48 protein-coding genes and 2 tRNA genes (1 of these 50 cut by a window edge) are annotated in these 57,671 nt (G+C 50.5%); 7 read left to right on the plus strand and 43 right to left on the minus strand.

All coding sequences use genetic code 11. From position 1 onward, the window contains the following. Positions 1-129 precede the first annotated feature (129 nt). Together H8K29_RS14735 and H8K29_RS14740 are read left to right on the plus strand one after the other, a co-directional pair. Complete coding sequence (locus tag H8K29_RS14735) at positions 130-1,701, plus strand: cytochrome D1 domain-containing protein (protein WP_370527205.1); 1,572 nt, start codon at positions 130-132, stop codon at positions 1,699-1,701. Positions 1,702-1,711: 10 nt separating this feature from the next. Next, positions 1,712-2,047, plus strand: coding sequence for a c-type cytochrome (locus tag H8K29_RS14740; protein WP_186885741.1), 336 nt, complete (start codon positions 1,712-1,714; stop codon positions 2,045-2,047). 61 nt (positions 2,048-2,108) lie between these two features. Here H8K29_RS14740 and H8K29_RS14745 read toward each other — a convergent pair whose 3' ends face one another. Continuing rightward, positions 2,109-2,567 (minus strand): Rrf2 family transcriptional regulator, encoded by a 459-nt coding sequence (locus H8K29_RS14745; RefSeq protein WP_186898194.1) that lies wholly within the window; start codon positions 2,565-2,567, stop codon positions 2,109-2,111. Positions 2,568-2,865: 298 nt separating this feature from the next. Between H8K29_RS14745 and H8K29_RS14750 the strand changes: the two genes are divergently transcribed. From H8K29_RS14750 to H8K29_RS14765, 4 genes are all read left to right on the plus strand, one after another. After that, positions 2,866-5,154: a nitric-oxide reductase large subunit gene (locus H8K29_RS14750; protein WP_186898195.1), complete on the plus strand. Its 2,289-nt coding sequence runs from the start codon at positions 2,866-2,868 to the stop codon at positions 5,152-5,154. Between the two features lie 97 nt (positions 5,155-5,251). After that, positions 5,252-5,515: a DUF2249 domain-containing protein gene (locus tag H8K29_RS14755; protein WP_186885738.1), complete on the plus strand. Its 264-nt coding sequence runs from the start codon at positions 5,252-5,254 to the stop codon at positions 5,513-5,515. Between the two features lie 10 nt (positions 5,516-5,525). After that, positions 5,526-5,906 carry a SirB2 family protein gene (locus H8K29_RS14760; RefSeq protein WP_186898196.1) on the plus strand — a complete coding sequence of 127 codons (381 nt, stop codon included), beginning with the start codon at positions 5,526-5,528 and terminating at the stop codon, positions 5,904-5,906. A 47-nt stretch (positions 5,907-5,953) separates the two neighbouring features. Next, a complete protein-coding gene (locus H8K29_RS14765) occupies positions 5,954-6,319 on the plus strand; it encodes a hypothetical protein (protein WP_186898197.1) in 366 nt (121 codons plus the stop codon). A 79-nt stretch (positions 6,320-6,398) separates the two neighbouring features. Here H8K29_RS14765 and hemN read toward each other — a convergent pair whose 3' ends face one another. The 42 genes from hemN to H8K29_RS14975 all read right to left on the minus strand — a co-directional run bounded on the left by hemN (position 6,399) and on the right by H8K29_RS14975 (position 57,403). Next, positions 6,399-7,790, minus strand: coding sequence for an oxygen-independent coproporphyrinogen III oxidase (hemN, locus tag H8K29_RS14770; RefSeq protein WP_186885735.1), 1,392 nt, complete (start codon positions 7,788-7,790; stop codon positions 6,399-6,401). A gap of 108 nt (positions 7,791-7,898) precedes the next feature. Continuing rightward, a complete protein-coding gene (locus H8K29_RS14775) occupies positions 7,899-10,226 on the minus strand; it encodes a TonB-dependent hemoglobin/transferrin/lactoferrin family receptor (RefSeq protein ID WP_186898198.1) in 2,328 nt (775 codons plus the stop codon). Between the two features lie 231 nt (positions 10,227-10,457). Further along, positions 10,458-11,600: an NnrS family protein gene (locus H8K29_RS14780; protein ID WP_186898199.1), complete on the minus strand. Its 1,143-nt coding sequence runs from the start codon at positions 11,598-11,600 to the stop codon at positions 10,458-10,460. Positions 11,601-11,887: 287 nt separating this feature from the next. Beyond that, positions 11,888-12,283, minus strand: coding sequence for a putative zinc-binding protein (locus H8K29_RS14785; protein WP_186898200.1), 396 nt, complete (start codon positions 12,281-12,283; stop codon positions 11,888-11,890). Beyond that, positions 12,283-12,747 (minus strand): SCP2 domain-containing protein, encoded by a 465-nt coding sequence (locus tag H8K29_RS14790; RefSeq protein ID WP_255423395.1) that lies wholly within the window; start codon positions 12,745-12,747, stop codon positions 12,283-12,285. Before H8K29_RS14790 ends, H8K29_RS14785 begins: the two co-directional genes overlap by 1 nt. Positions 12,748-12,776: 29 nt before the next feature. Continuing rightward, complete coding sequence (locus H8K29_RS14795; RefSeq protein ID WP_186898201.1) at positions 12,777-13,679, minus strand: U32 family peptidase; 903 nt, start codon at positions 13,677-13,679, stop codon at positions 12,777-12,779. Positions 13,680-13,692: 13 nt separating this feature from the next. Further along, on the minus strand, positions 13,693-14,697 hold the full coding sequence (locus H8K29_RS14800; protein WP_186898202.1) for a peptidase U32 family protein: 1,005 nt from the start codon (positions 14,695-14,697) through the stop codon (positions 13,693-13,695). Positions 14,698-14,811: 114 nt separating this feature from the next. After that, positions 14,812-15,504, minus strand: a complete 693-nt coding sequence (locus tag H8K29_RS14805) for a Crp/Fnr family transcriptional regulator (RefSeq protein ID WP_186885729.1) — start codon at positions 15,502-15,504, stop codon at positions 14,812-14,814. Between the two features lie 297 nt (positions 15,505-15,801). Further along, entirely contained in the window at positions 15,802-16,449 is a 648-nt protein-coding gene (locus H8K29_RS14810; RefSeq protein ID WP_186898203.1) for a response regulator transcription factor, read from the minus strand. Positions 16,450-16,487: 38 nt separating this feature from the next. Next, the gene (locus H8K29_RS14815; RefSeq protein WP_255423013.1) at positions 16,488-18,425 is read right to left on the minus strand and encodes a type IV pili methyl-accepting chemotaxis transducer N-terminal domain-containing protein; all 1,938 of its coding nucleotides are present in this window, start codon (positions 18,423-18,425) and stop codon (positions 16,488-16,490) included. Between the two features lie 63 nt (positions 18,426-18,488). Then, positions 18,489-19,175 carry a carbonic anhydrase gene (locus H8K29_RS14820; RefSeq protein WP_186885726.1) on the minus strand — a complete coding sequence of 229 codons (687 nt, stop codon included), beginning with the start codon at positions 19,173-19,175 and terminating at the stop codon, positions 18,489-18,491. Positions 19,176-19,192: 17 nt separating this feature from the next. Then, the gene (gene moaA / locus H8K29_RS14825) at positions 19,193-20,209 is read right to left on the minus strand and encodes a GTP 3',8-cyclase MoaA (RefSeq protein ID WP_186885725.1); all 1,017 of its coding nucleotides are present in this window, start codon (positions 20,207-20,209) and stop codon (positions 19,193-19,195) included. Between the two features lie 57 nt (positions 20,210-20,266). Beyond that, complete coding sequence (locus tag H8K29_RS14830; protein WP_186898204.1) at positions 20,267-21,604, minus strand: hypothetical protein; 1,338 nt, start codon at positions 21,602-21,604, stop codon at positions 20,267-20,269. 67 nt (positions 21,605-21,671) lie between these two features. Beyond that, positions 21,672-22,124 carry a hemerythrin domain-containing protein gene (locus tag H8K29_RS14835; protein WP_186898205.1) on the minus strand — a complete coding sequence of 151 codons (453 nt, stop codon included), beginning with the start codon at positions 22,122-22,124 and terminating at the stop codon, positions 21,672-21,674. Positions 22,125-22,210: 86 nt separating this feature from the next. After that, positions 22,211-22,957: a peptidylprolyl isomerase gene (locus tag H8K29_RS14840; RefSeq protein WP_186898206.1), complete on the minus strand. Its 747-nt coding sequence runs from the start codon at positions 22,955-22,957 to the stop codon at positions 22,211-22,213. Between the two features lie 13 nt (positions 22,958-22,970). Continuing rightward, complete coding sequence (gene narI / locus H8K29_RS14845) at positions 22,971-23,654, minus strand: respiratory nitrate reductase subunit gamma (protein ID WP_186898207.1); 684 nt, start codon at positions 23,652-23,654, stop codon at positions 22,971-22,973. A 12-nt stretch (positions 23,655-23,666) separates the two neighbouring features. After that, complete coding sequence (narJ, locus tag H8K29_RS14850) at positions 23,667-24,329, minus strand: nitrate reductase molybdenum cofactor assembly chaperone (protein ID WP_186885720.1); 663 nt, start codon at positions 24,327-24,329, stop codon at positions 23,667-23,669. Between the two features lie 49 nt (positions 24,330-24,378). After that, positions 24,379-25,932 (minus strand): nitrate reductase subunit beta, encoded by a 1,554-nt coding sequence (gene narH / locus H8K29_RS14855; protein WP_186898208.1) that lies wholly within the window; start codon positions 25,930-25,932, stop codon positions 24,379-24,381. Then, complete coding sequence (locus tag H8K29_RS14860; protein ID WP_186898209.1) at positions 25,929-29,657, minus strand: nitrate reductase subunit alpha; 3,729 nt, start codon at positions 29,655-29,657, stop codon at positions 25,929-25,931. Before H8K29_RS14860 ends, narH begins: the two co-directional genes overlap by 4 nt. A 279-nt stretch (positions 29,658-29,936) precedes the next feature. Next, positions 29,937-31,319, minus strand: a complete 1,383-nt coding sequence (locus H8K29_RS14865; RefSeq protein ID WP_186898210.1) for a NarK family nitrate/nitrite MFS transporter — start codon at positions 31,317-31,319, stop codon at positions 29,937-29,939. 59 nt (positions 31,320-31,378) lie between these two features. Beyond that, entirely contained in the window at positions 31,379-32,623 is a 1,245-nt protein-coding gene (locus H8K29_RS14870; RefSeq protein ID WP_186898211.1) for a nitrate/nitrite transporter, read from the minus strand. Between the two features lie 341 nt (positions 32,624-32,964). After that, positions 32,965-33,040: transfer RNA gene (locus tag H8K29_RS14875), tRNA-His, on the minus strand. Between the two features lie 84 nt (positions 33,041-33,124). Then, positions 33,125-33,640, minus strand: coding sequence for a hypothetical protein (locus tag H8K29_RS14880; RefSeq protein ID WP_186898212.1), 516 nt, complete (start codon positions 33,638-33,640; stop codon positions 33,125-33,127). Between the two features lie 240 nt (positions 33,641-33,880). Then, positions 33,881-34,333: a copper chaperone PCu(A)C gene (locus tag H8K29_RS14885; RefSeq protein WP_186898213.1), complete on the minus strand. Its 453-nt coding sequence runs from the start codon at positions 34,331-34,333 to the stop codon at positions 33,881-33,883. Positions 34,334-34,345: 12 nt separating this feature from the next. Then, on the minus strand, positions 34,346-35,383 hold the full coding sequence (gene dusA, locus H8K29_RS14890) for a tRNA dihydrouridine(20/20a) synthase DusA (RefSeq protein WP_370527201.1): 1,038 nt from the start codon (positions 35,381-35,383) through the stop codon (positions 34,346-34,348). A 123-nt stretch (positions 35,384-35,506) separates the two neighbouring features. Then, positions 35,507-36,205: an amino acid ABC transporter permease gene (locus H8K29_RS14895; RefSeq protein ID WP_186898214.1), complete on the minus strand. Its 699-nt coding sequence runs from the start codon at positions 36,203-36,205 to the stop codon at positions 35,507-35,509. Continuing rightward, positions 36,205-36,996: an amino acid ABC transporter permease gene (locus H8K29_RS14900; protein WP_186898215.1), complete on the minus strand. Its 792-nt coding sequence runs from the start codon at positions 36,994-36,996 to the stop codon at positions 36,205-36,207. Before H8K29_RS14900 ends, H8K29_RS14895 begins: the two co-directional genes overlap by 1 nt. After that, on the minus strand, positions 36,993-37,763 hold the full coding sequence (locus tag H8K29_RS14905; RefSeq protein WP_186898216.1) for an amino acid ABC transporter ATP-binding protein: 771 nt from the start codon (positions 37,761-37,763) through the stop codon (positions 36,993-36,995). The genes H8K29_RS14900 and H8K29_RS14905 overlap by 4 nt, the downstream gene beginning before the upstream one ends. A gap of 19 nt (positions 37,764-37,782) precedes the next feature. Then, positions 37,783-38,607 (minus strand): ABC transporter substrate-binding protein, encoded by an 825-nt coding sequence (locus H8K29_RS14910; protein WP_186898217.1) that lies wholly within the window; start codon positions 38,605-38,607, stop codon positions 37,783-37,785. A gap of 178 nt (positions 38,608-38,785) precedes the next feature. Further along, entirely contained in the window at positions 38,786-42,913 is a 4,128-nt protein-coding gene (locus H8K29_RS14915; RefSeq protein ID WP_222611497.1) for a DEAD/DEAH box helicase, read from the minus strand. A 74-nt stretch (positions 42,914-42,987) separates the two neighbouring features. Beyond that, positions 42,988-43,293, minus strand: coding sequence for a DUF1294 domain-containing protein (locus tag H8K29_RS14920; RefSeq protein ID WP_186898218.1), 306 nt, complete (start codon positions 43,291-43,293; stop codon positions 42,988-42,990). Between the two features lie 183 nt (positions 43,294-43,476). Next, a complete protein-coding gene (yegQ, locus tag H8K29_RS14925) occupies positions 43,477-44,841 on the minus strand; it encodes a tRNA 5-hydroxyuridine modification protein YegQ (RefSeq protein WP_186885709.1) in 1,365 nt (454 codons plus the stop codon). Between the two features lie 149 nt (positions 44,842-44,990). Beyond that, entirely contained in the window at positions 44,991-45,872 is an 882-nt protein-coding gene (locus H8K29_RS14930; protein WP_186898219.1) for a DMT family transporter, read from the minus strand. 180 nt (positions 45,873-46,052) lie between these two features. Beyond that, the gene (typA, locus tag H8K29_RS14935) at positions 46,053-47,888 is read right to left on the minus strand and encodes a translational GTPase TypA (protein WP_186885707.1); all 1,836 of its coding nucleotides are present in this window, start codon (positions 47,886-47,888) and stop codon (positions 46,053-46,055) included. A gap of 188 nt (positions 47,889-48,076) precedes the next feature. Further along, entirely contained in the window at positions 48,077-49,009 is a 933-nt protein-coding gene (gene truB / locus H8K29_RS14940) for a tRNA pseudouridine(55) synthase TruB (RefSeq protein WP_186898220.1), read from the minus strand. A gap of 35 nt (positions 49,010-49,044) precedes the next feature. After that, positions 49,045-49,434 carry a 30S ribosome-binding factor RbfA gene (rbfA, locus tag H8K29_RS14945; protein WP_186885705.1) on the minus strand — a complete coding sequence of 130 codons (390 nt, stop codon included), beginning with the start codon at positions 49,432-49,434 and terminating at the stop codon, positions 49,045-49,047. A 58-nt stretch (positions 49,435-49,492) separates the two neighbouring features. Beyond that, positions 49,493-52,342, minus strand: coding sequence for a translation initiation factor IF-2 (infB, locus tag H8K29_RS14950; protein WP_186898221.1), 2,850 nt, complete (start codon positions 52,340-52,342; stop codon positions 49,493-49,495). Positions 52,343-52,389: 47 nt separating this feature from the next. Beyond that, positions 52,390-53,949, minus strand: a complete 1,560-nt coding sequence (gene nusA, locus H8K29_RS14955) for a transcription termination factor NusA (RefSeq protein ID WP_186885703.1) — start codon at positions 53,947-53,949, stop codon at positions 52,390-52,392. Beyond that, the gene (gene rimP, locus H8K29_RS14960; RefSeq protein ID WP_186885702.1) at positions 53,946-54,431 is read right to left on the minus strand and encodes a ribosome maturation factor RimP; all 486 of its coding nucleotides are present in this window, start codon (positions 54,429-54,431) and stop codon (positions 53,946-53,948) included. The genes nusA and rimP overlap by 4 nt, the downstream gene beginning before the upstream one ends. 215 nt (positions 54,432-54,646) lie before the next feature. Beyond that, positions 54,647-56,236, minus strand: a complete 1,590-nt coding sequence (locus H8K29_RS14965; protein WP_186898222.1) for a pseudouridine synthase — start codon at positions 56,234-56,236, stop codon at positions 54,647-54,649. After that, the gene (gene scpB, locus H8K29_RS14970) at positions 56,217-57,038 is read right to left on the minus strand and encodes an SMC-Scp complex subunit ScpB (protein ID WP_186898223.1); all 822 of its coding nucleotides are present in this window, start codon (positions 57,036-57,038) and stop codon (positions 56,217-56,219) included. The genes H8K29_RS14965 and scpB overlap by 20 nt, the downstream gene beginning before the upstream one ends. Positions 57,039-57,326: 288 nt before the next feature. Continuing rightward, positions 57,327-57,403: transfer RNA gene (locus H8K29_RS14975), tRNA-Met, on the minus strand. Positions 57,404-57,542: 139 nt separating this feature from the next. Here H8K29_RS14975 and H8K29_RS14980 point away from each other — a divergent pair. Continuing rightward, on the plus strand, positions 57,543-57,671 hold the start of the coding sequence (locus tag H8K29_RS14980) for an NUDIX hydrolase (RefSeq protein WP_186898224.1). Its footprint extends 444 nt past the window's final position; the window shows 129 of its 573 coding nt (coding positions 1-129); its start codon is at positions 57,543-57,545; the stop codon falls past the right edge of the window.

Raw genomic sequence — 57,671 nt, forward strand, 5'->3', positions numbered from 1 at the left:
CGGCCAGTTCTTGCGTTACTGGCGATCCTTCCATTGAGCATCTCCCTCGCATTCGCGCAAGATGATAAAACTCACAGTGCTGCAGAATTGAAATATCAGGCTGGCGGGTCACCTCTGGCAAGCGAGCCTATGCATCAGAATATCAACCCAAAAGCGCCGCCAATGACGAAAGCGGAGTTCGAATCGGGTAAGCAAATTTATTTCCAACGTTGTGCCGGTTGCCACGGTGTGCTGCGCAAGGGCGCGACGGGTAAAGCACTGACGCCGGATATTACTCTGGATAAAGGAACGGATTATCTGAAAGTCTTCATCAATTATGGCTCGCCAGCTGGGATGCCTAACTGGGGCACTTCCGGTGATCTGTCGGATAAAGAAGTCGATCTGATGGCACGCTATATTCAGCAGGAGCCACCGGTTCCTCCTGAGTTCAGTATAAAGGACATGGAGGCTACCTGGAAAGAAGTGATTCCTGTCGCCAAACGTCCGACGAAAAAAATGAACAACTACAATATCGCCAATATTTTCTCCACTACATTGCGCGATTCCGGTGAAGTAGCACTGATTGATGGCGACACAAAAAAAATCATTAATATCGTGAAGACTGGTTATGCCGTACACATCTCACGCACGTCTGCATCGGGTCGCTACCTGTTCGTAATCGGCCGTGACGCACGCATCAATCTGATCGACTTGTGGATGGAAAAACCAGATACCGTCGCTGAAATGAAGGTAGGTCTGGAAGCCCGCTCGGTGGAAACTTCCAAATTTAAAGGTTACGAAGACAAATACGCGATTGCTGGTGATTACTGGCCGCCTCAGTTCGTGATTATGGAAGGCGACACACTGAAACCGCTGAAAATTGTTTCTACCCGCGGCATGACGGTTGACAATGAGTACCATCCAGAACCTCGCGTTGCGTCGATTGTCGCTTCCCACTATCGTCCTGAATTCGTAGTCAGTGCAAAAGAAACCGGCAAAATCATGCTGGTGGACTACAAAGACATCAACAACCTGAAAACCACCACGCTGGACGCAGCCAAATTCCTGCATGACGGCGGACTGGATTCCACTGGTCGTTATTTCCTCGTGGCTGCCAACGCATCGAATAAGATTGCCGTGGTCGATACCAAAGAAGACAAAATGGCCGCGATCGTCAACGTTGGAAAAACACCGCATCCAGGTCGCGGCGCAAACTTCATACATCCTAAATTCGGCCCTGTATGGGCAACCAGCCATCTTGGTGATGAAACGATTTCCATGATCGGTACCGACCCTGTCAAACATAAAGCACAGGCATGGAAAGTGGTGGATAGCATCAAAGGTCAGGGCGGCGGTTCGCTGTTTATCAAAACCCATCCGAAATCCAGAAACCTGTGGGTAGACACACCATTGAACCCTGATACTAAATTAAGTCAGTCTATCGCCGTGTTTGATATTGATCACTTCGAAAAAGGCTATGTCACTTTACCGATCGCAGAATGGGCTGGTCTGGGTGAAGGCGCTAAACGTATCGTACAGCCTGAATATAACAAAGCTGGCGATGAAGTCTGGTTCTCTGTCTGGAGTGCAAAAGACAAAGAATCAGCAATCGTGGTCGTTGACGATAAAACACGTAAACTGAAAGCCGTGATTAAAGATCCGAAACTGATCACACCAACCGGTAAATTCAACATCAACAATACTCAGCACGACATTTATTAAGGAAAATAAGATGAAACATCAAGTCACCTTATCACTTCTCAGCGCACTGGGAATTGCTGCTCTCGCCTTCTCTGCGACCAGCTCTTACGCCGCCACCGGCGCTGAGCTTGCACAGAAAAATGGTTGCATGGCATGTCATGGTGTCGACAAGAAGATCCTCGGCCCGGCTTTTAAAGATATCGCGCAAAAGTACAAAGGAAATGCCGATGCCGTCGCCAGCTTGTCCAAGAAAATTAAAGACGGTGGCAGCGGTGTATGGGGAGCAATTCCGATGCCGCCGAACGGTCCTAAAGTCAACGATGCCGATATCAAAACCCTGGCTGAGTATGTGCTGAGCACACATTAAACGGGATGCTGTCAGCGCCAAAAAGCCGGTCTAAAACCGGCTTTTTATTTTTGAAAATAGTTTATTTTGTTTTCTTTCCCGGCACTGGCTTCATAAAATGGATTTTCCCTGTCGTCTCTCTTTTTGAAATCAGATCTTCCAGACTGACATCATCCAGCACCGCAAGATAAGCGCTGGTAGCGCGGTTCAATACACCCTTCAAATTACAACCCATCGCGTAGACACAGGTATTACTGGTACTGTCAAAACACTCCGCCATAAAAAAATCAGTTTCAGTCGCCCGCACGACCTCGCCGATATTGATCTCTGCCGGTTCCATATTCAGTTTCAGTCCGCCATTGCGCCCACGCACAGTTTCCACCATGTTGGACATCCCCAGCTGATGCACTACCTTCGTCAGATGATTTTTTGAAATCGAGTGCAATTCAGCGACCTCCTGAATCGTAACAAGCCGATCTCGGTGTATCGCCAGATAAATCAGGGTGCGTAAAGTGTAATCAGTGTAAGCAGTTAATCTCATGACTTATGTATTCCTGAAAATAGGTGTGAAGTTGTCACTGCATAGCAACTGACATCTTCCCTGCACAGTATATCCCCTTCGCCCCCAAAGCAGATTCAGAAACAGAAACAGAAACAGAAACAGATTCAGATCGCAGTTCAGGCACGGGGATAAAAATAAAAACACAAAACATACATTTAATTTGCATCTTATTATACATGCATATAGAATGCATCTTATTGAAGCGGTAAATCAGTTTTATTTTTCCCACTTCTTTAAGCAATGCACTCTTTTAACTCTACCAATAAGGAATCACGCCATGCACTCCACGCGTAAACTCTGGACCTGGCTAGCTGTGATCTGCGTCTTATCTTTTACCGTTCTCGGTTGGGTAGGTACAGAAATCTATCTCACAGCTCCACCTATCCCCAATCAGGTTGTCAGCACTCAAGGCAAGGTTTTATTTTCTGAAGGACAAGTCCAGCGAGGGCAGGAAGCATGGCTCGCCGCCGGTGGTCAGCAATTAGGCACAGTGTGGGGCCACGGCAGTTATGTCGCGCCAGACTGGTCAGCCGACTGGCTGCACCGCGAGTCTCTCGCCTTACTGGAAATCTGGGCACAGAAAGAAAACAAACTGTCCTTTGAACAGTTAAGCACACCGCGTCAGGGCGAACTTAAAGCTCGCCTGAAAGAGGAAATGCGCGGCAATACCTACGATCAGAAAAATGGTGTTATCACCTTGTCCCCTGAACGTGCAGCTGCAGTGCAACTGGTCACGCAACATTACGTCGCTTTGTTTGGTAACGATCCATCTCTGGAAAAACTGCGCGAACAGTATGCGATGAATAAAGGCTCACTGCCGGATCCTGCTGATTTACAAGCCTTGCCAGCGTTCTTTTTTTGGTCTTCATGGGCTGCAGCAGCAGATCGTCCTGGTGAAGAAGGTCTGAGCTACACCAGCAACTGGCCGCATGAACCACTGGTTGAAAATACACCGACTGCCGGTGCAGGTATCTGGTCTATTGCCAGCGTGATTCTGATGATCGCTGCGATTGCCGGAATGATTTTCTACCATTCTGCAAGTAAAGAAGAAAGTGATCCTGTTCCACCGAAAACAGATCCCTTATTCGACATGAAGCCAACACCTTCGATGCTGGCGACAAAAAAATACTTTTTTGTTGTCATTGGTCTGATTCTGGCGCAAGTAGGTATGGGTGTGATCACCGCTCACTACGCCGTTGAGGGACATAGCTTCTTTGGTTTCCCATTAGCTGAGATTCTGCCGTTCACGGTCAGTCGCACGATACATACGCAATTTGCGGTGTTGTGGATCGCCACTGCATGGCTGGCAACCGGTCTGTACATCGCCCCTGCAATCTCTGGCTATGAACCTAAATTCCAGAAACTCGGCGTGAATGTCCTGTTTTATGCATTGCTGTTCATTGTTGTCGGTTCGACCGCGATGGGATGGCTGGGCAGCCTGCAACATAAAGGCAATGAATTCGCATTCTGGATCGGTAATCAGGGTCTGGAATTCACCAGCATGGGACGCGTCTGGCAAATTCTGTTATTTATCGGCTTACTGTTCTGGGTGACTTTATTGGGTCGCGGATTATTGCCTGCACTCAAAAAACCATCTGAAAGCCGCGGTCTGATTGCCATGGTATTCCTGGCTGCGATGTGTATCGGCGGTTTCTACGCGACATCGCTGACCTGGGGTCCGCATACACATTACTCCATGATCGAATACTGGCGCTGGTGGTTGGTCCATTTGTGGGTAGAAGGCTTCTTTGAAGTGTTCGCAACAGCTGTCATCGCCCTGCTCTTCACTCGTCTGGGTCTGATCCATGCAGCGACAGCAAACAGCGCGATTATCCTCGAAACGATCGTCTTCCTGTTCGGCGGCATTCTGGGTACCTTGCATCATCTGTATTTCACTGGCACACCGACTTTTGTGATCGCCATCGGTGCCATGTTCTCAGCACTGGAAGTGGTTCCTCTGGCGATGATAGGCGTGGAAGCGTATCGCAATTATCAACGCTCGAAAGCAGCAGCTTGGGTGCAGTCTTACAAATGGTCCATCCTGTGCTTCATCGCTGTCGGTTTCTGGAATACTGTCGGTGCGGGTTTGTTAGGGTTCTCCATCAATACTCCGATTGCTCTGTATTACATGCAAGGTCTGAACATGACAGCTGCGCATGGACATGCTGCTTTGTTCGGTGTGTACGGCATGCTGGGTATAGGCTTGCTGCTGTTCTGCCTGCGTGGCTTGTCTTCACGCGCTGCATGGTCTGACAAATTGCTGCAAGCGATGTTCTGGATGCTCAATATCGGTCTCGCAATGATGGTGTTCATCTCATTGGTTCCTGCCGGTATTTATCAAGCAGTCGCCAGCATCACGAAAGGGATGTGGTTTGCCCGTTCACCTGAAGTCATACACTCGCACCTGATGGAAACACTGGTCTGGCTGCGCGTACCTGGCGACGTCGTGTTCGCGATCGGCACCGTCTGTCTGGCCTTGTTTGCCTTCCGTTTGCTGATAGCGAAAAAGACAGCGAACGTCAGCCTGAACAGCTCAATCCCTGCGAAAAAAACTAAACAAGCTTAATGACATCAGAGGCCGTCGAGAAATATTTTCTGACGGCCTCTGCTTCACTATTCAATAGCATCACTAGTATCAACATCATCTATTAAGGAGTTTTACAATGTCCCACGATTGCTCAATGCCTGTTATTGCCGAAGGTATTTACTCATTTGATGCGCGCGGCATTGCCAAGCGTTTTCGTCATGCAGCGATCTTCGGTGCGCTGTCTGCTTTAGAGCGTGGAGAAACCATGCGCTTCTGCAATGACCATAATCCCTTGCCTTTACTGTCGCAGATAGAGCATCATTTCGGCTCCAGCGTCAAAATCAGCTATGTTTCGCAGGAACCGGGCGCAATTGTGATTGATTTTCTTATCTGTGATTAAGGAATAAATAATGGACTACCTGACAGTCAAGCACATTCATATCACCTGTGCGACCCTGAGCGGTAGTCTGTTTTTTTTGCGCGGTATCTGGATGTGGCAGGACTCGGCCATGCTGCAAAAAAAATGGATCAGAATCGCCCCACATCTGATAGATACCTTACTGCTGGCGAGTGCACTGACGATGGTGTTCTGGAGCAGACAATATCCGTTCGTTGAAGCCTGGCTGACTGCCAAAGTTCTGGCACTGTTACTGTACATAGGCTTAGGAACCGTTGCACTGAAGCGCGGTAAAACAAAAACTGTCAGAATCCGTACCTGGATCGCCGCCTTAGCGGTATTCTCTTATATCGTTGCAGTCGCACTGACGAAACAAGCTTTGCCACACTGGTAATTGATCGCCGTGTGCGCATCCACCACTCAGTTTTTGGGAGACCGACAATGGCACAAAAACACTTATCCTCCGGTGACAGCATTAATATTCTGCCTGCCACTAACGCCGGTACCACAGGCACTGCAGGCAACATCCCTGCGCAAGCCTTATTTAAAGATGCGCAACTGGAAGTCATGCGCTTATATTTACCGGCCGCAAAACATATCGCCGCGCATCAGGTCGATGGTCCGATCACTATTTTTTGCATAGAAGGTCAGGTTGAAATACAGACCGACCATGCCAGCAAAATCTTACATACCGGCGACTTAATGTATCTGGCAGCATCCGCATCACATGCGTTGACAGCGATTGATGATTCCTCATTATTGGTCACTATCGCACTGCAAGGTTCAGCGCATCACGCGAACGCCTGACATAAGGGCAATCGCTGGAAGCAAGAAAAATGGAAATAAAAAAGCCCGGAATCATCCGGGCTTTTTTTGTCAGAAAAAATCAGATCAGCTTAGAATACGTCGCCGTCGTTACTTTCTTCAGATACTTATCGAACGTCATCGCCACCGCGCGGACAAACAAACGGCCTTTGGGTGTGACACGAAGCGCATCCGCATCGATCGTGATAAAGCCAACGTCCTCGTATTGACGTAATTGCGTAATCTCTTCAGCGAAGTAAGTCATGAAATCAATACCGTAAGCAGCGTTGATGTCTGCAACCGACAAAGGCATACTGCACATTAAAGTCATGATGACATCACGTCGCAATAAATCATCCTTATCTAAGGCGATTCCCTTCTCTACCGGCAATTTTCCTTCATCGAGCAACTGATAATACTCTTTGATCGTACGTACCGACTGACTGTACGAATCCCCGACTTTACCAATCGCAGAAACACCAAAGCCAATCAGATCGCATTCCGCACGGGTTGTGTAACCCTGAAAATTCCTGTGCAAAGACTGATCCTGACGCGCCTTATTCAATTCATCGTCAGGGCGGGAAAAGTGATCCAGACCGATGTAGATATAACCGGCATCCAGCAAGCGACGGGTGGACATCAGGAAAATTTGCAAGCGTTCTTCAGCCGATGGCAGATCTGCCTCGATAATCTGGCGCTGTGCTTTGAAACGGCTAGGTAAATGCGCATAGTTGTACAGCGCAATGCGGTCTGGTGCTAATGCGATCAGGCTATCGAGTGTGCGGCCAAAGCTTTCAATATTCTGTTTAGGTAAGCCATAAATCAGATCGGCATTCACCGACTGAAAATGCGCTTTACGGCTTTCCTTGACTGCGGCTTCGACCATACTGAACGGCTGTATCCGGTTCACTGCCTGTTGTACAGCCGGGTCAAAATCCTGCACACCAAAACTATTGCGGTTGAACCCCAGCTCCGCCAACACCGCCAGCGTTTCCGGTTTCACTGTGCGCGGGTCAATTTCCACGCCCAGTTCAGCGTCATCCGTAAAGGTGAAATGCTGACGTATCATCGCCATTAACTGACGCAGCTCATCCGAACTGAAAAACGTCGGTGTTCCGCCACCCAGATGCAGCTGCGCGGTCAGGCGATCAGGGCCGATCCGAGCTGCGACCATCGCCATTTCTTTTTCGAGATAACGTAAATATTCGGTGGTGCGACTGTGGTCTTTGGTAATGATCTTATTGCACGCACAGAAATAACACAGCGACTCACAAAACGGCAAATGCAGATACAAGGACAAAGGCGGATTATTCGTTCGTCCCGCTCTTTGTTCGAGATAAGTAATGTAACTTTGTTCGGTGAACCCGGTATTGAAGCGATCGGCCGTCGGATACGAGGTATAACGTGGCCCGGACTTGTCGAATTTCCGTATCAGCTCTTCAGACAGCTCAATATCGTCGATTGGTGTGGTCATTATGTTCTTTCGGTGCGTCTTGCATACAAGATCGCTATTGTATGCAAGCAAAGCCAGTCTATGTCGATTTACATCAATTTATTTAGCAGAATCTGCCGGGTTCAACAGTTAAAAATCGTAGGAAACAGACATATCATAATGGCGTCCCGGCTGGGTGTAGGCATCGATCACGGCTGAGTTTGCCGCAACACCCTGCACATCAGACCAATTCCAGTATTTCTTATTTGTCAGATTACGTACTGCCGCATTGAGCCGCAGATTTTTCTGCAAACGCCATTGTCCCGACAAATCTAAGGTCATTGCTGAAGGAATGGTCAGCTGCGCCACCCGTGGCGGAGTCGCTGGTTTGGGTAAATACGGACTATCCAGATCGGCCGCCATTTTTGCATCCTGATGCAAGGCTTGCAGCCGGACTTCCCAGGCGGGTTTGCTATAGCCGACGCCAATACTGATTTTCGCCGGATCGATCGCATTCAACGGTAAGCCGGTCGTATCATCGCTGCCATGCGTGATGCCATACGCAAATGGCATTGTCAGCTTACCACCGGCGATTTCACCCCAATGCACCTGTCCTTTAATTTCAAAACCGCTGATCGTCGCTTTATCGACATTGACTGTCTGGAAAATCGCCGGATCTCCGATCACACCTTTACCGCCCAGCGGTTTTTTATCGACGATGAGGTTATCGTATTTTCCTCTGAACACAGCGATATCAAGGCTCAGTCTGTCGAGCATTGCACGTAAGCCGATTTCGATGTTATGGCTTTTTTCCGGTTTCAGATCGGGATTCGACAATAACACTGCAGGGATTGTCGCACTATCGAACACGCCATTGATTTGTTGTGCATTCGGAGCACGGAAACCACTCGCATAGTTACCAAAGGCACTCCATTCCGGAGTCAAACGGTACAGAAAACCCAGCTTAGGCGAGACTGCTGAACCAGAAAGTGATTTAGCAGGCGTTTTCGCCGGTGGCGCAAAACCAGCCTGGCTGGTCACATCCAGATCAAAATGATCAAAGCGCACACCGGGCGTGATGATCCATTTGCCAGCAAATATTTCATCCTGCACAAAGACAGCGCGGCTGGAATCACGGGTATCAGGGAAATATTTGCGCGGTACAAAATCCGCATTTCCCGGATCAACGCCGTCAAACATGTTTTTGATATCGGCACGACTGTAGTCGAAACCGTAACTAAGGCGCTGCGACCAGCCCGCGGCCATTCTGAATAATTTATCGGCCTGAATATGGAATTGCGCGCTGCGCTCACTGTAGCTGACATCGCGCACGCGGTCGGCCAGCGTATTTCTGTGCGTGACACCGAATTCGCGGGAACTGGCATCCTGAAAACTGAAAGCCGTCTGCACATGATCGACATACGCGTTATTGAGCGTATACCGGCTTTGCAAGCTCAGACGGTCGCGTGTCATATTACTCGTGGCATTTTCACCAGCGACCGCAGAGGCTGTCGTCAACGGCAGCTTTGCACGGCTTGAGAGCAATTCGTAGTCAGCATCTTTATTCACATGCTCGGCGCTCACGGTGTGTTTCTGATCAGCCGTAGGCTGATACACTAGTTTCACCAATACCGACTGGCCTTCATTCTTTTGCGGATTCGGGGTAGTGCGATCCACATTGGCAACATCTTTGCTGCCCATATTTTGCATACCACCGGCATGATTCACCGCAGCACTCACTAACCACGTCAGCTCAGGGTTGATGCGCCCGGCCAGACTGGCTGACAGCGTCCGCGAATGATCGTCACCGTTATACGACAGCGATACTTTGCCGCCAACATCTTTCTGCTGATCGCCACGTCGCTGCAGGAAATCGGCTGGTTCCAGCGTAATGAAATTCACCAGTCCGGCAAGGCCATCAGAGCCATACAATACCGATGCCGGGCCGCGCACAATTTCCACCTGGCGGATCAGATCCAGCGATAAGGAATCCCTGCCAAATGCATTGCTGCCATTGATGTAGCTGCGTGGCAGACGCACGCCGTCCACCAGCATCAACACACGATTCCCGTCCTGCCCACGGATATTGAAACCGGCATTTGTATCACGCCCGGTTGCATTGCCGACACCAGTCACAGTAAATCTGGCGGGCGCACGTTTGACGGAAATATTGGGTAAATTTTTAACTAAATCATGAATATCGGCAACATGCCCGCTTTCCATTTCCTGCCAACCGATAATATCCATCGACAAGGGCAAATCTTCGACGAATTGCTCGTAACGGGCGCCACTGATGACAACGATCTGCACCGGCACCGTCGCATTCGCCAATAAAGTGGTGGGTGCCTGCGGCGCGGTCTGTGCCTGCACGTACGCTGTCAGACCCGTAGAAAAAAGACCGGCCAGCAGCAATCTGAGGGTGTGTTTTTTGATCCGGAAGCCATTTCCGGACAAGCGCGTTGCGTCTGATTTTTTCATGGTGAATACCAGCAAAGGAGAATAGCTAGCAGTCTAAACTTCCATCAACACGGGTCAATACGCATTCCGGTCAGGCGACTAGGTATTCCGAACTAGACCGCCGCGACATACTGCGACAGAACAAGGTCACGAAATAATCAACAACGAATCGTCAACGAATCACCAACAAATCATCACTGAATCATCACTGAATCATCACTGGCGAAACCAACGCCAGCCTCAATATGAGTATCAGCCCGGCTGTCCATCTGCGCGCGCTTTCAGATAGACCGGCAGCATCATGGCGATCCAGATCGTAATCAGTAACAACCAGACCGTGGCCGAGACAGTGAGCAAAGAAGGTATCACCAGCAAGCTGGCGACGATGCGCAGCATGGCAGCCAGATGCAGCCCGAGATACACCATCCACAAGCTGTTCGACACCTGCAATGGTCTGCCGCTATGTCCATAAGAAACACGGCTGACAAAAGCGACCAGCATGGTTCCCATGAACCCCAGCCCGAGTGCGTGTATGGATGCTGAACCAACTGCCACGCCGAGCGCGCCCGCCGCCTGCAATCCAAACACCACCGCAAGCCAGGCAAATGACAAATGCAGCATTGCCAGCATACGGTTTTGCAGGCTGCGGAAAATTCCCCAACGCCAGGACGTCACGACAAAACTCAGGCTAAGCGCGCTTGCGCTGAAGGCCTCCAGATAACGCCAGCCGGTAATCCCTGCCAGTACCAGCAACCAGCATCCGCCCAGCCAGACGCCCAGCAACCAGTATGGCCGCCATGCCACATAAGGCTTCAGCACATTGCTGCTGAAAAAGGGCAGCATCCTGTGACTCACCGTCAGAAAAACCGGCAGCAAAAAACCAAAAAAAGAAAATTCGCGGGCAACCTGCCACGCATCGGTGTCGCCTGCGCTCCAGAAGACAGCTGCCAGCAATGCCGACATGCCGCCCAGCATCGCGATCAGGATAGATACGGGATGCTTTTTATCCAGCGCCTTGCTGCGCCGGATCAAATCACCCCAGCGCCAGGTCACAGCCAGCCATGCCGCCAGCATCAGCACAAACCCCGCAGTACGTAAGGGATACCAGCCTAAGCCCGCCGCAACTAAAACGAGCAGCAAGCCGCAAAAATAGGTACCGCCGTGTAAAAGAAAATAATGATCCGCCGATTCAACCGACAACCAGCGCGGCCCGGCGGTAAAAGTGAAGCCAAGAATAAACAAGGGAAATATACCGAGCGGCATCACCAGTGCGTGCAAAGGAACCGCCATCGTCTGCGACACCACTTGCCGCCACCACCAGACAAACAGAATCAGCGCTGCCAGTGCGCCAAGGAAAAAATACAAACGGTGAGGAGCAATCGCAAGACGTTTCATGAGGGTTCACCATGAGTGAAAAAGACATCAACAATAATCACAGGCAAGTGGCGATCCTGCGGATGTAAAACGAAAAATCAGCAATGCAGCCAACACTGCAACAATAAACTGATCTGAGGCAAATAAGTGGGAAAATATACTCCCCCCAGTATGTTTTGAAGTCCTTATTTCATAAAGAGATTAAGGTGTTTTTCTCTAAAATGTGGGGGAGTATGCATATAAACCACTAACTAAACGACTTAATGAGCGACTTAATAAGCGACTTACCAGCCATTCATCAACGACGGTTAGCAAGAGGGCTGCGCTATCGCTGGTGTGAGCTGAGCTAATTCCTGTTCCACAATTTGCCACGCCAGCTGCGTTTCATCCTCTGAAGCATCCGCATGAAAACGCTTGCGTACGCCTTCCTGATTCAGGATCAGATGGCGGTCGGCGCACACACCTGCCTGCTGCAAACAGGCCTTCACGCACGCCAGCGCACAGCCATCCAACGCCAGCACCGGACGCCCCGATTGTGCGAGCCGCACCAACGAAGCGACACCGCCACCAACACCGGCGATGCACGACATCTGCGCCCGCCCTTCCCTGTCCAGCCGGACGGCACAGGTGTTTGCGAGCTGCGCCACGCTGGAACAGCCGGAACAGGCATAGACCAAAGGCAGTAGCACAGGCTCAGCAGACATCAGACGCTTTCAGGCTGTCGTAAAAATCGCTCCGCAAACCGGCTCAGCCACGCTGGGCGCTCGCTGGCATCAATCCAGTATTTCACTGCGACGCCTAATTCCGTATTGCCTTCGATGCGCAGGCGGCGGCGGAAAAACAGGGTGTCGGCATCTTCCATGCCGGACGCCATCTGAAAAAAATCTGCCGAGCTGGCCGACAGGCTGACATCCGCTTCGGTTTCTCTGGCGTTTTTATAGACCGGACGGAACTTCCCCTGATCACAGTAAAAACACAGCGACAAACCCAAGTCTTCAACATGAATCCGAAAGGTTTTGCCGTAAAGGGTATCGGGCGCCACCAGCAATTCCTTGCGGCGCGCAATTTCCAGCGCCAGCATCAGCGGTGCCGTTGCCAGCGGCGTCGGCACCCATCTACCTAATTGCTGAAACGGTGCGGGAAAACGAAATTGTGATAAGTCCATCATGCATACTTTCAGAAATAACGAAGCGCAACTTATTCCACCGTCAACCATTGCATACCTGGCTTTGCCTGCCAGTAGCCATTGCTGCGTTGGGCATGTGGCGGCAGATACTGACTGCCGACTTGTGCCGCACTGAGAGACTGGCGCGCGCGATCAAACGCCGCGACCACTTCCGCCATGCCTTGCGACTGCGGTTGCAAACGCAAAATATCGACCTGCATGGACGCTAATTCAGGTACCTGTGCGCCCAGATCAAGACAAGTCGAACTCTGCGTCTGAATACCGTTAATCGTCAGAAAATCCTTACCGTCCCGCGTCGCCAGCGGCAATCCGTCGGGATATTGTTCGCAACGGAATTCGCAACTGTCTTTACGTAAGCGATGATGACGGGCGGTGAAACAGCGCGATGAAAACGCCAGCGCCAACCGTCCCCAGACCTGCACTTCCGTTTCCATGCCAACCGGACGTTGCGCTTGTATCGCTGCCAGATCCTCGTGTCCCAGCTCTATCGGCGGCGTGAAGCGACGGGCACCGAGCCCGGCCAGCCAGCGCAGGGTATCAGCGTGATACACATTCAGATGCGGCCCGGCGACAAATGGCCTGCCCTGCATTGCACGCACGGCACTGAAATCATTCGCCTCAATCAGCAAGCCCTGCTCAGAAGCTTTATCCACCAGCCGGTGCATATTACGGCGATCCGCTTCGCTATCAATCAAGGTCAGACTGGAGAGCACAACTTCTTTGCCTGCGTTGCGTAATTCTGTAGCGACCGCCAGCCAATCATCGAACTTCATCAAATGCCGGCGTGAGCAAGTGACTTCGCCAAGATACACAATATCGACCGGCCATTGCATCGCATCGACATAAAAACGCAGGGTCTCTTCTTTTGACCAGTAATAGGCAAGCGGAGCGAGTGAGATTTTTAATGCTGTCATGGTATGTTTTGCCTTATTTCCAGGGACGCTCAAACGCACCTTGCGTCACCTGTGCGCCTTCGGCGTGACGCGCCAGCATCGCCTGCCATTCAGGCCGGGCGGAATAACGTCCAGGATCGCGTTGCGCCGCATCGAGTGCTGCGCGCAAAGTGCCGACCACTTGCGTCACATAGCTGGGGCTGCGCTGGCGGCCTTCAATCTTGATCGCTGCCACGCCCATATTGATCAGTTGCGGTAACAGACCGATGGCATTCAGACTGGTCGGTTCTTCCAGCGCATAATCAATTTCACCTTCGACTTCGAACCTGCCCTTGCATAAAGTCGGATAACCAGCCGCTTCATCCGGCGCATAGCGATCAATCAGCGTGCCGCTCAGGCGAGCGTACATCGTGCGGTCTTTCTCTTCCCAGCTGACCGCATGGGCAGGCGAACATACACCTTTATTATTCGGTGAGTCGCCAGTCACATAACTGGACAAGAGGCAACGTCCTTCGGCCATGACACACAGGCTACCAAAACCAAAGACTTCAATTTCCACCGTGGTCTGACGAATGATTTTCTCAATCTCGGTCAGCGTCAGCACACGCGGCAACACCGCACGCTTGATCGCAAATTGTTCGCGCATGAGTTCAATCGCATCAAGCGTTGTCGCCGAGCCTTGCACCGACAAATGCAATCGCAGATCGGGGTGACGATCGCGCGCATACGCCATCAGACCGGGATCAGCCAGGATGACTGCATCAGCCCCCATCTGCACCGCCGTATCAATCGCGGCGCGCCATTCAGCAACCGCGCGCGCCTGCGGATACGTATTGATGGCAAACAGAATTTGTCGTCCGCGGCTATGCGCGTAAGCAACACCCTGTCGGATATCGCTATCGCCGAAATTGAGTCCGCCGAAATTGCGGGCGTTCGTGGCATTGCGTAAGCCGAGATAAACTGCATTTGCCCCTTTGTCTATCGCTGCTTTCAAAGCAACCAGACTACCGGCAGGAGCCACCAGATCGATAGGATTCATGACCCAAGATGGTAATGAAAATTATTTCCAAGGTCATTGTCCTGGGTCAATAAAATTTCAATAGACATCCATCGACGTCAAACCCACGCCGCCAATCACCTTACAGCCTGACGTTCAATGCAGGGTAACAACGCTGTGCTGATAGGTTTTCAGTGCGTCTGGCGAACCGATATGGATGGTCGAGCCGCACACGCGTATCAATTGTTCGTCCATTAGCTGATGCAATACCCGCGATAAAGTTTCCGGCGACAGGTTCAGCAATGACGCCAGCAAATGCTTCTTTAATTCCAGCCGGACTTCGTTGGTACTTTGCATCGCAGACGTTTGCAACAGATAGTCAATCACACGTTGAGTCGCATTTTGCAATGAGTAGCGCTCAACATTGCGGATAAAACCAAGCAGACGGTAAGACAGGCCTGCCATCATCTGACGTGAAATCAGGGGGGAGCGATCTAACAGACGCATCAATGCCTGTCGTGGGATTTTCAGCAGCAAGGTATTTTCCAGTGCTTCCGCATAAAACGGATACGGCTCATCCAGAAACATCATCGCCTCCCCCAGGCTCTGACCGGGGCGAATTAATTCCAACACTTTGTCGTTGCCTTGCGAAGATGGGATACTGAGCTTCACCAGCCCGTACACGACGATGAAACAAGCATCCGCCTGATCCCCCTTGCGGAACAGCATCGTGTTTTTTTCTAATTCAGTCTTCACCACTTCTCTTTGCAATGTATGCAAATCCACTGCGGAAATATTCCGAAACAGGGCATGATTTTCCAGCAAACCAAGCAAATTAATTTTCGTCATGTTATCTCTCATGTTATTTCTCCAGCTTCTTTGACAGAAATCAAGTGTAGAAGCAGAGAAAAATACTGACTATCCGCCGAGAGAACTAGAGACGAAAAGCAAATGGAGAGAGCACATGGACGAATGACGGAGAAACGCCGTCGGGGCTACCGAATCCGGCAATGCCGTTGATGAAACATAGAGGGAGAGTGACAGGAAATTCAGGTGGCAATAGTCGTCGTTATTGCCACCAGGAACACGACCAAAGACTGAATAATAATGTGGCAGTGCAACAACGCCGGGGATTTTCAGGCGGCATTACGACTTATCCAGACCGTGCTCAACCGCATACACGGCAATTTGCACACGGCTGCTGAGGCTGAGTTTTTTCAGAATATTCTGCACATGGATTTTGACGGTGCTTTCCGCCACGTTCAGGTTACGGGCGATTTCTTTGTTACTCTCGCCACGTGCGAGGCAGATCATGGTTTCACGTTCGCGCGGCGTGAGCTTCTCGCGTTCCGGTGTCGTGCTGAGATTATTTCCGGTGCGGAATTGCATCACCAGTTTAGCCGTCATGGATTCGGCGATCACCGGTTCACCAGCGGCTGCACGCCGGATTGCCTGCATCAGGTAATCTGCTTCAATATTTTTCAGCAGATAGCCACGCGCGCCATTTTTCAACGCTTTCGTCAGATCTTCCGCTTCCTCAGATACAGTCAGCATCAGCACAGCAGTATCGGGCAAATCTTCAACGATCAATTGCATCGCTTCCAGCCCGGAAAGACCGGCCATATTCAGATCCATCAACACCACGTCTGGCCGCAACTGCTTTGCGCGCTTTACCCCTTCCAGACCATCTGATGCTTCGCCGACGATCTCAAACTCAGGATTGCGCTGCAACAGCAAACGAATGCCACTGCGAAAAAGAGTGTGATCATCCACCAGCAAAATCTTAATAGGCATATTTTTCAGACTTTCATTTAAAGTGATCAATGCAGGGCTCAGGCAACGAGCCGTTCCTGACGCGGTAATTGTAAGGTAATCGTCGTTCCTGCACCGGGCTGGCTATGAATACCGAAGCTGGCAGATAAGCGTTCCGCACGTTCCTGCATGATACGCAAGCCGACATGGGCATCGCCTTTTTCATGTACGCGATCGAGATTAAACCCGGCGCCATCATCGGTGACCGTCAGGGAAAAGTCGCGCTCATTCGCCACCACCACTTTCACGTTGCTGGCGTGCGCATGCTTACGCACGTTCGACAGTGCCTCCTGCAAGATAAACAATACCTGCAATTGCTGCTCGGGTGCCAGCGGTGCCCCGCTACCAGCTAATTGTATCTCGCCGTGTACGCCAGTCTGGCGCTGAAATTTATTGACGACATTGCGCATTTCCGACTCAAGATTACTGTCTTGCAAGCGAGTACGGAAATTCAGCAACAACTCACGCACATCTTCGTAACTTTCCTCAACACCGGCGCGTAACAGCGGCGCAATATCTTTGATTTCTTCCACGTCATTGCGTCGCAACGAGTCTTCCAGCATCTGCACCTGCAGATTTAAAAAGTTCAGCCCTTGCGCAATACTGTCATGCAAACCTTGCGCCAGCAGATTACGTTCCTGCGATACTGCAAATTCTTTTTCTTTGGCAATCAGGCGCTGGTTTTCTATCGCTGATCCCAAATTTTTACCTAATGTTTCCAGCAGGCGACGCTCTTCACCTGAAATGACGCGTTCGTTCGCAAAGTGTAAAGAGAAACTACCGATCACTTGTTCCCGCGCCAGAATCTGAAAGACCGCCAGGGAGAAAAAGCCTTCTTCCTGGCAACGATAACGACGCTGCTGATTCAGCTGACGGAAATCCCTGACCAGCACAATGCCGCTGTGAGTAGCCGCACCACATAAACAATCATTGGTTTTGATGCAGTGTTCTTCTTCTATCATCTGTTCCGAAATACCTTCGTGCACAGTGATATGCAAATGATCGCTCTTATTGTCAAGGATACGCACGGTACCGCCATCGGCGTGAATTCTTTGCATGATCCTTTGCAGGAATCCGCGACACAATTCTTCTATGGCATTTGGTCGCGCCAGAAATCCGGCTGTTTCGTACAGCGTGCTGATCTCGTGATTTTGCGCCTGCAATTTCGCCGTCTTTTCAGAAACTCTGTCTTCCAGCGTGCGATGCACTGTTTGCACGCGATCAGCCATCTGGTTAAACGCCTGCGCCAGTACGCCAAATTCATCTTCAGTTTCTATCGGCAGGCGCACACTCAGATCATCTTTGGACATACGCGCGATACCCGCCTGCATGCGGGTCACAGGCCCGACTATCCACAGATATAAGAGATAAAGCAAGGCAACGCTGGCCGCCAGCGACATGAAAATCAGGGCGGTCTGACATAAGCGTAACCAGGTTGTTTTTTCTGCCAGCTCAACTTCTACCAGCGACACCAACTGGTTAATGCTTTCCACAAAATCCGGCAGTTTCTGTACATACTCTGCCAGCACAGCCTGTTGTCGTACTGGATCTGTTTCCTGCATGACGTTCTGTGCGCCGACACGGATATGCTGCTGCCAATCTTTCTGCACCTCCCGCATCTGCTTACGGATACTGGCCGTGACTGGCAGGAATAAGGGACGTTTTGCGTCGCCCGCCTGCAAATCAGCAAGCGTACGGTCATATTCGGCCAGCGACTGCGCGACTCTACTTACAGCTTGTGGCTTCCCTATGCTCTGCTCCAGCTCGATCGCCAGACGGTAAGAACGCATACGCAGGCTGCCAGCCTCATTAATTGCGGCTCCACCGCCTTCCAGCTGCCAGGACAACAGCAAGGTATAAGCAATCGCGGCCAGCGTCAGCGCCAGCCCGATCAGTGTCGTCAGTAATATCCGGAATGTCAGGCGTTTGCCTATCGGCAGACTTTGCGATGCATTCATCATTGGTACCTGTGGGTAGAAATATCGTACAAAGCAAGGCCTTTCACACAAAACAAGCCGGTATTATCCGCTGATATTCTGCTGTGTGTCGGGATGAGGGATACCCAACGGGCACACCATAGGTAAAAAAGTATCAGAGCGTGGCGAATAGGCGAGCAAAGCACCATTACTCATATCGAAATACCAGCCATGCAAAGCAATTTCACCACTCGCTTCCCGCTCGGATATCCACGGAAAACTACGTAAATTATTCAACGACATGATAATCGCACCTAATTCACAAGCACGGTTTTGTTCAGACTCGGACGACAAATTTAATTGTTGCAACACCTGTTGTTTCACTGGTTCAACAATTCTCATCCACTGCCCGATGAAATCAATTTTACGGCTAGGTTGATAGCCCTGCATCAGCGCACGGATACCGCCACATTTTTCATGCCCCATAACGATGATACGTTTGACATTCAGTGATTCGACCGCAAATTGTATGGCGGCACTGACGCCATGCTGATGCTCGGATTCGTTGCAAGGCGGCACCAGATTCGCCACATTTCTCACGACAAAAATATCACCGGGATCACAATCCAGCAATAGAGCGGGATCAACTCTGGAATCACAGCAACCAATCAGTAATGTTGTCGGATTCTGACCATGATTCAGTTTTGCATATAAAGGATCGTCGCCGTTAAAGTATTTACTTTGGAATCGCTGAAAGCCTTCAATGAACTGGTGAATATTACGTACTTCCATTCCTTACTCCATCTATCTTAGCCGCCGGTTTGCGACATGAAACGAATGATTTTATGCGGTTGCTCGATAAATTCATGTCGTTCAGGCTTCAATTCTATCGCAGTACGGATCGCCGCATCCAGGTCGCTGTCGCTGATCCCTGCGCGCAGCAAGGGGCGCAGCTCAAATCGCTCTTCCTGTCCAAGGCACATATAAAGCGTGCCATCAACAGATAAACGCACCCGGTTGCACGTAGCGCAAAAATGCTGGCTGATAGGAGAAATGAAGCCGATGGTTCCCTTGCTATCGGCACTGCTCCAGTAACGTGCAGGGCCACCACCCAGCTCGGTTGCCGCCGGCAATAAATTAAAGTGCTGAACCAACTGATCCCGTATCGGGCCAATGTCGAGATACTGACTATTGCGCCCGGTCGCGCCCATGGGCATTGCTTCTATCAGCCGAAGAATAAAACCTTCGTCAAAGCAAAACTGTGCCATTCGCAATATTTCATGGTCATTCACCCCCTGCATGACGACCATATTGAGTTTAATCGGATCAAATCCCGCCTGTTTTCCGGCCTGCAAACCCGCCATGATGCTGGCAAAGCTGTCACGACCGGTAATTTTTTCCATACAGGCTTTGTCGAGACTATCCAGACTGACATTAATACGATGCACACCGGCTTCACGCAACGTCTGCGCATGTTTATGCAGCTGTGTCGCATTCGTAGAAAGAGAAATATCGTCAAGACCGGGAATTTCGGATAATTGCGACACCAGTCGCGGCAATCCACGGCGTAACAAAGGTTCGCCGCCAGTCAGCCTGACCCGGCCAACACCCATACGGGCAAAGGCCGCAACTACACGACTTATTTCATCAAAACGCAGCCAGTTTTCCGGCTCTTCAAATCCGGAAAAGCCTTTGGGCATGCAATAGCTGCAGCGTAAATCGCAACGATCAGTGACCGACAGGCGCAAATAATTGACTTGGCGTCCGAAACGATCGGTCAGCGTATTGGCGGCATTAGCAGGAGTGGCGGGGGCAGGAGTTTCCATGTCTGCATTGTGGATGCAGGCGCCCGCAGGCACAATTCGCCGCCAGACCAGAATATGCTAGTTCTTTTGGGGGATATGCGGAATATTATTGGCTTCCGGGCGCATAAGGACAGTATGCAATTCTCGACGATAGCGAAACAAGGTCATCAGCATCAGCGCGCCCAGCAAACCTTGCGAAGCGGCAAACACAAGGCCAGCAAAAGTTGTCAACGCCATCGGTGCCAACGGCAACAGCAATAACAGCAGCAGAGCCAGCAAGACCAGACGTGCTTGCCATAACAGTCGCTGTGGCGGCAATATCACCTGCATGGCGGGCACACGCTGCCCGGCAGGCGTTTGTCGTCGCAGGTGCAGAAAGACCAGAAACGGAATAATTTTTCCCATCATCGCATTCACCGGCAACACGGCACCACCAACCAGCACCAACACACCTATCCACCAGGGAAATGCCTGTATAAGCCATACTGGCAAGGCTGCAAGAAGACCGTGAACAGAGTCGCCAGCGTTGTACAACCCGGTCAGTAAAGCTGCAGTCGCCCAACTGGCGGCTGACACCAGCCATAACTGCCAGGCCGGATCAAATCTTCGCCGCGCCCGCCAGATGGCACGCAATGCAATACTGGCAAAAATCAGCATGAACGCGCAGCCAGCAAGCAATGCCCACTGCCAGAAAAATACCGGCGTCGCTAACACTAAAGGTATCCACAAAGCAGCGGGGACAACCCGTTGCCAGCGCGCAGAAGGACGCGCACTTTGCCAAAACATGGGTACTGTCGTCGAACCAACACCCAGCACCAGTGTCGCGATCAGACCAACCAGACCCCAAGCGACATGCAAATTCAGCCAATGGAGAACATCAATACTCCACCAGCCCGCAAAATTACCTGCCAGGGCAATTCCGATACCAACCACCATGGCGATAGCGACTCCGGTCCAGCGCAAAGTACGGGTAGTTGCATCCACCACGCTGATACGCCACGCGGTATGCAGCAATGCGCAAACCACCGCGCCATATAAGACAAAGGCACAACCCGCAGCCAACATGAATCCGTAAACATAGCCAGATAAAAATCCGCTGGCCAGACCAGCAGCGATCAAGGCCGAACCTATGGCAACGAAAGGAGAAATATAACGCGCGGCAGCCACGGTTTGCCCAGCCACCACCGGCATCAGTTGAAACAAGGCGCCGATCATGACTGGCATCAGCATTCCCAACACCAGACTATGAGTAACGGCCAGCGTTAGTGGCGCAAACCGATCCGGCAAACCTGAAGCGGAGCCGAATGCCAGCAATAAGCCAGCGACCAAGCCCAGCCAGGGTGCCGGTAACAGACAACCGAAGATCGTCGCTGGCGATGGCGCCAGCTCGTAATTGAGAATATTGACACCTGACAAAACTGATCCTGTCTTTAAAGAGAAACAGCAGTCAACAAAGAAAGGTCAGCCATATATCAGCGACACATCAGCCGCAAGAACATGCGCCGCAACAAGGGCTACCCATACCCAGTTTATCTTCCAGATCCGGAATACTGCCGCCACACATAGGGTACAAAATATTCTCTTCTTTTACATTGTGCTGCTGAATCAGTACATTCAGCGTATCGATTGCTGCCAACGCGGCTTCGGGTTGATTTGCCTCGATCGCTGCATACGCCTCGTCGCGCAGATTGCGTATCTCGGCATGCTCACTACGCATGACGCTGGTCGGGCCATTCACCATGCCGGTTGCCTGCTCCAGCGCAGGGAAAAGTTTGTTTTCTTCCAGCGTAAAATGCCCGTCCAGCTGTTCGTTGAACAAACGGAAATTGCGTCCGGCCGAAGCCATATCACCTTTATGCAAAGCGGCCTCGCAGCGGTTCAGTTGATCATCACACTCCTGATGCTGACGCACCAATTCTTTCATTGCTTTAGACATGTTCTCACCTTAGTTGTGACCCGGAATGTGCAAACACATTCCTTAGTATTTTTTTGTAATCGCGGCCGGCCGCATGCCGGCCTGCTTTACTGCACCAGAGGGCTGTCGGCACCTTGCATATCGATACCGGAAATCTGTGCGCGCCCTACCAGTAATTGCAGATACTGGCGTAACGCATGATCATGACTGGCCTGATGCATCGCGTTCGCAATATCTTTTTCTACCTTATCAAACGGCAACATCTGCCCTTCGACCTTACGCCCCACCTGTATGATATGCAGGCCAAAGCGGGTCTCGACCAGCTTAGGAATAATGCGACCTGCTTCGGCCTCAAACAATGCCTGCTCAAACTCCGGCACGGTTGCACCACGGCCGATCTGCCCCAGACTACCGCCGACTTCGCCTGATGGACAATTGGAATTGGCCTTTGCGCATTCGCCAAACTGGGCCGGATTTTCCAACACATCCTCCAGTACCACCGTGGCGTGCTTACGCAGAGCATCCAGATCCACACCTGGTGTCACCTGAAACAGGATATGACTGGCTTCTGCCAGCTCACCAACCCGGAAGTGATCCGGGTGTGCCTGATACTGGCGCATACACTCATCTCGTCCGGGTGTGGGTACGCTGACTTCCTGTTGCAACAAGGCGTCAATCAGCGCTTCTTCATCTTCATTCTGCAAACCTGACTGCTGCGCCTCTTGCAGCAGGATGCGGCGCAGAACCAGTGCCGTCATCGCACTTTTTACCGGGTCGGCAGCATCCTGATGTTCAGGTAACTCCCGCTCCATATCCGCATCGGTGAACTCATAACCATTGACTACGACAGGCATGTTAATCTCCAAATCAGCGTGGGCGAACCAGCTGCCATGCGCGACTGATATAGGTCACAGAAGCAAAGCCGCTCCAGACGTGTACCAGACGGGTGAAAGGAAAAATCACAAACAAGCTCAGTCCCATGAACAAATGCAGCTTGAACAGTAATGGCGCGGCAACGATAAATTCAGCAGCATCACCCTTGAAAGTCACGATGTGCTGTGCCCATGTCATCAGCAGCACCATCATGTGGCCGTCGCTGTGATTCGCTGATTCAAAAATCGTCGATAAGCCCAAGCCCAACGTAATGAAAATCCACAGCAACAATACCTTGTCACCAGTTTTCGTTACGGCAGAAATCCGTGCATCAGAGAAACGGCGATGCAACAGAATCAGCAGACCGACCATGCATAAGGTACCGAAAACACCACCAGCCACCATCGCAATCATCTGTTTAAAGCTGTGCGTGATTCCCAGCGTGTCCCAGACAATGACCGGTGTCAGCAAGCCGACCAGATGGCCGAAAAACAATCCGAGAATTCCGAGGTGAAACAGAATATTGCCGGTTCTCAGGTTACCTGTATGCAGCATTTGCGAAGAGTCGCTTTTCCAGGTGTATTGTTCCCGTTCAAAACGTGCCAGACTGCCGAACAGAAAAATAGCCAACGCGATGTAGGGATAAATCCCGTAAATAAATTGATGTAGATAAGTCATGATGGTATCTCCTCATTGACAAGAAGTAGCGCCGTTCGCTTTGGGCTGCTTAGGATAAAAATTGACCGGATGCGTGCCTGACAGATTCGGTTTCAGCAAAGGTTCAACACCATCAGCGCCAGGGCCGAAAGTTTCCATTGCGTCATCCATATCACGTACTGGCGGTTCACCCTGCTCTTGCGGCACGACATCCGTAAACGACGTCAGCATCAAAAATGCATTCGCGTAAGGACTTTCACGACGCTGCAGACGAACACCAATGGCCGCAATCACGTGAATTGCTTCACCCAGAAGTTTTTCAGCCTCTTCGTCACTGACCAGACTCAAAAATTCCAGGAACAAAGGAACATAATCCGGTAACTCGCTCGCTTCCGGTTCAAATCCATGGCGACGATATTCTTCAATCAGATCCACCATGGCCTGGCCACGATCACGACTCTCGCCGTGAATATGTTCAAACAGGTGCAACGCCACTGAAGGTGTGCGATCAAACGTGCCGACATAGTTTTCCTGCAAGGGAATCAATGCCGTCGTGCTCAGATAATCCAGCAATGGTTCCAGCGATTCCAGGCTGTCCGGTTCATCAGCCAGCGCCTGCCGTATCTCAGGAAGCGCCGCCTGCAATTCAGCCTGGGGATAGCTCAGGAGTGCAGATAAAATACGATAAATTTGCATACAATTTCCTTTAGGGCAGATCAGGTGCGTCATGCGCACCTGATGGCTTTTATTCAACGCTGGACATTTTTTTGCGTGATTTCGGCATTTCGACAAAAATCACACTACCCTGCGGCTTCTTGCCGAACAAAGCACCATCGGAAACACCACCCGAGCAGCCGTTACCGAACGTAAATCCGCAACTGCCTTTTTCATTGAAGCTGTCTTCCACCATTTCCTTGTGCGATGAAGGAATCACGAAACGATCTTCGTAGTTCGCAATCGCCATGGTCTGATACATATCTTCAACCTGCGCTTCTGTTAAACCGACCTGCGCCAACACTGCTGTATCTTTCTGACCGTGCACCACTTCAGAACGCTTAAAGGCGCGCATTGCAAGCATACGATCCAAGGCTCTCAAGACCGGTTCTTCTTTACCGGCTGTCAGCAAATTCGCCAGATAACGCACAGGAATACGCAGCGATTTCACATCAGGAATAATGCCGTTCATACCCATGTGACCTGCTTCTGCTGCCTTTTGAATCGGTGACAGAGGTGGTACATACCAGACCATAGGCAGCGTCCGGTATTCTGGATGCAGCGGGAAAGCAATTTTCCATTCCATCGCCATTTTGTAAACCGGCGATTTCTGTGCGGATTGAATCCAGCTTTCTGGAATGCCATGCTTACGCGCTTCGGCAATCACTTCCGGATCATGCGGATTCAGGAAGCAACCGAGTTGCGCCTCGTACAGATCTTTCTCATCCGGTACTGAAGCGGCTGCTTCTATCTTGTCAGCGTCATACAGCAAGACACCGAGATAACGGATACGACCTACGCAAGTTTCGGAACAGACAGTTGGCTGACCGGCTTCAATCCGTGGGTAGCAGAATGTGCACTTCTCTGCTTTACCGGAACTCCAGTTGTAATAAATCTTTTTGTAAGGGCAACCGGAGATACACATACGCCAGCCGCGGCACTTGTCCTGATCGACCAGGACGATACCGTCATCTTCACGTTTGTAGATAGAGCCAGATGGGCAAGATGCTACGCAAGCAGGATTCAGGCAGTGTTCGCACAGACGTGGCAGGTACATCATGAAAGTTGATTCGAAGGTGCTGTACATTTCTTTTTGTACTCCTTCGAATAACTGATCACGACTACGTGAGCTGAATTCGCCGCCTAAGTCGTCTTCCCAGTTTGGACCCCAGACAATCTTGTCCATCTTTTTGCCAGTAATGACAGAGACAGGACGTGCAGTCGGTGGCGTCTGTGACAATGGCGCGTTTTGCAGGCGCTCATAGTCAAAGGTGAATGGCTCGTAGTAATCGTCAATCTGCGGCAGATTGGGATTCGCAAAAATGTTCGCCAGAATGCGCAGCTTGCCGCCTTGTTTAGGCTCTAATTTGCCCGCGTCATTCCGATGCCAGCCGCCTTTCCATTTGGACTGGTTTTCCCACTCTTTAGGATAGCCAATACCAGGCTTGGTTTCGACGTTATTAAACCAGGCATACTCAACGCCGTCGCGACTGGTCCAGACATTTTTACAGGTCACGGAACAGGTGTGGCAGCCGATACATTTATCCAGGTTCAGCACCATGCCAACTTGTGCGCGAATTTTCATGATGCTGACTCCTCTTCCAATTTACCCTCTAACCAATCTACTTTTCTCATCTTACGCAGAACCACAAATTCATCGCGGTTACTACCGACTGTGCCGTAATAGTTGAAGCCATATGCCAGTTGAGCATAGCCACCAATCATGTGGGTAGGTTTCAAGACCGCACGTGTCACTGAGTTATGAATACCGCCGCGCATACCGGACAATTCAGCACCTGGTGTGTTCACGATTTTTTCCTGAGCGTGATACATCAGACACATGCCTTTTGGCACACGCTGACTGACCACCACACGCGCCGTCAGCGTACCGTTACTGTTGAATACCTCGACCCAGTCGTTATCCACCAGACCTGCTTCTTTTGCCTCGATCTCAGAGACCCACACGTGCGGGCCGCCGCGACTCAAGGTCAGCATGCGCAAGTTGTCAGAATACGTAGAGTGGATGCCCCATTTCTGATGCGGTGTAATCCAGTTCAGAACAATCTCTTTCTCGCCGTTCGGATGCTTATTCAACATCGGCGCAACCGTCTTGGTATCGATCGCTGGTTTGTAGACGCAGAGACCTTCACCGAAGTCCAGCATCCAGCGGTGATCCTGGTAGAACTGCTGGCGACCGGTCAGTGTGCGCCATGGGATCAGTTCATGCACGTTGGTATAACCGGCGTTGTAGCTGACTTCTTCCGATTCCAGACCAGACCAGGTCGGTGCCGAAATAATCTTACGTGGCTGTGCCTGTACGTCGCGGAAGCGGATCTTGTCATGCTCACGGCCAACCGCCAGATGCGCATGATCGCGACCAGTGATTTTCGATAAAGCTTCCCAGGCTTTGACTGAGACATGACCATTGGTTTCCGGTGCGAATGTCAAAATCATTTCGCAGGCGTCAATCGCTGTATCCAGACGTGGACGTCCTTTCGATACACCCTCTTCGGTCACCACTTTGGTGATGCCACCGATTTCATGGACTTCGTGTTCGGTGTTCCAGTTGATCCCTTTACCGCCGTTACCAAGTTTGTCTAACAAAGGTCCGATCGATGTAAACTTTTTGTAGATCTCTTTGTAGTTACGTTCAACGACCACAAAGCTAGGCGCAGTCTTGCCAGGAATCAGGTCACACTCGCCTTTTTTCCAGTCTTTTGGCTCAAACGCCTGACCAAGTTCGCCCGGTGTATCGTGCATCAAAGGTTGCAAGACGATGTCTTTGCGTGTCCCCAGATAGTCACCACCGATTTCAGTGAATTTCTTAGCGATACCTTTGTAAATTTCCCAGTCGGTTTTGCTTTCCCACAAAGGTTGCACTGCTTCACTCAATGGATGAATGAAAGGATGCATATCGGAGGTATTCAGATCGTCTTTTTCATACCATGTTGCTGTCGGCAATACGATATCGCCGTACAGACAGGTCGTACTCATGCGGAAATCCAGCACAGTCAGCAAATCCAGCTTGCCTTCGGCGGCTTTTTCACGATACTTAACCTCAGATGGCTTGACCGCTTCATCAGGATCATCAAACAGCGCATTCTGTGTACCAAGTAAATACTTCAGGAAATACTCATGGCCTTTGCCTGAACTACCGAGAATATTCGAGCGCCAGACAAACATATTGCGCGGGAAGTTTTTAGGATTATCCGGATCATCGCAACTCATGTTCACGTGACCAGATTTCAGACTTTGTTTCAGATATTCTGCTGGTTCTACACCCGCTGCTGCCGCTGCATCGCACACATCAAGTGGATTGGTTTCTAATTGCGGGCAAGATGGCAACCAACCGAGACGCTCAGATTTCGCATTCAAATCGATCATGCTCATGTGGCTGACTTTGGATTTGTCTGCCGTTGGCGCAAGAATTTCATCGATATGCAATTTCTCATGGCGCCACTGGCTAGTATGCGCATAGAAGAAGCTGGTGCCGTTCATCTGACGTGGAGGACGTGTCCAGTCGGATGCGAAGGCCAGCGGCGCCCAACCGAATTGTGGACGGAGTTTTTCTTGGCCGACATAATGCGCCCAACCACCACCGGATTGACCGACGCAACCACACATCATCAGCATATTGATGATGCCGCGATAAATCATATCGTTGTGGTACCAGTGATTCAAAGCCGCGCCGACGATGACCATGCTCTTACCATGTGTTTCGTGGGCGTTTTGTGCAAATTCACGTGCGACCTGAATGACCAGTTCACGTTTAACGCTGGTGTGTTTTTCCTGCCATGCCGGTGTGTAAGGCACGTCGTCATCGTAAGAATGAGCGACAGCGCCGCCCAGCCCCTGATCCACACCGTAGTTTGCCATCGACAAGTCATACACGGTGGCGACTAAGATTTCTGTCCCGTCAGCTAAGCTTACTTTGCGTGCAGGCACATTACGCAGCACCATGTCATTCGCATCAGCACCACCGAAGTAGTTAAAGCCTACGCTGACGACTTCGTCATGCTTGGCAACCAGACTCAGTTGCGGATCGATCTCACGACCGGAACCACCGTCTTTTGGTTCCAGATTCCAGCGACCGACTTTTTCACCATTATTGACTTTACCTTCACCCCAGCGGTAACCGATAGAACCGTTTGGTGAAACGATATCGCCGGTTTTCTCATCAATCGCCAGTGTTTTCCAATCGCCATTGTTTTCTTCGTTCAATCCACCTGGCAATTGTGATGCACGCAACATCTGATCTGGCACGAAACTGCCATTGCGCTCAACCAGACGTACCAACATAGGCATGTCGGTATATTGTTTGACATAGCTGCGGAAATAATCAGACTTGCCGCCAAGGTGGAATTCTTTCAGGATCACATGACCCATCGCCATTGCCAGCGCTGCATCCGTACCCTGTTTAGGTGCCATCCAGATATCACCAAATTTCACCATCTCACCGAAGTCGGAAGACACAGCAACAGTCTTCGTACCTTTGTAACGCACTTCAGTATAGAAGTGGGCATCCGGCGTCCGTGTTTGCGGTACGTTAGAACCCCAGACCATCAGATAAGTAGAGTTGTACCAGTCAGCAGATTCTGGCACGTCGGTTTGTTCGCCCCAGATTTGCGGACTTGCTGGCGGCAAATCGCAGTACCAGTCGTAGAAAGACAAGCATGCGCCACCAATCAAAGACAGATAGCGCGCGCCAGCGGCGTAAGAAACCATGGACATCGCTGGAATCGGAGAAAAACCGACGACGCGATCAGGGCCGAATTTTTTGACAGTGAACGCATTCGCGGCTGCAATGATTTCCTGCGCGGTATCCCAGTCAGCGCGTACAAAGCCGCCAAGACCGCGAACCGATTTATAACGTTGCGCTTTGACCGGATCCTGACTGATCGATTCCCATGCCTGCACGGGTCCCATGGTCTTGCGTGCTTCTTGCCACATTTCCATCAGACGACCGCGGATCATCGGATATTTAACACGCTGGGCGGAATAGACATACCAGCTATACGAAGCGCCGCGAGGGCAACCGCGTGGCTCGTGGTTCGGCAAATCAGGACGGGTGCGCGGATAGTCTGTCTGCTGGGTTTCCCAGGTAATCAAGCCATTCTTGACATACACCTTCCAGGAACAGGAACCCGTACAGTTCACACCATGGGTGGAACGCACAATCTTGTCGTGCTGCCAGCGGCTGCGGTAAGCGTTTTCCCACTTACGATCCTCTTCAACTACAGCACCATGACCATCGGAGAAGGTGGACTTCACCCGCGACATGAACTTCAATCTATCCAGAAAATGACTCATCGTAACTCTCCATATCAGGTGGGCGATGTACCCACAAGTTTCTTTACTTGCATACTGAGAGTGTAGAGAGTCAGCGTTAGCACGCCCATTCTTCGGTGCGGTGTGTCAGCTCAAGCATTGGCACTAGGCTGACTACTCCTTTAGAACTAGTCGCTTTTTAAGAAAAATGATTTGTATCAACAGCGCAAAAAAGACATCAGATTCAGCCAATAAAAAAGCCTCTGATCGTTATCAGAGGCTTAATTTAAGGGCAATGCCTGCCAAGAGACGACTACTGCATCAACATGGCATCTCTGCGCCCTTGCGCGAGTAGTACCACCAGGTTACCGCCATACATGTGACATAGAATCCGATGAAAACATACAGAGCCATATCAGGCGCACCGGTCATCTTGATGGACGTACCAAAGCCCTGAGGAATAAAGAAGCCACCATACGCACCTATCGCACCGGAAAAACCCAGCACAGCGGCAGATTCTTTAGCCGCATCCAAACGCGCCTGCTTCAGAAGGGCATCCCCTTTGCCAGCAACCGCACGCTCTCTCTCGGTCTGGAAAATGATAGGAATCATGCAGAACGTCGAGCCATTACCGAGTCCGGTGAGAATAAACATCAGAATAAACGAGCCAAGAAACATCATGAACTGATGTGAATGCAAGGCTGGCAGAATACCCGTGGCAATCGTCAGTGCCATTGTAGCAAACACCCAGAACGTCAGACGGGCACCACCGATTTTATCTGAAATCATGCCGCCGACAGGACGTGCCAACGCACCAGCCAATGGCCCGAGGAACGCGAACTTGGCAACATCAATTTCTGGGAACTGCGCTTTGATCAGCATCGCAAAACCTGCAGAGAAGCCGATAAAAGAACCGAACGTACCGATGTAAAGAAAACACATCAGCCAGTTATGTTTGCGCTTGAAAATCACCGCCTGATCTGCAAATGAGGCTTTTGCAGAAGCTATATCATTCATCCCGAACCAGGCAGCGATAGTCGCAGCGATAATCAGGGGAACCCAGACGAATCCTGCATTTCCCAGCCAATACATTTTATCGACGCCTGTTTTGGCATTGTGGAATAAAAATCCATCACCGGAAATCGCAACTCCAAACATCGCAGATGAAATCACCAACGGTGTCAGAAACTGCACCACAGACACGCCCAGATTGCCGATACCTGCATTCATGCCGGTCGCATAACCTTTGCGTGATTTTGGGAAAAAGAAACTGATATTCGCCATACTGGAACTGAAATTACCACCACCCAATCCGCACAACAAAGCCAATACCAGCAGCGTTGAATAATTGGTGGTCGGATCTTGCAACGCAAAACCCATACCGATCGCGGGGATCAGCAGACTTGCGGTCGAAATCGCAGTCCATTTGCGGCCGCCAAACACCGGCACCAGGAATGAATAGAATATCCGCAAAGTCGCGCCGGACAAGGCTGGCAGCGCGGTCAAAAAGAATAACTGATCTTTCGTGAATTTAAATCCGGCCTTATCCAGATTCGCCGCCACCACGCTCCACAACATCCAGACCGAGAACGCCAGCATCAGACTCGGAATCGAAATCCACAGATTCCGGTTCGCAATTGCACTACCTTCTTTTTGCCAGAATTCCGGATTTTCCGGTTCCCAGCGTTTTAAAACATGGCTCATTATCTGCTCCTGATTTTCCAAAAAACGTTCATTACATTGAGGCGTGTTCACACCGGAATTTATGCAGGTAACGATGCCTGTGCCGCCAGCATGCCTTCACGGCGGAACTGGAAGTGCATCCAAACCAGAGAAACACATACGGTGCCGTACAACAGCATGAAACACGAGCTGCGGATACCGGTCACATCAACGATCGCGCCAAACATGATTGGCAAAATAAATCCACCCAGACCACCGGCCAGACCAACCACACCCGATACCGCACCGATGTTGCTGCTGTAATCATCCGAAATAAACTTGAATACCGATGCTTTACCTACCGCCATCGCGATGCCGACTACAAATAAAATCATCGTGAACAGCACTGGAGTCAGACCAATATGAAATGTCTGCATGCCATTGATTGTTTTGATCGTGAAATCAGTTTGTGGGTAGGACAACAAAAAGAATGCTACCCAGCAAACCCACATCACCCACCAGGTCACTTTATAAGCGCCGTATTTATCTGAAAGCCAGCCACCGAAAGCGCGCAACACACCACCAGGCAAAGAAAAGCAGGCTGCCAGCAAAGCTGCACTCTTGATGTCAAAACCATATTCGGTGACGTAATATTTGACCATCCACAAACTCAGACCAACGTAGCCGCCAAACACCACCGAGTAATACTGGCAATAACGCCAGACTTTGGGATCTTTCAACATCTTGAGCTGCGCCATAAAGCTGACACTGGATTTCACGTTATGACTGGGATTTGTCGCGGAAAAAACCCAGAAAATCAGTGCTGCAGCCAACATCATGCCCGCGTAGACTTTTGGAACCAGAGTCCAGCCAGCTGCGGCAATCAGAACAGGAGCAATAAATTTATTGACGGCAGCACCCGAATTGCCGGCACCGAATATCCCCATTGCCAAACCCTGGCGTTCTTTTTTAAACCAGCGCGCAACATACGGTGTGCCGACAGAAAATGAACCGCCAGCCAGACCGACAAACAAACCCAGCACGAGAAAATGCCAGTAAGCCGTTGCGTAACTGATCAGGTAAATCGGAATCACTGTCGACAACATCAGGAGGAACAACACGATACGACCACCGAAACGATCAGTCCAGATGCCCAACGGCACCCGTATCAATGAGCCAGTCAGAACTGGCATGGCAGTCAATAAACCAAATTCGGTCTCATTTAAATGCAAGGCAGTTTTGATCGGAATACCGATCACACCAAACATCATCCAGATCGTAAAACACACAGTAAACGCCAAAGTACTGGAAGCCAGTACTGAATAGGCTTTGCCTTCATTCGCCATGACAGCTCCTTTTGCTTTTTTAGGTGATATAAGCTTAAGGAGTGTGGGGTTATTTAGAAATTCCCCTGACGGTAGTCAATCTGACTGCAAAAGGATGGGGTCACTGGCTGAAAGAACTAGACCGACCTAGGTCGTTTCGTCAGTTTCGATGCGTAAGAGATGGCATCAACAAAAGTAAATAAACTGACTCAAGCTTGAACGTCATTTCCCACGACAAATCATTTGTCAACGGCAGACAAAACCGCATAGAGGTACAAACGCTGGAAAATTTTTTTCCGTTGGAAAATAGAAAAACGGCTTACAAAGAAAACCCTGTAAGCCGTTGATTTCATTAAATTCTGTGGGGTGGACGATGGGGCTCGAACCCACGACAACAGGAATCACAATCCTGGACTCTACCAACTGAGCTACGACCACCACTGAATTTCACTGGAATACTGCCCCAAGTGAGCTACGCATTATATAAGGATTTCGCCCCCATAGCAATACTTTCTCAAGCAATCAGGCCATTAAACTGAGAAACGCGGTCATTGGGTGTTGTTCGTATTGACGGGAGACCTTAGGCCAGCTCAGCAATGTCATCCCCTGTGATTCTTTACTCAGTCGGTCAGATGGCTGGTGACGACTCACTACCTGCGTCGATAAAAAACCGTGCAACAACTGACGTTGATGCTGGCTCAGTGTTTCATAAAACACCAGGCACAAATCACGCATGCGGATATTTTCGGTCGCGCCGGACTGCTCTTCCCGTTCAAGCTGGGAAAACAGTTCAGGTAAGGCAAATGCGTTTTTCTGTAACGATTCCCGTTGTGCTGATTGCCATTGCTCACGCCGCGCTGCACGTTGCCGCAGCATACTGCGTAAGGTGCTTGCGGTTTCGCGCCAGAATGCACTTTGTTCCGGGGTCAGCGCCAGTACGTGATGTACATCGTCTGCGCGCGATAGCAAATGTTCTATACGGATTTGATCGAAAGGAATACGGCTCAGAATGGCAGGTTCTGATATAGCGACTGCCATATCAATGGCAAGAGCATTTCTTTTGGAGGATGAGATCCGTCGCATAAAATCTGTCTAGTCAAAATGAGTTTGAATAAAAAATGCCTACGTAAGTCCTACGTAGGCATAAACTCACAATCCAGTGAGAAGAGGAGCGTGCGTTGAAACAGTCGACAATATAACTGCACCAACCCGCATCACCGGAAGCTATTACAAATTTTTACTCGCCATAGAAAAGCGTCACAATTTGGGTCATGAAACTTACATTTTGTGTTCCATCGTTGTCAGACTTTTGACGGTCGCTTTCACATCCACAGTTTCCTGTTTTTTATTTTCATCTTCGAAAATTAATTTCAGTGTCACGGCATCACCGGCTTTTGCCTGCGCTTTCAAGTCCATCAGCATGACATGATAACCACCGGGTTTGAGCTCGACATTTTTTCCGGCCGGCACATCCAGTTGAGGAATCGCACGCATTTTCATGACGTTATTGTCCATCTTCATTTCATGCACTTCTACCAGACCGGCTGCCGCCGACTGCACTTCAATCAGACGCACATTTTTTGTACTTTGAATCTGCATAAACGCACCAGTCGCTTTTTGTTGCGGCACGGTAGCTCTGACCCACGCATCCTTCACCACAATTTCAGCTTGTGCAGCCAAAGTAACGGTGGCGATGGAAGCAGCGATGATGGATTTGATAAACATGTTCATAAGGCCCTCTGATTATTGAGAAGATACTTCCAGACTGCGATCATACGCAGTCACTGTTTGCATGCGTTCAAAAGCTTCAAGCAAGATGTCAGGATTACCGGAAGCCAGTTTTTTACTATCGGATAAGGTTTGCCGGAAAGCGCGGGCACCAACCAGTCCCATCATCAATCCCAGCATGTGGCGTATCACGCTGTTGAGGCGCAAACCCTTGCCACCATTGCCATACAATTCTAACTGACGATGAATATAAGGAATCATCGCATGCAGAATTTCTTCACGGGTTTTGACCGGAGTCATATCATCGTAAAAGAGCGCATCAAAGTCTGCCATAAAATAAGGATTGTGATACGCCTCGCGCCCTATCATCACACCGTCGACATGCTGCAAATGCTGCTGCATTTCCGCCGTCGTTTTAATGCCGCCATTCAGAATAATTTCCAACTCAGGAAACTCTCGCTTCAAGCGGTAGGCATAATCATATTTCAGTGGTGGAATCTCACGGTTTTCGCGCGGCGACAAACCTTTCAGAATCGCGGTTCGAGCATGGACGATAAAGGCCTTGCAACCGGCCTCAGCCACCTGCCCGACAAAGTCGCGCATGAATTCATAGGAATCGACATCGTTAATACCGATGCGATGCTTGACCGTAACATCAATGGAGACCGCATCTTTCATCGCCTTCACGCAATCTGCGACCAATAATGGCTCTGCCATCAGACAAGCGCCGAAAGCGCCTTTCTGCACGCGTTCAGACGGGCAACCGCAATTCAGATTGATTTCATCGTATCCCCACTCCTCACCCAGTTTGGCGCAATGCGCAAGATCGGCCGGCTCGCTGCCGCCAAGCTGTAATGCGACCGGATGTTCGCCGGGATTAAATTCCAGATGACGTTGCAGATCACCATGAAACAGAGATCCTGTCGTCACCATCTCGGTGTACAGCCAGGTATGGCGGGTGATATGGCGATGAAACTGACGGCAATGACGGTCACTCCAATCGAGCATCGGAGCCACGGAGACGCGGCGGGGCGGTAAAACTTGAGTAGTCACAATAAATACAATACAGCGTTAAGCAAACCGCTATTGTAACCTCAGTGCTCTAACCCTTAGCGATATCGGCAGGGATCGCTGATGCTCCGGAGGAAGTAAATACCGCGTCATCGACTGGCTTATTTATTTTTTGATCAATTGAAATCTTTTACCACGATAGAGAAAGCGGGGTAACTCACTCAACAGAGAGCAGATAATGAAATAAATGACGCCGATAAACAGGAAAATTTCCGCCGGATAAATCTGTGTGCGGCTATTCACCTGATTCGCAACCGTGGTGAGTTCCGGGACATTGACCACCATTGCCAGTGACGTATCTTTGATCAGCGCAACGAACAGACCGATATATGAAGGAATCAGATTCGGTATCGCTTGCGGCAAAAGGATATGCCACAACACTTGCCAATAACTCATTCCACTGGCGAGTCCGGCTTCAATCTGACCCAACGGTAGCGACTCGATTCCGGCGAGGGTCGAATGCATAACGGATGCGGCACTAAACCATGCTATCGCCAGAATGACAGTAGTGACGCCAGAGACATCGCGCCCCAGCCAGCGCGGCAGCAAAAAATAAAGCCAGAAAATGACCAGAATCAAAGGAATGCTACGTATCAGTTCAGCGCCATAAAACAGCACCCGTCTTACCGCTCCTTGAAAGCGCCATGCAATAACAGCAGTGATGACACCGCCTGCCAAAGCGATAACACCAGCCGACAGCGACATCAGCAAAGTCAGGAGCAAGCCGCCTATCTCACCATCCGCAGTGCGCCCAAAGAATAAATATGACCAGTTATCGACTACGACGGCAAGATCAAAACTCATTACGAAGAACTCCGGCGGCGCAGGAAAGCAATCATCGCAGAACGACCGGCCTGAGCCGCTGGAATGGTGGAGCCAGGGCCAAAACGTAAAAATACCTGTCCCATCAGCACACCCAATGCAAGGTACAACAGCGTGCCGATAGCATAGGCTTCTATCGCATGCGCGTTGAAGCTTTCGATCTGCCGGGTACTATAAATAATTTCAGCAAAACCTATTCCCGATGCCAGCGAAGATAGTTTCATCAAATTCAGATATTGACCGACAACAGGTTGCCATGCATTACGAATCGCTTGCGGCAACAAAATATAGCGAAAGCTTTTCCAGCGACTGAAACCTTGACTGAGCGCGGCTTCGCCCTGCCCGATAGACACTGCCTGCAAACCGGCACGCAATTCCTCTGCTAAAAATGCAGCAGTAAACCAGCTCAGACCAAGCCAGGCACAGATAAACTCGGGAGAAAGAAAACGAAAGCCATCAGGCAAAGGTGAGAACCAGTGATCGCTGATCACCCAGTCACGGAACGCCTCCGGCAACGCCGGATAAGCTGCAAAATACCAGAAGAACAGTTGAACCAGTAATGGCGTATTCCGAAAAGCCATGATGACAGCCTGTGCCGGGTATCGTAAGCAACGCGATTCACTGGTACGCAGCAGTAACAAGAGGATAGCCAGCACACTGGCGACAACAGAGCCAACTATCGTGATCAGTAGAGTATTGAGTAATCCGGACAGGAGCCAGGTGGCAGGCACTCCGGTGAGAACACCGCTCCAGTCAAATTGAAAACCATTCATACAGAACTGGAATGCGAGGGTAAAATTTTCTGCAAAAACCGTTGTGCCCTGGGATGTTTTGCCTGCGAAAAAAACTGATCTGGCGCAGCGACTTCTAACACTTCGCCCTGATCCATGAACACGATACGATCAGCCAACTCGCGCGCGAAGCCCATCTCATGCGTGACAACCAGCATCGTGATTCCGGTATGCGCCAACTCCCGCATCACATTTAAGACCTCACCTATCATTTCAGGATCCAAGGCAGAGGTTGGCTCATCAAACAAAATAATGGCTGGCTGCATTGCCAGGGTGCGCGCAATCGCTACTCTTTGTTGCTGCCCGCCTGAGAGCTGCGCAGGAAAATGATCGCCCTTATCCGGCAAGCCCACTTTTTCCAACAGAGCATCCGCACGTCGCCGGGCTTCCTGCTTACCAGTTCCGAGCACGCGCACCAGGGCAATCATGATATTTTCCCGGGCATTTAAATGTGCATACAGATTAAATTGCTGAAACACGAAACCAATACCAGAACGCAGCTCTTGCAATTGGCGTCCATGCAAATCCTTGGTAGATTTTCCGCCGACCAGAATATCGCCTTGATCGTAGGATTCAAGGCGATTGATGGTACGGATCAAGGTTGATTTTCCGGAACCGGAAGGGCCGCAGATGACAATCACTTCACCGGCAGCAATCTGCAAATTGATATTACTGAGAGCAGAAAAATCGCCATAACTTTTAGAGAGATGGCGAAATTCGACAGCTGGAATAGTATTAACCAAGCTCATTGAACAACGTCAATAATGCTTAATTCTGCGCAACAATTTTAAAATTTCTTGGTTCGGGTGCGGCTGAATGCTTACCAAACCAACGTTCGTGAATTTTCGCTGCTTCACCGTTTTTTTCGAGCTCCAGCAGCGACGAGTTCACCACATTCAATAATGCTTTCTCACCTTTGGGCGCACCGACGCCGATATGTTCAGTGCTCAGGTATTCAGGCAGAATTTGGAAATTTTTCTTATCACCTGCATTTGACAATAAGCCGACCAAAATCGAACTGTCTTGCGTGATCGCCTTCACACTGCCGTTACGTAAAGCAGTCAGCGCCAGCGGTACGTCGTCATAAGCAACGACTTGCGCTTTCGGGAAACGGACGTGCAACTCTTGTTCGCCTGTCGTGCCCTTGACTGCGCCGATACGCGCTTCTGCAAATGCATCAAGCTTATTCGCCGCTGAACTTGCAACCAGAAATTGCTGACCGGTGACAAAGTAGGGGTAACTAAAATCAATCACTTTTGCACGTTCTGCTGTGATCGTGATATCGGCCACAATCAGATCCACTTTTCCTGATTGCAAAAGTGGGATGCGATTAGCAGGATTGGTCGCAACCAACTCAAGTTTCACGCCGATTTTTTTTGCCAGCGCTTCAGCAAAATCAATATCGTAACCGACGATTTTATGCGACTTGGCATCGACAGAACCAAATGGTGGATTACTGTCAAATACTGCTGCACGCAACACTCCCGATTTTTTAATATCGTCTAATTTATCCGCATAGGCACTTTGAGAAAATGACAGCACTGCCAGCGCAACACCAAACAAAGAAGACAAACTTTTCAATTGGAATTTCATAACTTACCCCATCCTTAAAGTGACATTTGATGGAAACAAGTATATGGAGCTGGCAACATGCAGACAACGAAGCATTTCGTTTATCTAAATGCAGATTCTGCTGTCTGATTTCAATCAGAGTAGGAGAAAATGAGAAAAAAAATTCATGGCAACACATAACCACACACGTATGAATTAATTAAATATTTTCCTTCAGCAGTCGCAGTAATGCCGCCGTATCGAGTCGCGCAGCAACATCGCCCTCGTCCAGCAGACTGTCTGCCAGATCACGTTTTTCCGCATGCAAGGCGATGATTTTTTCTTCTATCGTGTTTTGTGTCACCAAACGATAAATCGTGACCGGTCTTTGTTGTCCCATGCGATGTGCGCGATCAGAGGCCTGATCCTCGACCGCCGGATTCCACCACGGGTCGAGATGAATCACGTAATCGGCAGCGGTCAGATTCAGCCCTGTGCCGCCCGCCTTCAGGCTGATCAGGAACACATCACCGTCACCCGCTTGAAATGCGTCAACGCGCTTTTTGCGTTCAGTCGCAGGCGTGCTGCCATCAAGATACTGATAACGTATGCCTTTTTTATCGAGACTCTCGCGCACGATCGCCAGATGATCGACAAACTGGCTGAACACCAGCGCCTTGTGGCGGTTGTCCAGCAACTCATCGATGGTTTCTTCAAAGACCGCCAGCTTACTGCCGCTGATCGTGGAATTTTTTAATACCAGTTGCGGGTGGCAGCAAAAACGGCGCAATTTAGTAATCTCTGCCAGCACTTTCAGCGATTGCCCTTCTTCCGCACTGAGCGACGCAATTTTATCCATCGCTTCCTGACGCAAAGCTTCGTACAAATGGCACTCTTCATCACTCAGCTCGACTTGCAAGGTGATCTCGGTACGTGGCGGTAACTCTGTCAGCACCTGGGTTTTGGTACGCCGTAAAATAAACGGCTGTATCAGCTTTTTCAGATGCTGACGTGCGGGCTTATCACCGCGCTCAATCGGCGTACTGAATTTATCGGTAAAACGCTCTTTGGAGCCAAGCAAGCCGGGATTGATAAACCGGAACAGATTCCACAATTCACCCAGATGATTTTCTACCGGCGTGCCGCTGGCGATCATTTTAAAATCTGCCGTTAATGCCATCGCTGCCTGACTGCGCTTGGTTGCGGCATTTTTGATGACTTGCGCTTCATCCAGCACCACACTGTGCCAATGTTGCGCGGCAAATGCCTCGGCATCCGACTGCAACATGCCATAACTGGCAATGACCAGATCGAAAGACCCGAGATCCGCCAGTGTACGATGGCTGTGATACGCACGCACCTTCAGCGTCGGCGCAAAGCGCATGACTTCTGACTGCCAGTTCATCGCCACCGAAATCGGTGCCACCACCAGCGCTGGCCCACCCGGCGCTCTATCCAATAACAGCGCCAGCGTCTGTACCGTTTTCCCCAACCCCATATCGTCCGCCAGACAAGCACCGACACCCCAGTGCGCGAGTCGCGCGAGCCACTGATAACCGGCCAGCTGATAATCACGTAATTCCGCCTGCAGCGTAGAAGGAACCTGCGGGTAAAAATCGGCCAGCGCATCGAGCTTACTCACTTGCTCACGCCACGCCGCATCGACTTCTATTTCGCCAGCTTCAGCAGCCAGTTCCGCCAACGCAGGTGCCGCCAGCGCGTTCAGGCGTATGCCGTCGGCACCGGCTTCGCCTAATGCGCGCAATTCATCGAGTCGTTTGCGAAAGCTGTCGGTCAATGCCAGATAATCATTCTCACCTAATTGTAGGAAACGTCCGCGCGCTGATCCTGCCATTTGCAGCAATTCACGCAGCGCCAGCACCCGCCCATCATCCAGCGATAACTCGCCGCCAGCGACAAACCACTCGCCTTGCTTTTTGATCGTCAGGCGTAAATTCTGCAACGAACGGCTACCTCGCAGACGGAAACGTTCGCCCTCAGGCCAGACCAGTTGCAGTCTATCGGCTGGAACTGCGCGCAATTGCTCCAGCAATTCCAGACATTGTTCAGGATGCTGCAACTGCCATTCCTGCCCGCTTTCTTCAGCATTCGCCAGCGCGGGACACGCATCGAGCACGAATTGCATCTGGCGTTGCTCTTGTTGCAGATCGCGACTCGCCTGCACCGGCACGCCCGCCTGCTCGCCAAGCACGTTGGCCGCGCCTTTGCCCGGTTGAAACCAACCGCCGTCAGCCAGAGGCCGCATAAGCAGTTGCACGCGCAAGCCTTCTTGTAAGGGCAGCAAATGCGCAAACATGGTCTGATCTGCCGCCAGCGTCGCGATATGCGCAGCCAGCTCAGGCAAATCGGAATGAATAGACAGATGCGGCGCAATCGCGGCAATCACATCGACTAACTGCGCTTTGGCAGTGACCGGCACGGTCAGGCCGCGACCGAGGATACCGGTGATTTGTTTAATTTCCGGGCTCGAGGTGTACACGGCCAGACGAGTTGGCGTTTCTTTTTTCCACACCACGCTCGCATCGGCGCTGATGAATGGTTCCAGTTGCAAGCTGATCTGGTCGCCGTTCTCTTTCAGTTGCAATGCGATATCGCCTTTAACGACATCAATGCGTACATCCGGCGCGTCGGCCCAGTACACGGCAGGATGCGCAACCAGAAACGGCAGCGCTTTATCGATATTGATTTCAAATTCACTGCCGCCGTAATAGCTGTCCGATGCGCGGCGTATGCAGGCAGCAATCTGTTTATCCTGTTCAGAAAGATAAGACAAACTATCCAGCTCTTGCACCAGCCGCCGCAATGCGACCGGCCGCCCTTTACTCCAGACGCCTTTGGCGCTGCGCCTTTGCTCACGCGGCTCGATTTTCAGCTCCTGAAAATGAAATTCCAGTAACCATGCAAGACGCATTTCTTCTTCTTTTTTTTCGACAGCAGCAGTGCTGGCTGGCTTGAGTTGCGACAGCGCATTCAGCGCCCTCTTCCACCCTTCTTCCCGCTGTAAAGCGAGTAACAAGGGCTGGATATTTTTTTTATGATGCCATTCGGGGAATTGCGGCACTTCTTTAAACTGATGCGCCAGCAATACATCGAGTTCCGCCGCCACCCACTGATAACCGAAGCGAACCATGGTCTCACGCATCTCCTGCAGCTTTGCGTGCAAGCGAGGATGCGGTGGTGCATCTTGCCAGTACGCGCAGATTGCCTCAAACAAGGCGTCGATATCATGTGCAGTACGAACATTAAAATGCGACACCGGCAACACGACGCCTTGCGCCATGTGATTCGTCAGCGGCTGTAAAACGTAGTAGCTGAACGCATGGCGCTGTTTCACGCCCTCATCCACCTGCGCTTTCGCCAGTTGCAAACTGCTGGTCTCATTCTTTGCCAGCATCGCGATCGTACTCAACAAACCAAGTAAATCGGGAATAAAAATTTTCCGCTTACCGCTGCTGACTTTTTGCATCTGCGCATGGGTTTGCGCCAGCCCCACTGCGATAGTCATTTTGTTTTGCAAGACCGCCATCGCAATCAGCATTTCCCCCTGAAATTGCGGCGGCAAATGCCGCTGTAACTGTGCGAGACGGTCAAAGTCTCCGCGCAATAAGGCTTGCCACGCAACGAGCCCCATCAATTGCGGCCAGCTATTCGACTCCTGATCCATCTGCTGACAAGCGTATTCGTACGCCAGACGGCAATCGAGTAATTCCCAGTTGGCTTTGACAAAAATATCCGTCAGCACCATGCCCTGATCAATCGGCCGGAGTTGCGAAAATAAACGGATACCATCTTCATGCTGGAAAAATTCAGCGCCAGGAATAAGCGCGTGATCGTTTTTCACACTGAGAAATTTTTCACGCCACAACAAGGCTTCATCGGTTCTGCCGAGCAGCACGGAAAACAGCATTTCACGACTGTAAAATTCAGCATCGTAGGATTTCCAATGCTGATATTCGCCGTGCTTTTTCAATAAATCACGAATCTGGCTGATCCACAATTTCATGCCGCCGGTCTGCTGCAAACGCAGCAATACCGGCATGCGCCAGTCATCACGCAAGATATAACCCAGGCCGATTTCCTGCCGCAAAACCTGACGCTTGCACAAATCCAGCATCAGATCTTTGAGCAGTTTTGCATCGTAGGGATTACCCATCAGGGTTTTCGCGCCGCGTAGCTGCATTAACTCCAGCGCTTTGGTCTGACTCAGCGGCGCAGTATATAAAGCCGTGGCATATACGATGGGCAACTCGTCGTCGGTGAGGCGGTCAAACAAATCCATAGAGAAGTCAATAAGCTGAAATGAAGGGTAAGAAAAATTTGCAGACATGCGCGGCATCTGTGTTTTATCACGTTTCCAATGGAAGATCACGCAGATAGATCAATGTGACGATAGCCACTTTTTTAATGGGCGTTTGCGAAAAATACACAGGCGGTAAGCAATGCAAACAACAACAGCCAATGCAACACCAGCATCAGAAAAAACCAGCGCAGAAACGGTCGCTTCATCGACTTGTGGCGTAAAAATTTGTGCGCCAGCAGCGCCCCCGGCCAGCCACCGATCAGGCTCAGCAACAGTAAATTTTTCTCCGGGACGCGTGATCTGCGTTGAATCGCCGCTTGTTTGTCGTAAAAATAAACCAGAAAACACAGCAGACTGAGCAGCAGATAGTAAGTCAGCGTCAGCGCAAGTATGAGTAGATAGGACACAGGCTATGTGCGAAAAGAGAAACCACGCCATCCAGCGGCTAAAAAAAATACTCCCCCGGAGTATCTAAAAACCCCCTTTGTTTATAAGGACATAAGGGGATTTTTACGAAAAACAGGGGGGAGTATCCGAATTTTTCCTCAATACTGCTTTAATACTGCGTCAATAATGACGCAATTTTTCGCTTACAACATTTTCGCCAGCAAGGCCTTTTCGTATTTCGCATCGAGCGGAATGCGCACAGTATGACCTGCACCGCCAATGATGTTCAGCGATTGATTTTCTTTGTTACGCATTTCTGACAGCGTCACGATTTCGTTACCATTCGGTGAAATGATTTCGATCTGATCGCCAACAGCGAAACGGTTTTTCACTTCCACTTCCGCCCAGCCATCGGCGACGTTCAACACCTGACCAACATACTGGCTACGATGTGCCTGCGACACGCCTTCCATATAGTTCTGATGATCCTGCGTGTGATGACGCTGATAGAAACCGTCGGTATAACCGCGATTCGCCAGACCATTCAACTCGCCCAGCAATTGCGGGTTAAACGGACGGCCAGCCACCGCATCATCAATCGCACGACGATACACCTGTGCAGTACGTGCGACGTAATACAGCGACTTGGTACGACCTTCAACTTTTAAAGAATCAACGCCGATTTTCGCCAGACGCTCAACGTGTTCAACGGCGCGCAAGTCTTTCGAATTCATAATGTAAGTGCCGTGCTCATCTTCCAGAATTGGCATGAGCTGACCTGGTTTGGTCGATTCTTCGATCAGGTAAGGACGGTCTGCCAGCGGGTGACGCGGCATGTCGCCCATCGCTGAGAACGATTGATTCGCATCTTCCAGCGCCTTGTTGAAGTCAAATTTAATCGTTTCCACCGGAATCCGCGCAAGATCGCCAGTTTCGTTTTCAGCGGCGTTTTCAACCTTGTAATCCCAGCGGCAGGAATTGGTACAAGTGCCCTGATTCGGATCGCGGTGATTGAAATAACCAGACAATAAGCAGCGACCGGAGTAGGCAATACACAGCGCGCCATGCACGAACACTTCGAGCTCCATGTCCGGGCATTCCTGACGAATTTCCTCGACTTCATCGAGCGATAATTCACGTGACAGAATCACGCGGGTCAGTCCCATTTTTTTCCAGAATTTCACGTCGGCCCAGTTAACCGCGTTCGCCTGCACCGACAGATGCACTGGCACTTCCGGCCATTTTTCGCGCACCATCATGATCAGACCAGGATCGGCCATAATCAGCGCATCCGGTTTCATCGCGATCACCGGCTCCATGTCGCGCAGATAGGTTTTGAGCTTGGAGTTATGCGGAAAAATATTGCTGGCAACAAAAAACAATTTGCCACGCGCATGGGCATCGCTGATGCCTTGCTGCAAGACTTCCAGCGTAGAAAATTCATTATTCCGCGCACGCAGACTGTAACGTGGCTGACCGGCATACACCGCATCGGCACCGAAGTCGAACGCAGCATGCATTTTTTCCAGCGAACCAGCTGGCAAGAGAAGTTCAGGAGCTTTTAACATAGCAGGGCCATCCGAAAAGAAAATGTTCGCGACTGATGATCGCACAAAATGATCATACAAAATATTCGTACAAAAACAATCGCACTAAAATAATCACACTAAGAAATATACCAATAAGCTGACACAAATACCGTGTACCGGAGACCTGATCAGGATGAACTCTCGCGCATCGATGCCAGTTCATTCAACACCAGCGCAATCAACACGATAACGCCGCCGGTGATCGTTGCCTGCGCAGGCACTTCGCCCGCGCCCAGCCACGCCCAGATCGGTGCCAGTAATACTTCCAGCAAACACAGCAAAGAAATTTCTGGCGCAGTCAGGCTAGCAGAGGCTCTGACCATCAACATGCATGGCAAACCCAGCTGAAAGAATCCCAAAATCGCAAGCAATACCACATCATGCAACGATGCCTGCAATGGCAACGCAAACGGCAGCATCACCAGCGCGGAAATAGAACCGCCAAGAAATACTGCGGGAATCAGATCAACGGTATGGCCGCCTTTTTTCAGCAAGATCACATTCACTGAGGCCGCCACTGGTACGCCGAGTGCAATCAGCATGCCGAGCAAGCCGCGCGAATCGACCTCCGACAAACTGCCCGCAAACATCCATCCCATGCCGATGCAAGCCGCTGCAATCGCCCACCATGTGCGCGCCGGAATCCGTTCGCGCAATATCAGCCAGGCCAGAAATGCGGTAAATAAAGGCGCGAGGCTTTCCATAATCGAGGTATTCGCCACCGTCGTCATGGTCATCGCGATCATGAAACAGGAATACATGGTCGCCCACATACAACCGGATAAAAATCCCAGCCTACCAAGCAAACGCAGGCGGGGAACAAATCCACGGCCATATTGCTTCACCATCGCCACCAGCACGAATAAGCCGGCAAACAAACTGCGCCAGAAGGTGACCTCAAATCCTTTTGCCGAATCCAGATGCCGCGTAAAGACACCCGCAATGCTCCACAAAGTGGCGGTCACAATCATTAGAATCACCGCGCCACGGTGGCTTAGCTTGTTTGGCATTCCCTACCTGCTTATCAATATATTCAGCCATGCACCAGTCATGATGTATGGCTTTCGCCACCCTGCGAATCAACGTTGGGCGGCACTATCTGCTCAACAAAAAACCCGTTTGACTCCCACCTGAGGCAAGAGCGAAACGGGTTGATCTTCATGCGCCACAGCGCATGAATACCTCAGCAATTACGCTTCGCGTGATGCTTTTTTACGCTCGTGCTCTTTCAGGAAACGCTTGCGCAAACGGATACTCTTCGGTGTAACTTCCACCAGTTCGTCATCTTCAATAAACTCAACCGCATATTCCAGAGACATTTGAATTGGTGGCACCAGGCGCACCGCCTCATCCGTACCGGAGGAACGAACGTTGGTCAGCTGTTTACCTTTGATCGGGTTAACCACGAGGTCATTGTCACGGGAATGGATACCGATGATCATGCCTTCGTACACTGGATCGTTATGGCTGACGAACATACGGCCGCGATCTTGCAGTTTCCAGATCGCATAAGCAACAGCAGCGCCGTCATCCTGAGAAATCAACACGCCATTGCGACGACCAGCCAATTCGCCTTTGGTGTTATCCACTGGTGCGTAGTCATCAAACACGTGACTCATCAAACCTGTACCACGTGTCAATGTCATGAATTCGCCCTGGAAGCCGATCAGACCACGTGCTGGAATGCGGTATTCCAGACGCACACGACCTTTACCGTCCGGTTCCATATTTTGCAGATCGCCACGACGACGACCCAATTCTTCCATCACGCCACCCTGGTTCGTTTCTTCAACGTCAACGGTCAGGTTTTCGTATGGCTCATGACGTACGCCATCGACCATTTTGAATACGACGCGTGGACGGGATACGGCCAGCTCGAAACCTTCACGACGCATGTTTTCGATCAGAATCGTCAGATGCAACTCACCACGACCAGAAACTTCGTATGTGGAATCATCACCTTCAGCCTGCACAACGCGCAACGCCATGTTCGATTTCAATTCCTTTTCCAGACGATCGCGGATCTGACGGGTAGTCACGAATTTACCTTCGCGGCCAGCCAGCGGCGAGCTGTTGACCATGAAGTTCATCGTCAAAGTAGGCTCATCGATCTTCAGCATAGGCAAGCCTTCTGGCGCATCTGGCGCGCAGATAGTCGAACCGATACCGATTTCTTCGATACCATTGATCAGCACGATATCGCCAGCCAGTGCTTCATCCACTTGTACGCGATCCAGACCTTTGAAAGTCAGAACCTGGTTGATACGTGCCTTCGTTGGCTTGTCATCAGGACCGTTCATCCAGACGACGTCTTGCAATGCTTTGACTTTACCGCGCAGGATACGGCCAACGCCGATCTTACCAACGTAAGAAGAATATTCCAGCGACGTGATTTGCAATTGCAACGGGCCATTCGGATCATCTTCACGCGCAGGAACGTGTTTCAGGATCGCATCAAACAATGGCTCCATATTACCGTCACGCACTGTGTCTTCCAGACCCGCATAACCTTTGAAACCGGATGCATAGACAATCGGGAAATCCAGTTGTTCGTCAGTTGCACCGAGCTTGTCGAACAATTCGAAAGTCGCGTTAACTGCTTTTTGCGGATCAGCATTTTCACGGTCGATCTTGTTCACAACGACGATAGGTTTCAGACCCAGCGCAAGTGCTTTACGTGTCACAAAACGTGTTTGTGGCATTGGGCCTTCTTGCGCATCCACCAGCAACAAAACGCTGTCAACCATGGACAATACACGTTCCACTTCACCACCAAAGTCAGCATGGCCCGGGGTATCAACGATGTTGATGTGCGTGCCTTTGTATTCCACTGCGCAGTTTTTGGACAGAATCGTGATACCACGTTCTTTTTCGATATCATTCGAATCCATCACGCGGGAATCGACCTGTTGGTTTTCGCGGAAAGTACCGGATTGACGCAATAATTGGTCAACCAGTGTGGTTTTGCCGTGATCGACGTGAGCGATAATGGCGATGTTACGAATAGCGCGTTTTGTAGTGGACATGGTAACGTTCATTTGGGGTAAATCGGATAACCGACGATTATAACATGCTGCAACGCAAAAGCATAAAACGCCTATTATTTCAAGGAGTTGCTACAAAGCGATGACAACGGAAATGATGATAGGCACTTCAGGCATCCATCACGCCTGCCACACAACATCATCAGATCATTCCTTTGTGCGGATAAATATTATTCCTGCGTATTAATCAGGCGCTCCGGTGCAAGAATACCGAATTCCTGTAGCTGAGCAGAACCCAGTAATTTCCCGTCAGTATCCCGATACACGCGGACTCTGCCAGTCATTTGCGGCAGCTTAACGGCTTCTTTGCCAAGCGCCAGCCGTTGTCCATGCAGAAAACGTACGGCTAATTCTTCATTCAAATGCACTGCAGGAAAACTGGATAGCAAAGCATCCACCGGATCAAGCAAAGCCAGTCGCTGTTCTTCAGGCAGAGACTCCAGATAGTCCAGCGTAATGGATTTTTCTAATACCAGATGACCGACCTGAATCCGGCGCAATTCTTTCAGATGCGCACCGCATCCGAGCGCAGCGCCGATATCCTCACCCAGTACGCGGACATACGTCCCTTTGCTGCACTTCACTTTCAGGCTGAGCAACGGAGCATCATAGCCAAGAAATTCCAACTCATGAATTACCACATTGCGCGCTTCACGTTCCAGTGTGACGCCCGCCCGCGCATACTCATACAAAGGCTTGCCATCACGCTTCAGTGCCGAATACATAGGAGGAACCTGCACAATCGGGCCTGTGAATTGTGTCAACACCTGCCGTATCCGCTCTTCCGTGACATCAACGCTTTTCGTCTCAAGCACATCGCCTTCAGTATCACCGGTCGTGGTAGTAATGCCAAGATGCACAACTGTCGTATACGTTTTATCCGCTTCCAGCAAATCCTGCGAAAATTTGGTCGCTTCACCAAAACACAAAGGCAGTAAGCCGGTTGCAAATGGATCCAGCGTGCCCGTGTGACCGGCTTTCATCGCATTCAGAAAGCGCTTTGCTTTTATCAATGCGTCATTACTGGAAAAGCCAACCGGTTTATCCAATAGCAAGACGCCGTGCACAGGAACACGGGGACGTTTTTTAATCTGAGTTGTCATAAGCCTGGAAAACCAGAGTGAACTCCGGTCAGAGATCAGTTTTCGCCGTCGTCTTTAGCGCGAGTGGCATTTGCTTCATCAATCAGCTTAGACATGGCCATGCCACGTATTGTTGAGGTGTCGTGGATGAAGTGCAATTGCGGCAGAGTGTGGATATGCAAACGCAAGCCCAATTGGGCCCGCAGGAAACCAGCGGCACGTGTCAGCGCATCATTGGTTGCTTTGATTGCGACAGCATCATCCGCCAAGGTCGTGAAGAAAATTTTTGCGTGTGCGTAATCGGGCGTGAGCTGCACTTCCGTCAGCGTGATCATGCCGACGCGCGGGTCTTTTAACTCAGACCAGATAATTTCAGCCAGATCTTTCTGAATCTGATCAGCAACGCGCAAACCACGTCCCGGTATATTTTTACTATGTTTTGCCATAAATTATTTTTTTGCCTCTATAAACTACAACCCCGGCCTGGGCCGGGGTTGGCTTGAATTACAGAGTACGTGCAATTTCCTGTACTTCAAATATTTCTAGGTTATCGCCAACCTGAATGTCGTTATAGCCTTTCAGCGACAAACCACACTCCATACCGGCGCGAACTTCTTTAGCGTCATCTTTGTAACGTTTCAGGGAATCCAGCTCACCAGTCCAGGTCACGACATTGTTACGCAACAGACGAACTGACGATGTACGCTTGACCACACCATCAGTGACCAGACAGCCTGCGATAGCGCCGACTTTGCTGACCAGGAATACCTGTTTAACTTCAACCATACCGATGATCTGCTCGCGTTTTTCCGGAGCCAGCATGCCAGACAAGGCCGCTTTCACTTCATCGACTGCATCGTAAATGATGTTGTAGTAGCGAATATCTACACCATTCGACTCGGCCAGCTTACGTGCAGACGCATCAGCACGGGTATTAAAGCCAATAATAACGGCCTTAGAGGCAACCGCCAGATTAACGTCATTTTCAGAGATGCCGCCAACTGCCGCGTGTACAACCTGTACACGCACTTCGCTGGTAGACAATTTCTGCAAAGACTGAACCAGAGCTTCCTGCGAACCTTGTACGTCGGTTTTGACGATGATAGGCAGGTTTTTAACTTCGCCCTCGCCCATGTTTTCAAACATGTTTTCGAGTTTAGCTGCCTGCTGTTTAGCAAGTTTGACATCACGGAATTTACCTTGACGGAACAAAGCAATTTCACGTGCTTTACGTTCATCAACCATCACCATGACTTCTTCACCCGCTGCCGGCACCTCTGTCAAACCCTGAATCTCTACAGGAATCGACGGGCCAGCTTCGGTAATGTTGGCGCCATTCTCATCCAACATCGCACGGACGCGGCCATAAGAAGAACCTGCCAGCACCACATCGCCACGCTTCAGAGTACCGGACTGCACCAGAATAGTAGCAACCGTACCGCGACCTTTATCCAGACGTGCTTCAACAACCAAACCTTTGGCTGGCGCATCTTTCGGTGCTTTCAACTCCAGCACTTCCGCTTGCAGCAAAACGTTTTCCAGCAGTGAGTCTATGCCCAGACCGGTTTTTGCGGACACCTGAACGAATGGTGAATCGCCACCGTATTCTTCTGGAACGACGCTTTCAGCGATCAGTTCCTGAGTCACGCGATCTGCATTGCCACCCGGTTTATCAATTTTATTGATAGCAACCACGAGTGGCACGCCAGCCGCTTTTGCATGTGCAATCGCTTCTTTTGTTTGCGGCATCACGCCATCATCAGCCGCCACCACCAGAATCACGATATCGGTCGCTTGTGCACCACGTGCACGCATCGCAGTAAATGCTTCATGGCCCGGCGTGTCGAGGAAAGTGATCATGCCACGCGGTGTTTCAACGTGGTAGGCGCCAATGTGCTGCGTAATACCACCAGCTTCGCCAGACGCCACTTTGGCGCGACGAATATAATCCAGCAACGATGTTTTACCGTGATCAACGTGACCCATTACCGTCACTACCGGCGCGCGCGGGAAGGATTCGTACTCGGCGTGTTCTGCAACGTCCGTCAACAGAGCTTCCGGATCATCGAGTTTTGCAGCGAATGCTTTATGCCCCATCTCCTCAACCAGAATCATTGCTGTTTCCTGATCGAGCACCTGGTTAATCGTGCACATCTGACCTAATTTCATCAAATGTTTGATGACTTCAGATGCCTTCACGGACATCTTGTGCGCTAACTCCGCCACTGTCAGTGTTTCAGGTACAAACACATCTTTCACAATCGCTTCGACCGGTACCTGGAAGTTCGATTCACGCTCTTCATGATGACTGTTACGGCGTCCTTTAGGACCGCCTTTCCAGCCGTCGCGACCACCGGAGGTATCACCGCGGGTTTTCAGACCACCGCTACGTTTTTTAGAATCTTCCTGCCAGGTCGAAGATACATTCGCGGATTTAATCGCTTTCTTATCACCAACAGCCGGTTTTTTCTCGTCTTTCTTGTCTGCACTTGCCGCAACTGGCTTTTTATCGCCGGCTTTTTTATCGGCAGGCTTATGCAAAGTACCTTCAGCCTTAGGGGCAACTGCAGGCGCAGGTGGTGCAGCCTTCACAGGCCGACGCGCTGCATTCATCATTTCTTTGATCTGCGCAACTTCGTCAGCCACTGCTTTTCTTGCTTTTTCTGTTGCTGCTGCACGATCAGCCGCCTCTTTTGCTTCTAAGGCAGTTTTTTTCTTTGCTTCTTCTGCGTCCAAACGTTTTTTCTCTTCATCTGACTGGGAAGGCTTCACTTCCACAGTTTTTGCTGCTGCAGCAGCTGCCGCCGCTTGCTCTGCCTTCAATTGATCTGCCGCCGCTTTTGCCGCTTCAGCTTCAGCCGCTTCACGCATTGCTTTTGCCTGCGCTTCTTTTTCGGCTTCCAGCTTAGCAAGTCGCTCCTGCTTTTCACGCAGCTCAGCTTCTTGTCGTGCAATCAACTCAGCCTCGCGGCGCGCATCTTCCTCGCTGACCGCTGGCTCTTCAGGCTCTGCTGCTACAGTCCGCGCCGCCGCGTCATCCGCGACCACTTCATCGCGTTTGACGAACGTACGCTTCTTACGAACTTCAACCTGAATGGTGCGAGATTTGCCTGTAGCATCCGCCTGCTTAATCTCCGTTGTCTCTTTACGAGTCACAGTGATTTTTTTCTTTTCAATGTCAACCGAAGATCCATGCGAACGACGCAAATGTTCCAGCAATCGGTCTTTATCTTCTTTTGTCAATGAATCTGACGTCGAATTTTTTTCGACACCTGCCCCACGCAATTGCGTGAGCAACAAATCCGCTGACATTTTCAGCTCGGTGGCAAATTGGGCAACGTTGTTACTCGCCATTCAGTCCTCTTTTTCTATGTGCGCGTTATGAATATGAAACCCGTGAATTACTTTGCTTCTACGAGTTTCCAGGCATTGGCTAACAAAGCCTTGGCCTGATCATCATATTTAGCGTCGATGAGTTTCATCTCATCATCGGTCACATCTTCAAATGCTTCTTTAATTAAATGGCGTGAACGGTCGGCAGACAATGCCAAAATCGCGCCAAATTCGTCGTATGCCAAACCAGCAAAAGCTGCCAGTGTCTTGATGCCAGCCAGTCCCAGCTTGCCAGCGGTCACACGTGTCATGCCTTCGAGGTTGATCAGTTCATCATCCATGCCTTCCAGGCCTTCTTCAGAAGCGATCGCTTCCGTCAAAAGCGCATCACGTGCACGGTTACGCAATTCAGTAACCGTATCTTCGTCAAATGCCTCAATTTCCAGCATTTCAGTGATAGGCACATAAGCGATCTCTTCCAGACTGGAGAATCCTTCTTCCACCAGAATTTCAGCAACTTCCTGATCAACATCCAGTTTTTCCATGAACAAAGCACGGATACCGGCAGTTTCCTGCTCTGCTTTGTTGGCAGATTCTTCTGCTGTCATGATATTAATTTGCCAGCCAGTCAATTCAGCTGCGAGACGTACATTCTGACCGCTACGGCCTATGGCAATCGCAAGATTTTCTTCGTCAACCACCACATCCATACCATGCTTATCTTCGTCCACCATGATGGACGACACATTCGCCGGTGCCAATGCACCGATGACAAATTGAGCTGGATCTTCGGACCACAACACGATATCAACGCGCTCGCCGCCGAGCTCACCAGTCACAGCCTGCACGCGGGAACCACGCATACCAACGCAGGTACCAATAGGATCAATACGTTTATCGGCAGTATAAACAGCGATTTTCGCGCGAACACCTGGGTCGCGAGCTGCAGACTTGATTACCAGAGAACCCTGTTCAATTTCGGGCACTTCCAGCTCAAACAATTTCATGATGAATTCGGGTGCTGTACGGGATAAGATCACCTGTGGTCCGCGAGCATTACGATCAATACGCAAAATATATGCACGGACACGATCACCAACACGCAGATTTTCCTTAGGAATCATCTGATCGCGTGGCAGGCGAGCCTCAATTTTACCAGACTCGACCACCGCGTCACCACGCTCCATACGTTTAATCGTACCGGTAACAAGAGAATCGCCGCGCTCAAGGAAGTCCGCCAGAATTTGTTCACGCTCAGCATCACGAATGCGCTGCAATACCACTTGCTTGGTATCTTGTGCAAAACGGCGCCCGAAATCAACAGACTCGATTTCTTCTTCGATATAGTCACCAATCTGAATTTCGGCGTCATCTTCGACCGCTTCGAAATGCAGAATCTCCTGATCTGGCAGCTGCAAGCCAGCCTCATCAGGAACCACATGCCAGCGGCGGAACGAGCGAAACTCACCAGTGTCGCGATCAATTTCAACGCGAATATCTACTTCACCTGGAAAACGCTTTTTTGTCGCTTGCGCCAAAGCATGCTCGAGCGCGCCGAAAACAACTTCTTCATCGACATTTTTTTCGCGTGCCAGCACATCAACCAATAACAACAAATCACGACTCATGCTTTGCGACTCCTAAAATCCACTTGTGGCACCAGGTGTGCCTTATCCACATCGGCGAGCGAAAACTCCAGCAGAGCCGACCCATCTTTTACTTCAAATTCCAGCTTCAGATTATCACCTTCAGGCTCATGTAATATGCCTTCGAAAGTTTTACGGTTTGGCGTACCGGGCAAAGGCATACGTAATTTTACTGTCGCTTTTTCACCCGCAAAACGCACATAATCCGCAAGTTTCTTCAGCGGCCTGTCGAGGCCTGGCGAAGACACTTCCAGACGATTGTAATTAACATTTTCAACCGTCAACACATGCGACAATTGATGACTGACTTTCTCACAATCTTCGACTGTGATATTGCCCTTCTCAATGTCGTCCGGTAAAAAATCGATGTACACTCTGAACAAGCCACGTTCAGCCTGCTCAAAATCCACCAGATCATATCCAGTGCCGTTGACAGTCTTCTCTATTAAATCCAACAAAACCAAACTATTCTCCGAAAGTCACAAACCTGTACACATACGAAAACTCAGGCATATCAAACGATAAGACCAAAAAAAAATGGGCAACTGCCCATCTTTTTTTGTAGCACCCGAGTCAAACAACATATCAGGCATAATCTACTAACTGCCAGATTATAAACGATTATTTACCCCATCGCAATGGAAAACAGGGTAAAACCACGACAATTCATACCACAAAATCAAGCACCACGTGAACGTCTGCGCGCCGCAATCCCTTGTCCTATCGCCTGCCCACTTCCTCTGGCTGTCGGCCCGCGTCGTTGCTGACCAGCATCAGGGAATCCCAGCGCTGTTTGCAGTGGATCAGGTTGTCTGCTGCGTTTATTGCCAGCACCTCCGCCACCATTTCCGTAGTTGCCAGCACCGCCAGACTTATTACCATTTGCGCTGCCGCCACGACCAGCGCCATATTCACCACGCCCGCCAGACATAGGGAAAGACGGTTGCTTTTGCGTAAAAGGTGTTACACCAAACGGCACTTTATTGCCATAGGTTTTGCCACTTTTTGCCGCAGGCTTATCAGAAGCCGTTTTTTCGAGCCCGCTTAATTTCAGCAGACTACGCACCGCATCCTCACCCAACTCCTCCCACCGACCACGCTTCAGATTAGCAGGCAATGTCATCGCACCATAACGAGTACGAATCAGACGTGAAACAGTCAGCCCAACCGCCTCAAACATACGCCGCACCTCACGATTACGACCCTCACCAATAATCACCCGATACCACTTATTCACCCCCTCACCACCACCATCAGTGATTTTGGAGAATTGCGCCAAGCCATCTTCCAGCTCAACACCTGCCAGCAAACGCTGACGCATACCCTCTTCCAACTCACCCAGGGTACGCACGGCGTATTCGCGCTCGATACCATAACGAGGATGCATCAGACGGTTCGCCAGATCACCAGAGGTTGTAAATAACAACAACCCTTCCGTGTTGTAATCCAGGCGACCGACCGCCAACCACTTACCAACCTTCATCGTCGGCAGACTTTCAAATACCGAATTGCGCCCCTCTGGATCATTCGTACTGACAATTTCACCGGCAGGCTTATGGTAAATCAGGACGCGCGGCGGCTTTTTACTCACTTTGCGCATAATCGGCTTACCATTGATACGCACCTGATCTGTTGGCAAAATTCGCTGACCGATATGCGCGGGCTCGCCATTAACTGAAACACGCCCGGCAACAATCAGATCCTCCATATCGCGACGCGAACCAAGACCCGCCTCCGCCAACACCTTGTGCAACTTCGGCGCATCATCATCCGCAGTCAAGTCGCGACGCACAGGCTTAGCGTTGCGCCCCCGGCCCTTCGTTTTATCATCCTCAGTGACATCCGCATCAAACGCTTCAGAAGTGACGAATGAAAATACATCATCCGGAGTCGCAGCATCACGCCGGCCACCTTTCGCCTGCTGTGGACGACGCCCATTACCGCGCACACCTGCACCGGCAGAACCAGCTTCACGCGGAGGACGTTCAGCGCGCGAAGACGACTGCCCACCATCAGGACGATCGGCGCGCGGCTTGCGCTGACGATTCTGATTCGACGTACGAGCCGGACGTTCACCAGCGTCAGGCGTAGCAGCGCCAAACTCAGCACCTCCAGATCCAGTCGCATCGACCGGCACAGCAACATCAGACTTGGCACGCGTTCTGCGCATATTGCGAGGACCGCGCACGCCACGCTTCACTTGCTTCCCATTATCAGCATCGCTTTGCGTCTGATCGGCTTTCACATCTTCAGGATTCATTGGATTCATTCTTTAATTCTATTTGAGGCTGCTGAAGCTGATCAGCACCCGGCTCCATATCTGGCACCGACTCTTCGGCAGCCTGATCACTTAATTTCCCAACAGCAGAAAGCTCAACATCAACGACGTCGCCATCAACTTCCCGCTCAGACGCAATCTCATCAGAAGAGGACTGCGTCAAACTTAAACTCTCTTGCACACCTGCGCTCAACTGATCCGCAAGACCACTCAATACAGGTTCAGCCACAGATAACTCAACAGAGTCCTCCGACGCATCCTTGGTAATTTGCTGCAAAGGTGGCAACTGATCCAGCGAGGCCAGACCAAGATCACTTAAAAACTGCTTGGTCGTTGCGAACAATGCTGGTCGCCCCGGAACGTCGCGATGACCAATCACCTCAATCCAACAACGATCTTCCAGAGCCTTGATCATTTGCGAAGCAACAGTCACGCCGCGAATTTCCTCGATATCCCCCCTCGTCACAGGTTGGCGATAAGCGATAATGGCCAGGGTTTCCATCGTTGCTCTGGAATATTTTGGCGGCTTTTCAGGATTAAGGCGATCGATATAGGCGCGCATTTCAGGGCGACTCTGAAAACGCCAGCCATTCGACAGACCGACCAGCTCTATGCCTTTATCCGACCAATCGAGACGCAAATCTTCCAGCATCGATTTAATGGTGTCAGCACCAACCACGTCACCTTGATCGTCAGTTTCCTGAAACAGCTTCTTCATAGAATTCACCGTCAGCGGCTCAAGCGCGCATAACAAGGCTGTTTCGAGGACTCGCTTTGCCTCAGCAGTATTCATGCAAATATAATTACACGGGTTTAATAGATGTCATACAGCAGGACGAAGCATGAACAAACCAGCTTCAACCCACACCTTTATGCATTTAATTTTGTCGCAACCCATTCAGGTGTCGACGCCCATCAAGCGGGCCAGATCAGGGTGTATTTTCAGGACGCAAATCTGCACGCCCAACCCATCAAATTAGTAGATGCTAGATTGTAGTCCAGATTCAGGAAGACAATCAAAAATAAATCATCGTTCAAAGTAAAAAAAGCCACGTAATAACGCGGCTTTTTTTTGTAATTCTGGTTGCGGGGGCAGGATTTGAACCTACGACCTTCGGGTTATGAGCCCGACGAGCTGCCAGACTGCTCCACCCCGCGTCTGAAGAGATAGACTATACACGTTTTTGCTGCTTTGCGCAAATCTTTCGCCATGCGATTTCAATTACCGGCCAAAGCACGCCAAACGCGCGACGAATTGATACACTGCTGAAATTGCTTAATTTTTTCGCCATTCACCATGAAATTCTGTTCCGACTGCGCGGCCCCCGTCGAGCTGAAGATACCCGCTGACGATACCCGTGAACGTTTCGTCTGCACGTCTTGCGGCGCTATTCACTATCAAAACCCCAAGATGGTCGTTGGCTCA

Source organism: Undibacterium sp. CY21W (genome assembly GCF_014284265.1).
Lineage (GTDB): Bacteria > Pseudomonadota > Gammaproteobacteria > Burkholderiales > Burkholderiaceae_D > Undibacterium > Undibacterium aquatile.

What these genes read in the sequence shown, in the direction of transcription:
- H8K29_RS14735 (WP_370527205.1), top strand. Translation starts at nt 130, where the DNA reads ATGCATCAGAATATCAACCCAAAAGCGCCGCCAATGACGAAAGCGGAG.
- H8K29_RS14740 (WP_186885741.1), top strand. Translation starts at nt 1,712, where the DNA reads ATGAAACATCAAGTCACCTTATCACTTCTCAGCGCACTGGGAATTGCT.
- H8K29_RS14745 (WP_186898194.1), bottom strand. Translation starts at nt 2,567, where the DNA reads ATGAGATTAACTGCTTACACTGATTACACTTTACGCACCCTGATTTAT.
- H8K29_RS14750 (WP_186898195.1), top strand. Translation starts at nt 2,866, where the DNA reads ATGCACTCCACGCGTAAACTCTGGACCTGGCTAGCTGTGATCTGCGTC.
- H8K29_RS14755 (WP_186885738.1), top strand. Translation starts at nt 5,252, where the DNA reads ATGTCCCACGATTGCTCAATGCCTGTTATTGCCGAAGGTATTTACTCA.
- H8K29_RS14760 (WP_186898196.1), top strand. Translation starts at nt 5,526, where the DNA reads ATGGACTACCTGACAGTCAAGCACATTCATATCACCTGTGCGACCCTG.
- H8K29_RS14765 (WP_186898197.1), top strand. Translation starts at nt 5,954, where the DNA reads ATGGCACAAAAACACTTATCCTCCGGTGACAGCATTAATATTCTGCCT.
- hemN (WP_186885735.1), bottom strand. Translation starts at nt 7,790, where the DNA reads ATGACCACACCAATCGACGATATTGAGCTGTCTGAAGAGCTGATACGG.
- H8K29_RS14775 (WP_186898198.1), bottom strand. Translation starts at nt 10,226, where the DNA reads ATGAAAAAATCAGACGCAACGCGCTTGTCCGGAAATGGCTTCCGGATC.
- H8K29_RS14780 (WP_186898199.1), bottom strand. Translation starts at nt 11,600, where the DNA reads ATGAAACGTCTTGCGATTGCTCCTCACCGTTTGTATTTTTTCCTTGGC.
- H8K29_RS14785 (WP_186898200.1), bottom strand. Translation starts at nt 12,283, where the DNA reads ATGTCTGCTGAGCCTGTGCTACTGCCTTTGGTCTATGCCTGTTCCGGC.
- H8K29_RS14790 (WP_255423395.1), bottom strand. Translation starts at nt 12,747, where the DNA reads ATGATGGACTTATCACAATTTCGTTTTCCCGCACCGTTTCAGCAATTA.
- H8K29_RS14795 (WP_186898201.1), bottom strand. Translation starts at nt 13,679, where the DNA reads ATGACAGCATTAAAAATCTCACTCGCTCCGCTTGCCTATTACTGGTCA.
- H8K29_RS14800 (WP_186898202.1), bottom strand. Translation starts at nt 14,697, where the DNA reads ATGAATCCTATCGATCTGGTGGCTCCTGCCGGTAGTCTGGTTGCTTTG.
- H8K29_RS14805 (WP_186885729.1), bottom strand. Translation starts at nt 15,504, where the DNA reads ATGACGAAAATTAATTTGCTTGGTTTGCTGGAAAATCATGCCCTGTTT.
- H8K29_RS14810 (WP_186898203.1), bottom strand. Translation starts at nt 16,449, where the DNA reads ATGCCTATTAAGATTTTGCTGGTGGATGATCACACTCTTTTTCGCAGT.
- H8K29_RS14815 (WP_255423013.1), bottom strand. Translation starts at nt 18,425, where the DNA reads ATGAATGCATCGCAAAGTCTGCCGATAGGCAAACGCCTGACATTCCGG.
- H8K29_RS14820 (WP_186885726.1), bottom strand. Translation starts at nt 19,175, where the DNA reads ATGGAAGTACGTAATATTCACCAGTTCATTGAAGGCTTTCAGCGATTC.
- moaA (WP_186885725.1), bottom strand. Translation starts at nt 20,209, where the DNA reads ATGGAAACTCCTGCCCCCGCCACTCCTGCTAATGCCGCCAATACGCTG.
- H8K29_RS14835 (WP_186898205.1), bottom strand. Translation starts at nt 22,124, where the DNA reads ATGTCTAAAGCAATGAAAGAATTGGTGCGTCAGCATCAGGAGTGTGAT.
- H8K29_RS14840 (WP_186898206.1), bottom strand. Translation starts at nt 22,957, where the DNA reads ATGCCTGTCGTAGTCAATGGTTATGAGTTCACCGATGCGGATATGGAG.
- narI (WP_186898207.1), bottom strand. Translation starts at nt 23,654, where the DNA reads ATGACTTATCTACATCAATTTATTTACGGGATTTATCCCTACATCGCG.
- narJ (WP_186885720.1), bottom strand. Translation starts at nt 24,329, where the DNA reads ATGCAAATTTATCGTATTTTATCTGCACTCCTGAGCTATCCCCAGGCT.
- narH (WP_186898208.1), bottom strand. Translation starts at nt 25,932, where the DNA reads ATGAAAATTCGCGCACAAGTTGGCATGGTGCTGAACCTGGATAAATGT.
- H8K29_RS14860 (WP_186898209.1), bottom strand. Translation starts at nt 29,657, where the DNA reads ATGAGTCATTTTCTGGATAGATTGAAGTTCATGTCGCGGGTGAAGTCC.
- H8K29_RS14865 (WP_186898210.1), bottom strand. Translation starts at nt 31,319, where the DNA reads ATGAGCCATGTTTTAAAACGCTGGGAACCGGAAAATCCGGAATTCTGG.
- H8K29_RS14870 (WP_186898211.1), bottom strand. Translation starts at nt 32,623, where the DNA reads ATGGCGAATGAAGGCAAAGCCTATTCAGTACTGGCTTCCAGTACTTTG.
- H8K29_RS14880 (WP_186898212.1), bottom strand. Translation starts at nt 33,640, where the DNA reads ATGGCAGTCGCTATATCAGAACCTGCCATTCTGAGCCGTATTCCTTTC.
- H8K29_RS14885 (WP_186898213.1), bottom strand. Translation starts at nt 34,333, where the DNA reads ATGAACATGTTTATCAAATCCATCATCGCTGCTTCCATCGCCACCGTT.
- H8K29_RS14895 (WP_186898214.1), bottom strand. Translation starts at nt 36,205, where the DNA reads ATGAGTTTTGATCTTGCCGTCGTAGTCGATAACTGGTCATATTTATTC.
- H8K29_RS14900 (WP_186898215.1), bottom strand. Translation starts at nt 36,996, where the DNA reads ATGAATGGTTTTCAATTTGACTGGAGCGGTGTTCTCACCGGAGTGCCT.
- H8K29_RS14905 (WP_186898216.1), bottom strand. Translation starts at nt 37,763, where the DNA reads ATGAGCTTGGTTAATACTATTCCAGCTGTCGAATTTCGCCATCTCTCT.
- H8K29_RS14910 (WP_186898217.1), bottom strand. Translation starts at nt 38,607, where the DNA reads ATGAAATTCCAATTGAAAAGTTTGTCTTCTTTGTTTGGTGTTGCGCTG.
- H8K29_RS14915 (WP_222611497.1), bottom strand. Translation starts at nt 42,913, where the DNA reads ATGTCTGCAAATTTTTCTTACCCTTCATTTCAGCTTATTGACTTCTCT.
- yegQ (WP_186885709.1), bottom strand. Translation starts at nt 44,841, where the DNA reads ATGTTAAAAGCTCCTGAACTTCTCTTGCCAGCTGGTTCGCTGGAAAAA.
- H8K29_RS14930 (WP_186898219.1), bottom strand. Translation starts at nt 45,872, where the DNA reads ATGCCAAACAAGCTAAGCCACCGTGGCGCGGTGATTCTAATGATTGTG.
- typA (WP_186885707.1), bottom strand. Translation starts at nt 47,888, where the DNA reads ATGTCCACTACAAAACGCGCTATTCGTAACATCGCCATTATCGCTCAC.
- truB (WP_186898220.1), bottom strand. Translation starts at nt 49,009, where the DNA reads ATGACAACTCAGATTAAAAAACGTCCCCGTGTTCCTGTGCACGGCGTC.
- rbfA (WP_186885705.1), bottom strand. Translation starts at nt 49,434, where the DNA reads ATGGCAAAACATAGTAAAAATATACCGGGACGTGGTTTGCGCGTTGCT.
- infB (WP_186898221.1), bottom strand. Translation starts at nt 52,342, where the DNA reads ATGGCGAGTAACAACGTTGCCCAATTTGCCACCGAGCTGAAAATGTCA.
- nusA (WP_186885703.1), bottom strand. Translation starts at nt 53,949, where the DNA reads ATGAGTCGTGATTTGTTGTTATTGGTTGATGTGCTGGCACGCGAAAAA.
- H8K29_RS14965 (WP_186898222.1), bottom strand. Translation starts at nt 56,236, where the DNA reads ATGAATCCAATGAATCCTGAAGATGTGAAAGCCGATCAGACGCAAAGC.
- scpB (WP_186898223.1), bottom strand. Translation starts at nt 57,038, where the DNA reads ATGAATACTGCTGAGGCAAAGCGAGTCCTCGAAACAGCCTTGTTATGC.